This window comes from Kitasatospora kazusensis, assembly GCF_039529945.1.
In the GTDB taxonomy this organism is placed as follows: domain Bacteria; phylum Actinomycetota; class Actinomycetes; order Streptomycetales; family Streptomycetaceae; genus Kitasatospora; species Kitasatospora kazusensis.
Genome location: NZ_BAAANT010000011.1, coordinates 57,472 through 115,142 on the forward strand (window position 1 = coordinate 57,472; position 57,671 = coordinate 115,142).

Sequence of the window (57,671 nt, forward strand, 5' to 3'; positions counted from 1 at the left end):
GCACCGAGTCCCGCGCGGGGTCGGCCGCCAGGCGGCGTACCGGGCGTTCACCGAGCGCGAGGGCGACTGGCTGGAGCGGTTCGCGACCTGGTGCGCGCTGGCCGAAGTGCACGGCAGCGACTGGCACGGCTGGCCGAAGAGCCTGCGCCACCCCGGCAGTCCGCACGTCGCCGCCGCGAAGGCCGAGCACGCCGAGGCGATCGAGTTCCACCGCTGGCTGGCCTGGCTGGTGGACGAGCAGCTCGGCGCGGCCCAGCAGGCCGCCGAGCGGGCCGGGATGGCCGTCGGCCTGATCCACGACCTCGCCGTCGGCGCCCACCCGGACGGCGCCGACGCCTGGGCGCTCCAGGACGTGCTGGCGGAGGGCATCTCGGTCGGCGCCCCGCCGGACGCCTTCAACGCGCACGGCCAGGACTGGGGCCTGCCGCCCTGGCGCCCGGACGCGCTCGCCGCCGCCGGGTACGCGCCGTACGCCGAGCTGCTGCGGGCCTCCGCCCGGCACGCCGGGGCGATCCGGATCGACCATGTGATGGGCCTGTTCCGGCTCTGGTGGGTCCCGGCCGGGCTGCCGCCCACCCAGGGCGCGTACGTCCGCTACGACGCGGAGGCAATGCTCGGGGTGCTCGCGCTGGAGGCGCACCGCGCGGGCACCCAGGTGATCGGCGAGGACCTCGGCACCGTCGAACCCGGCGTGCGGGAGGAGTTGACGGCGCGCGGCATCCTCGGCACCTCCGTCCTCTGGTTCGAGCGCGACTGGCAGGACAAGGGCGCCGTCCTGCCGCCCGAGCGCTGGCGGTCCGCCTGCCTGGCCACCCTCACTACCCACGACCTGCCCAGCACCGCCGCCCGGCTCAGCGGCGAGCACGTCGAGCTGCGGCACCGCCTCGGGCTGCTGGCCCGCCCGCTGGAGGAGGAGCAGGCCGGGGCGGCGGCCGAGCTGGCCGACTGGCGCACCGAACTGACCCGGGCCGGGCTGCTCGCCGAGGGCGCCGAGCTCACCCCCGAGGCGCTGTACGCCTTCCTGCTCGCCACCCCCGCCGAACTGGTCGGCGTCTGGCTGCCCGACACCGTCGGCGACCCGCGCCCGCAGAACCTCCCCGGCACCTGGGACCAGTACCCGAACTGGCGCCTCCCGGTGGCCGGCCCGACCGGCGCCCCGCTCACCCTCGACCGGATCGCGGCCGCCCCGGGCACGCACGCGCTGGCGGCCGCGCTCGGCGCCGGGGGCGACACCGAGCCCGGAAGGCGCACCCCGCCGCGCGGGGCGTCATAAAGGGCCGGTACCTTGGGAAACGTGGACAAGAGGAACGCTTTGCGCGCTGGTGCGGTCACCGCAGCGGCCACGCTGATGATGCTGATGTCGTCGCCCGCCATGGCCCTGACCAGGGACGACGGTGACGACCCGGGCAAGGGGCTGAGCCTCGCCCAGACCCTGGGCCTCTACGTCGGAATCCCGCTGGTCCTGTTCGTACTGATCACGGGTCTGGTCATGCTCCCTTCGCTGGGCAAGGGCAAGAAGAAGTAACCACGTCGCACCGCAGAGCGCCGCAGGAGCACCCGCTCCTGCGGCGCTCTCCGGTTTCCACCGGCCCACGGCGCTCACCGGCCCACCGGTCCCACCGGCCCACCGGTCCGCCGCTCTCGCCGCCCCTTCGGCCTCCCGCCGCCGGAACGCGTCCGGCTCAGCCCGTCGCGAGGTGCCGGCGTAGGCCCGGGGTGTGGCGGGTGCTGCCGTCGGGGAGGACGGCCAGGGCCTCGACCTGCGGGTGCCGGGCGGCCCAGGCCAGGGCACGCTGCGGGCCCATCGCGAAGGCGGCGGTGGCCCAGGCGTCGGTGCGGGCGAGCCGGCGGCCGACCAGGGTGAGGGAGGCCAGGCCGGTGGCGGGGCGGCCGGTGTGCGGGTCGAGGATGTGCGGGCCGCGTTCGGCGGTGCCGGAGGTGGCGACCGCGAGGTCGTGGCCGGCCACGACGGCGATCAGCTCGCCCGGGTGCAGCGGGTGGGCGACGCCGATCCGCCAGGGGCCGCCGCAGGTCTGGATGTCGCCGCCGCCGCCGACGCTGTGCCGGTCCGAGCCCGCCGCGCGCAGCAGCCGGGAGGCCTCCTCGACGGCCCAGCCCTTTACCCATCCGCTCGGGTCGAGCACTCCGCCGGGCCGGTCGCTGAACCAGCCGTCGGTCTCGGCGGTGACCTCGCGGCAGCGCTCCAGCACCTCGGCGACCTCCGGGTCGCATTCGGCGGGGGTCAGTTCGCCGCGCCCGAGCCGGCTGATGTCGCTGTCGGGCCGGTAGGTGGAGAAGACCCGGTCGATGCGGTGCAGCCGTTCGACGGCCCGCCGCAGTGCCTCGCCGATCTCCGGCGTGGGGTCGCGCACGGTGAACGAGAAGACGGTGCCCATCACGTGCTCGGCGTGCCGCAGCGGCGCCGGGGCGGTCACAGCCCCGCCTGGTCGAGGGCGCTCTGCAGTGAGCGGGTGTAGCCGTCGCTGGTGTACGTCGCGCCGGAGACCGCGTCGATCTGCGCGCTCTGCGCGGCGATCGCCTCCTGGTTGAGCTGCGGCAGGGCGTAGCTGTTGATCTCCAGGTCGCGACCGCTCTCCTGGGGGTACTGGATCACGTCGATCCTGGAGACCTTCTTCCCGTCCAGCACCACCCGGACCTGCACCGGGCCGTAACGGGTGTCGATCGCCGAGCCGGTGACGGTCCGCGTGGCGGAGGCCGACGGGCTGCCCGGGGAGGCGGCGGCCGAGGCGGCCGGCGAGGACTGGCCGGCGGACGGCGCCGACGACGGGGTGCTGGAGGTGTCGGAGCTGATGATCCTGCTGCTGACCGCGCCCGCGCCGCTGTTGTGCGGCTTGAGCGAGAGCAGCAGGATCACCCCTGCCACGGTGGCGGTGCCGGCGACGATGGCTCTGCGCACGGGGACAACCCTTCGGCGTGGGACGGTCGGGAGACGGTCGGAGGGAACGGGTCAGAAGTCGAAGGACTCACGGTGGATCCGGGAGCGCCGGACCCCGGCGGCGCGCAGGGCGCGGACGGCGTCCTCGGCCAGCGCCTCCGGCCCGCACAGGTACACCTCGTGCCCGGCCAGGTCGGGCACCAGCCGGCGGAGCGCGGCGCCGAGGTCGCCGACCTGGGCCCGGCTGCCGAGCAGCTCGTGCACCCGCGCGCGGCGGTCGGCGCCGATGGCCGCCAGCTCGTCCCGGAAGAGCACGTCCTCGGCCCGCCGGGCCCGCTGGACGAAGGTCAGCCGGCCGGGCAGCGTCTCGAACAGCGCCCGCAGCGGGGTGACCCCGACCCCCGCTCCGAGCAGCAGCACCTTGCGCTCCCGGCGCCGCCGGGCGGTGAAGGCGCCGTACGGCCCCTCGGCCCGCACCTTGGTGCCGGGTGCGAGCCGGGCCACCGCCGCGCTGTGGCCGCCGAGGTCCTTGACCGTGAAGCGCAGGAACCGGGGGTGCGGCGGCGCGGAGAGCGAGTACGGGTTGGCGGCCCAGCGCAGGCCCTTGGTCTGGAACTGGAGGCGGAAGAACTGCCCGGCCTCGGCACCGAGCTCGTCCAGCCGCTCGCCGGTCAGGAAGAGCGAGACCACGCCCGGCGCCTCGCGCCGCACCTCGGCGACCCGCAGCCGGTGCCGCCGGTCCCGCAGGTACGGGACGACCAGCCGGTACCAGCCCAGCAAGGCGGCGGTGCCCAGGTAGAGCGCGTACCAGGCGAGCCGCTCGGGGCCGCTGCCCAGGTCGGCGCCGTTGGCCAGCTGGTGGCTGAAGCCGAGCGCGATCGCCAGGTAGGTGGCCAGGTGGAGGTAGTACCAGGTCTCGTAGCTCAGCCGCCGGCGGGCGGCCCGGGCCGAGACCGCGCCGGTGCCGAACATGATCATGGTGGCCAGCGTGGCCTTGATCATCTCGGGGTAGTGGAAGACCAGCCGGACGCCCTCGGAGACCACGCCCTGGTGGTCCGTGAGCGCGTACCCCCAGACGATGGTCAGCACGTGGACGCTGACCAGCCCGACCAGGTACCGGCCGCCCATCGCGTGCCAGCGCGCCAGCCGGTCCGCGCCGACCTCGCGCTCCAGCAGCGGGATCCGGGCCATCAGGAGCAGCAGCACCGGCGCGGCGTACCCGGCCAGCAGGCCGGTGATCCGCCCGGCGCCGGTCAGCCAGTCGGCGGCGGTGGTCACCTCGGTGGTGTCGTTCCACCAGATCGCCAGCAGGCCGGCTGCGCCGACCGCGATCAGGCCGAGTACGGCCCAGGACACGGCGTCGGCCGGGAACCTGCGGGGTGGCGCGGCACGGCGGCTTGCGCTGCGGTGCTGGGTGAGTACGGTCACGGGCCCTCCTCCTTGCCGTCCGGATACCGTCCGACCTGGGCAACCCTGGCACCGGAAGCTCTCAGTTGCCTCTGAGTCCGCCGCCCCGACACTCCCGAAAATCAGGTGTTTGCGCAGGTCAGGGCGGTAGTGGTGGCTGCGGCCGGGGCAAGTGGATCTCACCGTGTTCTCATCGCGGCAGGTGAGAATGAAGGCTCCCGCCGCCGAAGCCACCCCTGGGGACCCGCATGGACAGCATCTCCGGACCGGACCAGCCGCCCTGGCGGATCCTGGTGGTCGACGACGAGCCCGACCTCGTCGAGGTGCTCTGCGGGGCGCTGCGCTACGAGGGCTGCGAGGTGCGCGGCGCGGGCGACGGGCCGGCCGCCGTCGCGGCGGCGGCCGACTGGCGTCCGCACGCCGTGGTGCTGGACATGATGCTTCCCGGCCTGGACGGGATGGAGGTGCTCCGCCGCATCCACGCGGGGCAGCCCGAGGTCCGGGTGCTGTTCCTGACCGCCAAGGACGCCGTCGAGGACCGGATCGCCGGTCTGGCGGCGGGCGGCGACGACTACGTGACCAAGCCGTTCAGCCTGGCCGAGGTGGTGGTCCGGCTGCGCGGCCTGCTGCGCCGCACCGGCCCGGCCGAGCGGCCGGTGCCGGTGCGCGGGCTGGTCCTCGGCGACCTCGTGCTGGACGAGCAGTCGCACGAGGTGGCCCGGGGCGGTGAACCGGTCGAGCTGAGCCCCACCGAGTTCGCGCTGCTCCGCTACCTCATGCAGCACCCCCGGCAGGTGCTCAGCAAGCCGCAGATCCTGGAGGCCGTCTGGTCGTACGACTTCGGCGGCCAGGCGCACGTGGTGGAGCTCTACATCAGCTACCTGCGCAAGAAGGTCGACCTCGGGCGGCCCCCGATGATCCACACCGTGCGCGGGTCGGGCTACCTGATCAAGGCGGCGACGTGACCGGCCCGGCCGTGACCGGCCCCGCAGCGTCCGGCCCCGCAGTGTCCGGCCCGGCCGGGACCGGCCCTTCGGTGATCAGGCGGATGGCCCCTCGTACGATCCGCGCCCGCCTGCTCGCCGGGCTGCTCGCGCTGCTGGTGCTGACCTGCGGCGGGGTCGGGCTGGCCACCACCGAGGCGCTGCGGCACTTCCTGGTGGCCCGGCTCGACCAACAGCTCTCCGACACCGGCGGCCGCTACGCCGCCAGTCTGGAGCACCAGGGCGCCGGCGGCACCGCCACCGCCCGCAGTGACACCCGGGCGCAGGCCCCGGGCACCTTCGGTGCCCGGCTGCTGCACGGCACGGTGACCAACGCCGGGGTGGTCGACGGCGACGCCGACGATCCGGGGGTGGCCGCCGGGAGCAGACCGGCCGACACCGACGACCTGGTGCAGCTGACGGCCGCCGACCAGCGGGCGCTGGCCGCCCTGCCGGTCGGCGGCCCGGCCGCCAGCGTCCGGCTCGCCGCGCTGCCCGGCTACCGGCTGCGCGCCACCGCCGGGCTGGACGGCGACGTCCTGGTCACCGGACTGCCCTTGGAGCCGGTCGAGCAGACGGTGCATCAGTTGATCATGGTGGAACTGATCGTCTTCGCCGTCGCGCTGGCCGTGACGGGCGTGGCGGCGGCGCTCTGGATCCGCTTCTCGCTGCGCCCGCTCGGCCGGGTGGTGGCGGCGGCCGAGGGGGTGAGCGCGCTGCCGCTGGCCAGTGGCGAGGTGGAGCTCTCCGTCCGGGTGCCGGACGACGACAGCCGGACGGAGGTCGGCCGGGTCGGCGCGGCGCTCAACCGGATGCTCGGCCACGTCGAGGACGCCCTCGCCCAGCGGCACACGGTGGAGGAGAGGCTGCGCGCCTTCGCCGCCGACGCCAGCCACGAACTGCGCTCCCCGGTGGCGACCGTGCGCGGCCACGCCGAGCTGGCGCTGCGTCACCCCGGTCCGCTGCCCGAGCAGGTCACGCACTCGCTCACCCGGATCGACGCCGAGTCGCAGCGGATGGGCGCCCTGGTGGAGGACCTGCTGCTGCTGGCCCGGCTGGACGCCGGACGGCCGCTCGCGGTGGGGGAGGTGGACCTCACCCGGGTGGCCCTGGACTGCACGGCCGACGCCCGGGCCGCCGGGCCCGGACACCGCTGGCGGCTGGAGCTGCCGGAGGAACCCGTCCTGGTCACCGGTGACGCCGACCGGCTGCGGCAGGTGGTGGCCAACCTGCTGGCCAACGCCCGCACCCACGCCCCGGAGGGCACCGAGGTGACGCTCCGGCTGGAGGAGCGGGCCGGCCGGGTCCGCCTCACGGTCACCGACACCGGCCCGGGGATCGAACCCGAGCTGGCGGCCATGGCCTTCGAGCGCTTCGTACGCGGCGACCGCTCCCGCTCCCGGGCGGCCGGCAGCACCGGCCTCGGCCTGGCGATCGTCCGGGCGGTTGTCACGGCCCACGGCGGCACGGTCGACCTGGCGAGCCGCCCGGGGAGCACGGCCGTCACCGTCCTGCTCCCCGGGCAGCCCTGAGAGAGCACCGCGCACCCCCCCAGGGGCGCGAGGAACTGCGCGAATCGGAAGGTATGTTGCCGCACCTCCCACAACGCGCAGCCCTTCGCGCCCTCTTCGGAAAGCGCTACCGGCGCTACCGCGTTACGCGCGCCGCGCCGCCGCCTGGTCGGCGAGCTGGGCCTTCAGGGCGCGCTCGACGCCCGCCCGGGCCTCGACGACCATCCGGCGCAGGGCCGGGGCCGGCTCGGCCGAGGCCAGCCACGCGTCGGTGGCGTCCAGGGTGGCCTGCTCGATCTGCAGCGAGGGGTAGAGGCCGACGATGATCTGCTGGGAGATCTCGTGGCTGCGGTCCTCGTAGATGCCCTTGACCGCGCCGAAGTACTGCGCGGTGTAGGGGGCGAGCAGCTCGCGCTGGTCGGCCTGGACGAAGCCGCTGATCACGGCCTCCTGGACGTAGTTGGTCAGGTCGTCCCGCTCCACCACCGAGGCCCAGGCCCCGGCCTTGGCGTCGGCGGTCGGCCGGGAGGCGCGGCAGCTGGCCGCGTGCTCCTGGCCGGCGGCGGTCGGGTCGCGGTCCAGCTCGGCGTCGATCGCCTTGTCGTCCGCGCGGCCGGTGGCGGCCAGCCGGCCGAGCAGCGCCCAGCGCAGCTCGGTGTCGACGGCGAGGCCGTCGAGGGTGGCCGAGCCGTCGAGCAGGCCGGCCAGCAGCGCGAGCTGCTGGTCCGTGCGGGCCACGACGGCCAGCGCGCGGGCCCAGGCGAGCTGGTGGTCGCTGCCGGGGGCGGCGGCGCGCAGCTGCTGCTCGGCGGCGTCGGCCCAGCGGGCCAGGCCCTCCTCGCGCCAGGCCGGGTCGGCGTAGACGTCGAGCGCCAGCTTGACCTGACGGTGCACCGACTGGACGACGCCGATGTCGGACTCGCGGGGCAGGCCGGAGAGCGCCAGCTCCAGGTAGTCGCGGGCGGCCAGCTCGCCGTCGCGGGTCATGTCCCAGGCCGAGGCCCAGCACAGCGCACGCGGCAGCGAGTCGGTGAAGCCGCCGAGGTGCTGCGTGACGACGGCGAGCGAGCCCTCGTCGAGGCGGACCTTGGCGTAGGACAGGTCGTCGTCGTTGAGCAGCAGCACGGACGGCTTGTGACGGCCGACCAGCTGCGGGACCTCGGTGCGCGGGCCGTCGACGTCCAGCTCGATCCGGTCCGTGCGGACCAGCTCCTCGCCCTCCAGCTCGTACACGCCGATGGCGATCCGGTGCGGGCGCAGTACGGCCTCGCCCTTGGCGCCGGCGGGCAGCGCGGGGGCCTCCTGGATGACCGCGAAGGACGCGATGGTGCCGTCCAGGGCGATGGTGAACTCCGGGTGCAGCACGTTGATGCCGGCCGTCTCCAGCCATGCCTTCGACCAGGTCTTCAGGTCGCGGCCGCTGGACTTCTCCAGCGCGCCGAGCAGGTCGGAGAGGCGGGTGTTGCCCCAGGCGTGCTGCTTGAAGTAGGCCTGCACGCCCTGGAAGAACGCGTCCTGGCCGACGTACGCCACCAGCTGCTTGAGCACCGAGGCGCCCTTGGCGTAGGTGATGCCGTCGAAGTTGACCTGGACGTCCTCCAGGTCGTTGATCTCCGCCATGATCGGGTGGGTGGACGGCAGCTGGTCCTGCCGGTACGCCCAGGTCTTCATCGAGTTGGCGAAGGTGGTCCAGGAGTTCGGCCACCGGGAGCCCGGCGCCTCGGCCTGGCAGACCGCCTCGGCGAAGGTCGCGAACGACTCGTTCAGCCAGAGGTCGTTCCACCACTCCATGGTGACCAGGTCGCCGAACCACATGTGGGCCAGCTCGTGCAGGATGGTCGCGGCGCGCGACTCGTACGCGGCGTCCGTCACCTTGGAGCGGAAGACGTACTGGTCGCGCAGGGTGACGGCGCCCGCGTTCTCCATCGCGCCGGCGTTGAACTCCGGCACGAAGAGCTGGTCGTACTTCGGGAAGGGGTAGGGGAAGTCGAACTTCTCCTGGAAGTAGTCGAAGCCCTGCTTGGTGACCTCGAAGATCGCGTCCGCGTCGAGGAACTCGCGCAGCGACGGGCGGCAGTAGACGCCGAGCGGGACGTGCTGCTCGCCGTTCTCGTACGCGTCGAAGACACCGACGTACGGGCCCGCGATCAGGGCGGTGATGTAGCTGGACATCCGGTCGGTGGGCGCGAAGCTCCAGACCTGGGTGTCGCCGTCACCGGCGGGCTCGGGGGTGGGGGAGTTGGAGACCACGACCCAGCCCTTGGGCGCGGTCACCGTGAAGGTGTACGCGGCCTTGAGGTCGGGCTGCTCGAAGTTGGCGAAGACGCGGCGGGCGTCCGGCACCTCGAACTGGGTGTAGAGGTAGGTCTCGCCGTCGACCGGGTCGACGAAGCGGTGCAGGCCCTCGCCGGTGTTGGTGTAGGCGCAGTCGGCGACGACCCGCAGTTCGTTCTCGGCCCGCAGGCCGGGGAGGGCGATCCGGCTGTCCTCGAAGCTGTCCAGCGGCAGCGGCTCGCCGTTCAGGACGATCTCGGCCACGCTCGGCGCGACCAGGTCGATGAAGCTGGCGGCGCCCGGCGTGGCGGCGGTGAAGCGGACCACGGTGGTGGACCGGAACGTGCCGCCCTCACGGGCCGTGCTCAGATCGAGCGTGATGTCGTAGGCGTCCACGTGCAGGAGCTCGGCCCGGGTGCGGGCCTCCACACGGGTCAGGTTGGTGCCAGGCACTCGCAGGACTCCTTTGTCAGGCTTGGGATGCCCGCATCCTCCCATGCCGCCGTTCCCGGGAGCCCTGCCATTGCCGCCGCCGTGTCCCCGCCGTGACGGCGGGTCTTCCGTGACACTGGACTGACAGCGGAGACAGGCCGTCAGCGGAGGTTCTACAACGATCCGTGTTCGCTCTTGACGCGGCATCGGGCTGTCGGCTGAGCATAGAGTTCAGAAGTTGAACGTGAACATTTGGTTGAGGCCCCGGCACCACAGGGTGACGGGCGCCGAGGCCACCACACAGCTCCGCCGCAACGGCGCGGACGGAGCGGGGACGGTCGGGTCCCCGTGCCCTGGGAGGGTCAATCATGTCGCTGGACACACCGGGATCGCAGTCCTCACTGCACCGGGCGAACCTCGAACGGGTGCTGCGCGCGGTCCGGATGGCCGGATCGCTGACCCAGGCCGAGATCGCCCGCAGCACGGGCCTGTCGGCGGCGACGGTGTCCAACATCGTCCGTGAGCTCAAGGAGGGCGGGACGGTCGTCGTCGCCGACACCTCCTCCGGCGGCCGCCGGGCCCGCAGCGTCTCGCTCAGCGGTGACGCCGGGATCGTGGTGGGTGTCGACTTCGGCCACACCCACCTGCGGGTCGCGGTCGGCAACCTGGCGCACCGGGTGCTGGCGGAGGAGAGCGAGCCGCTCGACGTCGACGTCTCCGCCGAGCAGGGCTTCGACCGCGCGGAGGCACTGGTCGAGCGGCTGCTCCAGCAGGCGGGGTTCCGTCCGGACAAGGTGATCGGCGTCGGCCTGGGCGTGCCCGGCCCGATCGACCAGGAGACCGGCGCGCTCGGCTCGACCGCGATCCTGCCCGGCTGGACGGGCATCACCCCGGGGCAGGAGCTGTCGCAGCGGCTCGGCATGCCGGTCCACGTGGACAACGACGCCAACCTGGGCGCGCTCGGCGAGCTGGTCTGGGGCGCCGGGCGCGGGCTGAGCGACCTCGCGTACATCAAGGTGGCCAGCGGGGTCGGCTCCGGCCTGGTGATCAACGGCCAGATCTACCGGGGGCCGGGCGGGACGGCCGGCGAGATCGGGCACATCACGCTGGACGAGGCCGGCCCGGTCTGCCGCTGCGGCAACAGAGGTTGTCTGGAGACCTTCGTGGGCTCCCGCTACCTGCTCAACCTCTTGAACGCTAACCATCCGGGTGAGCTGACCCTGACCAAGGTGGTGCAGCTGGCCCATGAGGGCGACCTCGGCTGCCGCCGGGTGATCGCCGACGCCGGGCGGCAGATCGGCAGCGGCGTCGCCACTCTGTGCAACCTGCTCAACCCGCGCCGGGTGATCCTCGGCGGGGAGCTCGCCGAGGCCGGTGAGCTGGTGCTTTCCCCTATCCGGGACTCGGTTGCCCGCTATGCGATCCCCAGTGCGGCCCGGCAGCTGTCGGTGGTTCCGGGCACGCTCGGTGGCCGTGCGGAGGTGCTGGGGGCGCTGGCGCTGGTGATGAGCGAAATGGGCGAATCGGGCGCAATCCGACAGCCGGGCCACGCGGTGGCGGCCCGGGCCTGATCAGCGGCCGGAGGGCGGCCGGGGCGCTTTGGTCTCGGCTTCGCCTTCAGGAAGATAACGAAAGGGTTCGGATTTTCGGTCGCCCGGGTTTACTTGTTGACGATAAGCCGACTTGACGGGTTGACTCCCTTTCACCTCGCCGCAACGTTGCGGCTCTGTCAGGGAGGCACCCCCCACCATGAACGCAATGATGCGTCGCGCTGTCATCGGCACTGCTGCGGTTTCGATGGCTCTCACCATGGCTGCCTGTGGCAAGGCCGGCGGCGACAAGACCACCGCCGCCTCGTCCTCCGCGAGCACCGGTGGCAAGTCGATCGGCCTGTTGCTCCCGGAGAACGCCACCACCCGGTACGAGCAGCTCGACAAGCCGCTCATCGAGGCCAAGGTCAAGGCCGCCTGCGCGGACTGCACCGTTGACTACGCGAACGCGGCCGGCAGCGCCGCCACCCAGGCGCAGCAGGTCAGCACCATGATCACCAAGGGTGTCAACGTCCTGATCGTGGACGCCGTCGACTCCGCCGCCATCAAGTCCTCGATCCAGGCCGCGGTGGACAAGGGCATCAAGGTCATCGCGTACGACCGCCTGGCCCAGGGCCCGGTCTCCGCGTACGTCTCCTACGACAACGAGAAGGTCGGCGAGCTCCAGGGCCAGGCCCTGCTGGACGCCCTCGGCGCCAAGGCCACCCCGACCGCCAACGTCGTGATGATCAACGGTGACGACGCCGACCCGAACGCCGCGATGTTCAAGGCCGGCGCGCACAAGATCCTCGACGGCAAGGTCAAGATCGCGTACGAGCAGAGCGGCCTGTGGAAGGACACCATCGCCAACCAGAAGGTGACCGCCGCGATCACCCAGCTGGGCGCCCCGAACATCGCCGCCGTCTACTCCGCCAACGACGGCATGGCCGGCGGCATCGCCACCGCCCTCAAGGGCGCGGGCATCTCCAGCATCCCGGTCACCGGCCAGGACGCCGAGCTCACCGGTCTGCAGCGGATCCTCGCGGGCACCCAGACCAGCACGGTCTACAAGGCCCCGAAGCCGGAGGCCGAGGCGGTCGCCTCGCTCGCCGTCGACCTGCTGAACAACAAGGCCGTCTCCGACACCGCCACCGCCAGCTCCACCAGCGGCTCCGGTGACAAGGTCCCGTCCGTCCTGCTGACCCCGGTCTCGGTCACCAAGGCGAACATGGCCACCACGGTGATCGCCGACGCGCTCTACCCGACGGCCAAGATCTGCACCGCCGACTTCGCCGCCGCGTGCGCCGCAGCCGGTATCAAGTAGCAGCAGCCCGAAGGTAGTCCAGGGAATCCCCCGTCGAGTCCGCTCCGGGGGGTTCCCGTACCGCGCCCTGCCGTCCGGCACGGTGGCGCACCGTCCCAAGGGACGACCCCTGAGATCTCACAAGCTTTCGACCGCGCCCGGGACGGCGCGGCGGCCACCCGTGGCACGGGGTGGACAGAAGGAGTTGGTTCACGTGACAAGCGCACCCGTACTGGCGCTGCGCGGCGTCTCCAAGCGGTTCGGTGCCGTCCAGGCGCTGACCGAGGTCGACCTGGAGGTGCACGCCGGCGAGGTGGTGGCCCTGGTCGGCGACAACGGCGCCGGCAAGTCCACCCTGGTCAAGACGATCGCGGGCGTCCACCCGATCGACGAGGGCGTCATCGAGTGGGAGGGCAAGCCGGTCAGCATCAACCGGCCGCACGACGCCGCCACCCTCGGTGTCGCCACCGTCTACCAGGACCTCGCGCTCTGCGACAACCTCGACGTGGTCGGCAACCTCTACCTCGGCCGCGAGCTGCGCCGCTTCGGCGTGCTCGACGAGGTGACGATGGAGCAGAAGGCCCGGGAGCTGCTCAGCACCCTCTCCATCCGCATCCCCAGCGTCCGGATCCCGATCGCCGGCCTGTCCGGCGGGCAGCGCCAGGTGGTCGCCATCGCGCGCGCCCTGATCGGCGAGCCGAAGGTCGTCATCCTGGACGAGCCGACCGCCGCCCTCGGCGTCGAGCAGACCGCCCAGGTGCTCGACCTGGTCGAGCGGCTCCGCGAGCGCGGCCTCGGCGTCATCCTGATCAGCCACAACATGGCCGACGTGCGCGCCGTCGCGGACACCGTCGCGGTGCTGCGGCTCGGCAAGAACAACGGCTCCTTCCCGGTCGCGGAGACCACCCACGAGACGATCATCGCCGCGATCACGGGCGCCACGGACAACGCCGTGACCCGTCGTCAGGCACGCACCGCGGAGGCGGCCAAGTGAGCAACACCACCGACACCCCGCCCGCCGCCCCCGCCCCCGCGGTCGACCCGCGCCTGCTGGTCCGCGAGGAGGGTCTCAAGGGCTACCTCGCCGAGTTCAAGCGCAAGGTGCGCGGCGGCGAGCTCGGCGTGCTGCCGGTCGTCATCGGCCTGGCGATCATCTGGGCGGTCTTCCAGACCCAGAGCAGCCACTTCCTCTCCGCGACCAACCTGTCCAACATCGGCTACTTCCTGTCCGCCACCGGCATGCTGGCCGTCGGCCTGGTCTTCGTGCTGCTGCTCGGCGAGATCGACCTCTCGGTCGCCTCGGTCGGCGGGCTCTCCGCCGCCGCCTTCGCCGTCCTGTCGGTCACGCACGGGATCGACCCGCTGCTCTCCGTCGTGCTGGCGATCGCCACCGGCGCGGCCACCGGCATGCTGCACGGCTACTTCTTCGCCAAGGTGGGCGTGCCCGCGTTCGTCGGCACCCTGGCCGGAAACCTGTTCTGGAACGGCCTGATGCTCTCGCTGCTCGGCAGCAGCGGCAGCATCACCCTCAAGGACACCGGCTTCCTGCACCTGGTCGGCCAGCGGTCCTTCTTCATGGGGTCGGACATCTCCGGCGCCTACATCCTGGCCGTGCTCGCGGTCGCCGCGCTGCTGGGCAGCTCGCTGCTGGAGCAGAGCAAGCGCCGCAAGGCGGGCGTCCCCTTCCGCCCCACCAGTGAGATCGCCCTGCGTTCCGGTGTGCTGGCGCTCCTCGCCTTCGGCGCGGCCTTCATGTTCAACCAGGCCAACGGCGTGCCGATGGCCCTGGTGCTCTTCCTCGCCGCGCTGGCCGTCACCGACTTCGTGCTGCGCCGCACCACCTACGGCCGGCAGATCTTCGCGGTCGGCGGCAGCATCGAGGCCGCCAGCCGCGCGGGCATCAACGTCGCGTTCATCCGGATCTCGGTCTACGCGATCTCCGGCGGGTTCGCCGCGCTGGGCGGCCTGTTCTTCGTCGCCCAGACCGGCACCTCGAACCTGGGCGGCATCGGCACCCCCAACCTCCTGATGATGGCGATCGCCGCGGCCGTCATCGGCGGCACCAGCCTCTTCGGCGGCCGGGGCTCGGTCTGGTCGGCACTGCTGGGCGGGCTGGTCATCCAGTCCATCCAGACCGGCCTCGACCTGCTCAACATGAACACCTCGGTGCAGTACATGATCACCGGCGCGGTGCTGCTGGCCGCCGTGGTCATCGACTCGCTCTCCCGCAAGACCCAGAAGGCCTCCGGCCGGAGCTGACACTCCGCCGGTAGGGCAGCGGGCCACGGATTCCCCCGGATCCGTGGCCCGTTCTGTTTCCCCCGGACGGTCCGTCCGTCGTCTCCCTGACGGTCCGTCCGTCCCGGGAGCCGGCTCAGCCGCGCAGGACCGTGGTCCGCAGCTGCGGGTCGGCCTCGATCTCGGCCTCGGTGAACCGCTCGGTGACCCACTGCTTGCGGCCGAACAGCGCGGTCTGGTCGGCGTAGTGCGGCGAGGTGGGGTCGCCGGACTCGCCGTAGGTGAGCAGGGTGCGGGTGTGCGGGCCGTGTGCCGTCAGTTCGGTGGCCATCAGGAAGCTGGAGCCGTACGCGAAGTCGCCGGGTGCGTCGACGGCGCCGCTGCCGCCCGAGGCCGGGCCGGTCTGGACCACGTCGAAGCAGCCCTCGCCCTGGTCGCAGCCGGGCAGGGCGACCCCGGCCCAGTGCTGGACGCCGCCCATGGCCGCGTCCAGCGGGACGCCCTGGCCCGTCAGCATCCGGACGGCGTCCGCCAGGGCGCGCCGCACCTGCGGGTCGTCGCCGTTCAGCCCGCGCGGGGTGGTCAGCGGCTGGGCCGGGTCGTACGGCACCCGCCACCAGGTGTGCGGGCCGCCCTGGAGCAGGCTGTAGTAGAACGCCTTCCACAGCACGGCGCCGTGGCTGTCGGCGTCGTCGCGGGTGTCCCAGGCCGCGAGAATGTCGCAGGCGGCGCGTACGTCGACCCGGGTGCCGTCCGTGGCGGTCTGGACGGGGTTGGCGCGGCACAGCGCGACCGCTTCGTCCCGGTCGAGTTCGGCGCTCTGGTTCCGGTTGCCGAGCATGCTCGCCTGGAGCGTCGGCAGGGTGAAGCCCGGTGTGCCCAGCCCGTCGGTGCCGTCCCGGCGCTGCGCGATCATCCGGAGCCCGAGCTGGGCACGCAGGCTCAGCTGGCGGCCGGTGTGGTAGATCGCCGGGTAACCGGTGAGTGGCGCGGCGGGGTTGGCGAGGTACGGGTTGTTGTTGGAGTTGGCGACGTAGTCCGTCCGGGTCAGCCGGGGCTGCTCCGCCGGGCCGAACAGGCCGGGGACCAGCGCGTCCGGGTCGCTGCCCCAGCCGCAGGCCGAGGCCGAGCCGTCCAGGATGCCGGGCAGGTCGTCGACCGCCGGCAGTCCGCACCGCCCCAGCTGCGCGTCGGTGACGTGCGGGACGGCGGAGGAGTCGGTGTAGTACGTCGCGCCGCCGGTGTCGGTGGCGACGGTGTACGTCCAGGGGATGCCCTGGTAGGTGCGCTGGGCCTGCTGCAACTGGGCGAGGCTCTGCGAGGTGTCCATCGCCAGCCACTCGTTCATCGAGCGGAGGTTGTCGGCGTTGGCGTCGCGCAGCGCGTAGGCGGTGTCCCCCGTCCAGTTGTCGGCCAGGACCGGCCCGTACTGCGAACCGTAGAGCGTCCTGCTGACGGTGGACGGCCTGCCGTCGGCGCCGGACACGGTGACCTGGACGGTCTGCCGCGTCATCGGCACGGCCTTCCCGTCGACCAGGTAGCTGGTCGGGTCGCCGGGGACGAGCGAGAGGCGGAACAGCGAGGCGTGGTCCGCGAAGCTGGTGGTGTGGGTCCAGGCCAGGTTCCGGGTGTGGCCGATCTCGACCAGCGGTGTGCCGTAGAGGCCGGCGCCCGAGACGTCCAGCACCCCGGGGATCGTCAACTGCACCTGGTAGAAGCGGTGGCTGCCGATCCACGGCAGGTGCGGGTTGGCCAGCAGCATCCCGTCGTGACCCTGGGTCGCGTCCCGCCCGAGCGCCCAGCCGTTGCTGCCGAGGTCGCCCCGGCGGGGTGCCCCGCCGGTCGGGGCGGCCGTCGCGTTCGGGGCGTGCGGTGACCCGGGTGCCGCGAGCGCGGGGGCCGGCCGGGTCGCGGCGCCCGGCGGAGTCGCGGTCGCGATGGCCTGCTTGAACCCGCCGGCCCCCGCGTCCGTGTCGATGTCGTAGAAGAGGCCCCAGATGTCCTGGGCCGTGACCGGGCCGACCCACGCCTGGCCCCGGCAGGCCGGGTCCGACAGCTTCGTCGCACCCGTGTCGCGCAGGAAGCGGTTGTAGCCCGCCGCGTAGCCGTCGACCAGCTGCCGCAGCCCGGCCGTGGGGCCGAGCGGCGCCGGGCGCGCCAGCAGCCGCTGGACGGTGCCGGCCCGGCGCAGGCCCTGGTAGTAGGTGTCGCTCGCCAGATTGCTCGTGCCGGGGTCGTCGCTGGTGTCCGCCGTCGGGCCGAAGTACCTGGAGCGCTCGCCCCGCAGGGTCACCACCTTGTCGGCGAGCCAGCAGGCGTTGTCCTGGGAGAACGCGTAGCCGTACCCGTAGCCCAGGCTGCCGTAGTCGTGCGCCTGGATGTGCGGGATGCCGTACTCGGTGCGGCGGATCCGGGCCGTGTAGCCGTCGCCGCTCGTCGTCCGCTCCGGCTGCCCCGCCTGCGCTGCCCATCCTGCCTGGTCCGTCGCCGAGGCGGCGGCCGGCAGCAGCCCCGCCGTGGCCGTGGCCAGGCACAGCGTGGCCACGGCCGACGCCAACCGTCGTAGGGGGAAGCGTCGATGACGCCCGTTCAGATCGTTACGTTCTGGCATGGGGCCCACAGTGCCGTGGGCGGCCCTCACCCGGCATCGGACCGTCGGCGGACCTCTGCGGCCTTGCTTACACCCTGGGTCGTACACCCCAGGCACGAAGTCGGAGCGCGAATTCACGGGACGAACGAGGGGGCACGCGGTGACCGCGTACCCCCTCGCACTGCCGCCGGAGCGTCAGTTCACGTCGAAGGAGTAGTAGTACGTGTCGTACGTCTTCCCGTCCCGGTCGGTCGCGTAGACGGAGAGGGTGTGCTGCCCGCTCGCGTCAGGGGCCCAGGAGGCCTGCGCCGTGCCGTCCGTGCCTGCGGCGACGGTCGTCTCGTTGCCGAAGTCGAAGGAGTAGGTGTAGGACACCACGTTGGGCACCTTCGGAGCGAAGCTGAAGACACCGGTGACCCCGACCCCGCCCGCGTTCACCGTGGTGCCCGTGTCCTCCGGGTAGATGTCGGAGGTGACGCCGGGAGCGGTGTCCACGAAGGCGAACAGCCGGTTGGAGGAGCTGGTCCAGCCGTTCGGGCTGTGGCTGCGCACCGTGATCGTGTTGCCGCCGGCGTAGGCGAGCGTGAGCGTCACCGAGGCGGTGCCGTCCGGGGCGGCGGTCACGGTCTGCGGCGTGTCGTTGTTCAGCTGCACCGTGTAGCTGTCCACCGAGGGGAGGCCCGCGTTCGGCGCCAGGTGCAGGGTGAAGGGCGTCCCCAGCCGGGGAGCGGCCGGCAGGCCGGTCACGGCGGGCATGGTGTTGGGGACGAAGAACCGGTAGCTGGTGGCCGGCGACGGGTTGAACGCCCGGTCGAGGCTACGGACGTAGAGCGTCTGCGGGCCCTGGTCCGGCGGCGTCAGCGTGAGCTTCACCGGGCCGCCGAGCCGGGAGGCGCGGACGAAGCCGGGCAGGGTGTACGGGTCGGTTCGCTGCGGTACCCCGTTCGGGTCGGTGGACCAGCCGAGGACGGGGAAGTCCTGGGACCAGCTGAACTGGTAACCCGCCACGTCCGGAACCCCGTTCGCGCCGAGCGTGAACTGTCCCGGGACGCCGCCGGGCGTGGTCCGGTCGACCGGGTAGTTCGCCGAGGTCACCACGGGCGCGGCGGAGGGCAGGGTGGTGTCGACGTGGAAGGTGCAGGGCTTGGACCAGGCGGACAGGTCGGTGCCGTCGCCGCCCCGGACCTGCCAGGCGTACGTCCCCCCGTCGGCGAGCAGGCCGGTCGGGACGTTCGCGCTCCTCCCGTAGTCCCTGAGCATGGAGTCCTGGGTGAACTCGGTGCGCTGCTCCGGGTGTTCCACCGGCCAGACGGCGTAGTGGCCCGTGAGGTACTGGTCACCCGGGTCGGTGTCGTGCAGCATCGCCGTCAGCGGCGGGGTCAGGCTCGGCAGGTACGGGTACGGCGCCTTGGCCGCGCAGGCGTAGGCCTGGCTGAAGAGCTCGGTGGGTGCCCCGGGCGGGGTGTTGGACGAGGCGTACAGCGTCATGCCGGGGTTCAGCCGACGGCCCAGCGCGGTGTTCTTCTCGTCCGCGTCGGGCAGCCGCAGTTCGACGGAGAGCGTGTGGCGCCCGGAGGCGGCGGCAGCGGCGGCGGCGCTCGTCAGGTCCAGGTGCAGGTACGAGGCGGGGCCGGCGGCGGTGGTGACCACAGTGCCCAGCAGCTGCTTCTCGGCGGGCGCCCGGCGCCAGGTGACCGGGGCGGTCGGCGTCGCGGTCTGCCAGACCTCGACACTGCGCTGGACGTAGCTGGCGGCCGAGGACTCGCCGAACAGGAACGAGGCGGTGACCACGTGCTTCGCGGTGTCCTTGGCGGCGAACCCGGCCAGGTCGAAGGAGGCGTAGACCCGCGACTCGTGGGTGGCGCCCTGGCCGTCGAGCCAGCTGCCGAGCGGCAGGTCGCCCGTCGGCTGCGGATAACTCGTCGCCGGAGTGCGCACGTCCGTGTAGGCCAGCGAGACCTGCGGTACCTGCGCGATGGGGGGTGCGGCTGCGGCGGACGAGGCGGACAGGACCACCCCCGCGAATCCGAGTGCGGCCGCGGTGACGGCTGCGGTGGCGGGGCGTAGGCCCTGCCACCGTCTCAGGTGTCGTGCCATGGTTGAGAACTCCTCCCCCTGTGCCCCTAGGGGCGGTGTCGTATGGCGGGCACTCTAGTGTCAGGCGGCCGACGACGCGAAGGAGTTGCGGAGCCCCCTGTGCCCGGCCGACGGCGTCCCGACTCCGGAGTCCGGATTGCCTCGTGGTGGACGCGTTCCGGACCCCGGAGACGCCTGTGGGGCCCCCGGCGGCGAACCGCCGCCGGGGGCCCCACACGTACGTCGGCCCGGAGGCCCGGAGGCCCGCAGACCCGGAGGCCCGCAGACCCGGAGGCCCGGGGACCGCTGGGTCAGCCGGCCAGGTGCTTGGCCTGCTGGATCAGGCGGTCGGCCTGGGCGGCCAGGTCGCGGGCCTGGTCGGAGTCGATCCGGCCCTTGCCGAAGGCGGCCTTGTCGAGCAGCCCGGCGATCTTCTTGGCGAGCTGGTCGCGCTGGGTGCCGAGCGCGGTCAGCTTCTTGGTGCTCGCGAGGTACTGGGCGTCACCGGGGGTGTTCGAGGCGATGCCGGTGGTCGCGGCGGTCAGGGTCGCGCCGGCGAACTGGCCGACACCCGCGTTGAGCTGCTTGAACGAGGTGGCCAGGCGCTGGTACGCGGCGGTCTCGCGGGCGAGGGTGCGGGGCAGCGCGCGGTGGTCCAGGAACTCGGTCAGCACCCGGCCGTCGTGGGTGTAGCTGTCGTGCAGGCCGAGCATCGCGAGCATGGTCGGGCGGATGTCCGTGTGGTCCGACCAGACCGCGTCGGTGTGCCCGAGCTTCTTCACGCCCGGACCGACCAGGCCCAGCCAGGTGGTGTTGATGTCGGTCGAGAAGTCACCGTGGTTCCAGGCGTACGCCGGGCCGAGGTAGACGCAGGACTTCGAGCAGTCGGCCGCGCCCGCCGTGACGTAGTAGTCGGGGTTGGCGAAGGAGGTGAAGGTGGGGGTCCGCAGCGGGTCGCCCGTCACCATGTGCAGGATCTTCATCTCGGCCGGGTCGGCCAGGTACTGCGAGATGGTGTCGGTCTTCCCGGAGATCGGGTTGACCGCCGTCACCTTGGACCAGGCCTGCTCGAACGAGCGGGTTTTCGGGTCGTTCGGGCCGGGCTGCCCGTTCAGGTAGAAGTTCGGCGCGGAGTCCGAGTGCACCTGGTAGGGGGTGGTCACGCCCTGCTGGGTGGCCAGCAGGCCGCGGGAGTTGGCGTTCACCTCGCCGATCTGGGCGTAGCTGCACGGCACGGTCACGCCGTCGCAGTTCGCCGGGGTGGGCTTGCCGCCGACGAAGTGGTCGTTCTCGTCGGAGGTCACCACGAACAGCGTGTTGGCCGGGGTGATGTTGTCCTTCTGCAGCCGGTCGAAGAACGTCCCGAAGGCGTTGTCGTACGACTTGAGCTGCTGGACGTACCCGGCCTCGCCCGGCCCGTACGCGCCGCTGTTGGCGCCGTGCTGGTCGTGCGCGTCGGAGATGTACGCGTAGGTGACCGGGACGCCGGCCTCCTGCATCTGGGCGACGTAGCCGAGCGAGTTGTTCGCCGTCATCGCGTCGAAGCCGGGGAAGCCCGGGTTGCCCTTGGGGTCGGTGATCGGCTTGCCGTCGGTCGAGTTCACGGTGGCCGCGCCGGCGATGGCCGGGTTCACGGCTTTGCCGCCGAACAGGGCCTGGTAGCCGTTGTAGCCGCCGGGCTCGTCGGGCAGCAGGTCCGGGCTGGTGGTGCCCTTGGCGCAGACGGCGGAGTGCTGCGCGCAGTGGATGCCCAGGCCCACGTAGTCGGCCTGCGCCCTGGCCGGGTCGGCCTTGGCCTCGGCGGCCTCCGGGGAGGTGGCGCCGAACACCTTGTTGATGTCGACGTTGGTGTTCTCCAACACGGTGTTGGCCGCCGAGACCGCGCCGAAGTCGCAGCCGGCCTTGGTGTAGGCCGCCCACGGGGCGGGGGCGATCTTGCCGTCCGGGCCGACCATGGTCGGCGTGGTGTCGGCCGGGGACGGCACCGAGGAGTCGGCCACGCCGTCCGTCCAGTACGCGAAGCTGCCCGCCGAGTTCGTGGTGCCGTCCGGGTTGTAGTACCGGTACGAGTTGGAGACGGCCTGGCCGTGCCGGTCGCCGTAGAGGCCGGTGAGGGAGGTCAGGATGTCGTTGCCGGTGTGGGCGATCAGCGGCGTGTGGTGGTTGCCGGAGAGCGTGCCGTTGTTCTGCAGGAAGTTCTGCAGGTTCGGCATCTGCTCCAGGTCCGAGGGGACGTTCGGGTTGTCCCGGGTGAAGTGCACGTTGTCGAACTGGAGGTAGATGACGTGGCGGAAGTCACTTCCGTTCGCCGAGATCTGACACCCCGTCGGATTCGGCCGGTGGTGCTGCGGATCAACGGCGTTCGCCGGGCCCGCGACGGCCGCACCGAGGCCGAGGCCGGCGGTGAGTGCCAAGGCCAACACTCTGCTGCTGCGCATCCTGCTCCCTCTCTGGGACGCTGCCGCGCGTCGGAGTCGACGCGCGTAGAAACCGGGCGGGGGAGCACCACCCGCCTCCCCCCGCTCGCGCACGCCACAGAGTTCCACAGCTGAACTGAACGCGACAGGGTACGTGCGGGAGGCAGCCGGTGAAGGGGCGGTAAAATCGGCCGTCCGGCCGAGCCACGGCATCGGCGACGGCGCACCGGCACGCCGGGGGCGGCCTGCCGCGGCGCCCGGAGCGGATCTTCCGGCGCCCGGTGCGGACCGGTGCGGCCGGTCGAACGAGGACTCGAACAGCCGTGAAGGAAATCGACCCACCGCCGGAGTCCGCCGGTTGGACATTAGACTCGACCAGTCTGGGCACTCCGGGACCTTCGGAGCGGCCGGCGCCAAGGGCGGCGAAGCCCGTCGGGCCCACAACGGCCCGGGACCTTTGAACGAGGAGGAACGGGTGGCCCTGCTGACCCGCATTCGGGGACCGCGCGATCTCGACCGGCTCACCCCGGCGCAGCTGCCCGCACTGGCCGACGAGATCCGTACCTTCCTGGTCGAAGAGGTCTCCAAGACGGGCGGCCACCTCGGACCGAACCTGGGCGTGGTCGAGCTCACGATCGCCATGCACCGGGTCTTCGACTCGCCGCGCGACCGCATCCTGTTCGACACCGGCCACCAGAGCTACGTGCACAAGCTGCTCACCGGCCGCCAGGACTTCTCGCAGCTGCGGATGAAGGGCGGCCTCTCCGGCTACCCGTCCCGCGCCGAGTCCGAGCACGATGTGATCGAGAACTCGCACGCCTCCACCGTCCTCGGCTACGCCGACGGCCTGGCCAAGGCCAACCAGCTCCAGGGCCACCACGACCGCACGGTGGTCGCGGTGATCGGCGACGGCGCCCTGACCGGCGGCATGGCCTGGGAGGCGCTCAACAACATCGCCGACGCGAAGGACCGCCCGCTGGTCATCGTCGTCAACGACAACGAGCGCTCGTACTCGCCGACCATCGGCGGCCTGGCCAACCACCTCGCCACCCTGCGCACCACCAAGGGCTACGAGCGCTTCCTGACCTGGGGCAAGGACGCGCTGCAGCGCACCCCCGTGGTCGGCCAGCCGCTGTTCGAGACCCTGCACGGCGCGAAGAAGGGCCTGAAGGACTTCATCGCCCCGCAGGGCATGTTCGAGGACCTCGGCCTCAAGTACATCGGCCCGATCGACGGCCACGACCTGGTCGCGCTGGAGTCCGCGCTGACCAAGGCGCGCGGCTTCGGCGGCCCGGTGATCGTGCACTGCCTCACCGAGAAGGGACGCGGCTACCGCGCCGCCGAGCAGAACGACGAGGACCGCTTCCACGCGGTCGGCGTGATCCACCCGGAGACCGGCCTGCCGATCAAGAGCTCGGGCGGCAAGGACTGGACGGGCGTCTTCGCCGACGAGATGGTCGCGCTCGGCCGTGAGCGCAAGGACATCGTCGGGATCACCGCCGCGATGCTGCACCCGGTGGGCCTCGCGCCGTTCGCCAAGGCGTACCCGGACCGGATCTTCGACGTCGGCATCGCCGAGCAGCACGCCGCCGTCTCCGCCGCCGGCCTCGCCACCGCCGGGCTGCACCCGGTGGTCGCGGTCTACGCGACCTTCCTGAACCGGGCCTTCGACCAGGTCCTGATGGACGTCGCCCTGCACAAGCTGGGCGTCACCTTCGTCCTGGACCGCGCGGGCGTCACCGGCACCGACGGTGCCTCGCACAACGGCATGTGGGACATGTCGATCATGAACCTGGTCCCGGACCTGCGGCTCGCCGCCCCGCGTGACGCCGACCAGCTCCGCGCCCAGCTGCGCGAGGCCGTCGAGGTGGACGACGCGGCGACGGTGGTCCGCTACTCCAAGGGCACGGTCGGCCCGGCGATCCCGTCGTTCGGCCGGATCGGCGGCATGGACGTGCTGCGCGAGAGCACCGAGGGCGCCGACGGCCACCGCGCGGACGTACTGATCGTCGCGGTCGGCTCGATGGCCGCGACCGCGCTGGAGACGGCCGACCTGCTGGCGGCCCAGGGGATCACCTCCACCGTCGTCGACCCGCGCTGGGTCAAGCCGGTGGACGCCGCACTGCCCGGTCTCGCGGCCGAGCACGGGGTGGTCGTCACCATCGAGGACAACGGCCGCAGCGGCGGCGTCGGCTCGGCGATCGCCCAGGCGCTGCGCGACGCCGGGGTGGACGTCCCGCTGCGCGACTTCGGCATCCCGCAGGAGTTCCTGGACCACGCGACCCGGGACCAGATCCTCGCCGAGATCGGCCTGAACGCGCCCGCCATCGCCCGCCAGGTCACCGCCCTGGTGGCCAAGCTGACCTCGGCCGGCTCGGTGACGGCGTCCGTCCAGGCGTAGCCGCGGCACGGTCGCGGCGGTTGCCACACCGTCGTGACAATGTCGGATGATCGCACCGAAAGACGGGACCGGCGAGCTTCTCGTCGGTCCCGCCCGGTAGGTTGTCACCCGTGCCAACCGACTCCGTCCGCCCGCTCGCCGCGCTGAGCGCACTCGCCGCGCGCCTGACCGCACGGCTGCCCGCGCGTGTCCGGACGGGGTACTGGACCAGAGTGGTCCCGGTGTTGGCACTGCTCGCGGTGGTCACCCACATCCCGTCCTTCCTGCGGCCGGTCTGGAGCCCCGACGAGGGCTACCTCGCCACCCAGGCCAGGATGCTGGCCGACGGCGGCGTGTTCTACGACACCGTCGTGGACCGAAAACCCCCGCTGCTGCCCTGGCTCTACGAGGCGTGCTTCGCCCTCTTCGGCTCCACCTCGCTCTGGCCGCTGCGCACCCTGGCGATCGTCGCGCACCTGGTGACGGCCGTCCTGCTGGCCTCCATCGCGCGCGGACGCTGGGGCAACCGGGCGGGGGCCGCGGCCGGTGCGCTCTACCTGCTGATCTCCATCGGGCTCTCCCCGGAGGACAGCCAGGCGGCGACCTTCGAGGTCTTCATGCTGCCGGCCATGGTGGCGGCCTTCCGGTACGCCGAGCGCCGGCGCTGGCTGGCCGCCGGGATCGCGGTGGCGCTCTGCTCGCTCACCAAGCAGACCGGCGGCGCGGTGCTGCTGCCGGTGCTCTGGATGCTCTTCCAGGACACCCGTCGGCGCGGGGTCCGCTGGCCGCCCGCGCTGGCCAAGATCATGTTCGGGTTCGCGCTGCCGATAGCGTTCGTCGCGGTGATCCTCACCAAGCCCAAGGGCTTCCTGTTCTGGGTCGTCACCGGCAGCGGCGACTACGCCTCACTGGGCGGGGCCTGGCTCCAGATGACCGGCCGGGCGCTCGGCAACTCGGCGATCCTGGCCGCCGCCGGGCTGGGCTTCCTCGTCCCGCTCGGCCGGCGCCTCTGGCTCACCTACCGGGGCCGCCCGGCGCGGCTGCCGTTCGGGCGCCGGCGGGCGGCGGAGCAGCAGCGGGAGACGGCGCCGCTGCCCGTGGCGGCGTCCAAGGAGCACGGCTCGACGGCCGACCTCTGGGTCTGGCTGCTCTCCTCGGTGGTCGCGGTCAGCACCGGGTTCCACTTCTTCGGCCACTACTACCTCCAGCTGATGCCGCCGCTGGTGCTGCTCGGCGTGGGCGCCGTCTGCACCTCCGCGGTCAGCTGGCGGCCGGTGATGGTCTACAGCACCGTCGCCGCGACCGCCTTCTGGGGCCTGGCGGTGTTCTGGCCCGGCCAGACCATCACCCACAACACCGAGGTCGCCACCACCGTCGCCGAGCAGAGCACGCCCAAGGACACCGTCCTGGTCTGGGGCATGCACCCCGAGCTGTACTGGCTGGCCGACCGCAAGCCCGCCTCGCGCTACCTCACGGCCGGCTTCCTGACCAACTTCAGCGGCGGCAAGGACAGCAAGCAGGTCGGCGAGCAGTACAGCGTGAGCGACGCCTGGCAGACCTTCGACCAGGAGCTCACCAAGAACCCGCCCGAGGTGGTGGTGGACGACTCCGGCCAGGCCCCCTACCAGCCGGAACTGATCCCCAAGATCGAGACCCTGCTCACCACCCGGTACGAGGTGGTCGCGGTCAACGCGGACACGGTGATCTACCGCCTGAAGCGCTAGGGCCCGGGCGGACGCGCTGCCCGACGGAGATCACCCGTCGCACCGGAACCCGTCGCGGCGGGCTACCTCGGAAAGCCTTCGAGCCAGGCGGTGGCTGCCAGCGAGCGCCGCAAGGCGGCTTCGAAGCGCTCGGGGGCCGCTTCGGCCAGCACCCGGTAGTGCTCGGTGGCCAGGCGGATCATGCTCAGGCCCTCCTCGTACAGCCCCACTTCCCCCAGCCGGACGGCCAAGGTGTTCAGCGAGTCGGCGAAGTCGGGCCGGTAGACGTCCGGGGCGGCCTCGGCCAGCGTCCGGTAGTGCTCGGTGGCCTCGAAGACCGCGCTCAGGCTCTCCTCGCGCCGCCCCGTCTCCCACAGGGCGACGGACAGGTTGTCCAGGGACATGGCGAGGTTGGGCAGGTAGGCGTCGGGGTCGGCCTCGGCCAGCACCCGGTAGTGGTGGGCGGCTTCGCGGATCGCGGACAGGCTCTCCTCGTGCCGCCCCACTTCGCCCAGCCGGTTGGAGAGGTTGTTCAGGGACAGCGCGAGGTCGGGCAGGTAGGCGTCGGGGTCGGCCTCGGCCAGCGTCCGGTAGTGGTGGGCGGCCTCACCGCTCGCGGCCAGGCCCTCCTCGTGCCGCCCTACCGCGCCCAGCCGGTTGGAGAGGTTGTTGAGGCACAGGGCGAATTCGGGCAGGTAGGCGTCGGGGTCGGCCTCGGCCAGCACCTGGTAGTAGTGGGCGGCTTCGCGGACGGCGGCCAGGCCCTCCTCGTGCCGGCCCGTCTCCGCCAGCCGGACGGAGAGGTTGCTGAGTGAGCCGGCCAGGCCGGGCAGGCGGCCCGGGTCGGCCTCGGCCAGCGCCCGGCGGATCTCGACGGCCTCGCGGATCGCGGCCAGGCCCTCTTCGTGCCGCCCCACCTCCCCCAGCCGGACGGCGAGGTTGTTCAGGGACACGGCGAGGTCGGGCAGGTAGGTGTCCGGGTCCGTCCCGGCCAGTGCCCGGTGGCGGTCGGTGACGGTCTGGACGAGGCGCAGGCTGGTGCCCGCGAGGCGTCGGCTGTGGGGCGGGAGCCGGCCGTTGAGGGTGATGAGGTCGTCGAGCGGGGTGGCGGCGGCGGTGACGGCCGCGTCGAGTGCGGCGATGAGCGGCGCGGGGTGGTCGGTGCGGGTGGCGGTGGTGATGATGACGCCGTCGAGCCGTCGGCGGTGGCGGCCGCACAGGGCGGTGAGCTGGGCGTCGAGGCGGTCGTGGAAGACGGGGTGGGCGGCGGCGCGGCTGTAGACGGTCAGGAGCCGGGCGGCCTGGGTGTCGTCGGCGCCGGCGAGCAGGTGGTCGGCGAGGGCGGGGTCGGTGTCGAGGACGCGGCCGATGTGGCGTTCGGCGAGGCGGTCCGGTTGCAGCGTGCCCCAGGGCAGCGGGGCGGGGGCGGGGTAGAGAGCCGAGAGCCAGCCGGTGACGGTGTTGCGCCGGTCGCGGCTCCGGTCGGCCAGGGCCGGTAGCAGGCACCACAGCCGGTCGGCGTGTTCGCGGTCGTCGGCGCCTGCCAGGTGGGCGGCGGCGAGCACCGTCTCCAGCGTGTCGGCGGACACCGCCGGTGTCAGCCCGCGGGCGGCGGCCGTGCGCTGCCAGTAGCGGTGCTCGTGTCCGAGCAGCCGGTCCTCGACGTCCTGTACCTGTGCGTGCACCGTCGCGCCGGGCCCGGCCGGGCCGGTCGGCCCCGTACCGGTGCCGGTGTCCAGGAGGTCGGCCAGCGCGGTCATCTGGAGGGTGAGGGCGTTGCCGTAGGCGGCCTGGTCGAGCCGGGCCGGCAGCGGCAGGCCGGCCGCCGCGCCGGGCCAGTCGTGCGCGGCCAGCCCCTCCACCCGGGGGAGGGCGGCGGCGAGGGCGGCAGCGGCCTCGCGGTAGGCGGCCGGCCGGTGGTCCGGGTCGTCCTCCAGCGGGGCGAGCAGGTGGACGGGCGCGTGGTCGAGGAACTCCTGGGCGAGGCCGGTCGCGGTGGCGGCCTGGCGCCACCAGTCCCCGGCGGTACGGGCCAGCAGCAGGACCTTGAACGGGGTGGAGCCCGGGTGTTCGGCGGCCGCCTCGACGAGGGCGGTCAGCTGTCGGGGGCGGGTCTCGGCGTAGTCGAGGACGACCAGCAGCGGCTTGGCCGCGTGCCGGAGCTCGTGCAACTGGTCCGGGGAGGCGTCCGCGCGCGGCCACAGCACGGCCCACCCGTCGGCGGCCAGCAGCTCCCCGAGCCGGTGGGCCAGGCGGGTCTTGCCCTGCCCGCCGGGTCCGTGCACCAGCCAGGCCCCGAAGCCGTCCCGCGCGCACCAGGCCGTCAGCTCCTCCAGGAGCTGCCGACGTCCGTGGAACGGGACGGTCTGCCGCCCGGCCTGCAGCAGCGCGGCGGGTGAGCGCACACCGGCGCCGAGGCGGCCGGGGGCGGCGCCGGTGTCGTCGAGGTGCTGGAGCTCCACCGCCTCCAGACCGGCCGGTGCGGCGCCGTGCGCGGCGAGGCAGGCCCGGAAGCCCGGATCGTGGTGCAGGACGTAGGCGGGCACGAGGTTCAGCTGGCCCCCGCCGGAGTACGCGCGGTCGGAGGCCACCACACCGACCAGCAGCCGGTCGCAGAGCGCCGCGGCCCCCGACAGGCCGCCCCACGGCGATCCGGCGGCCTGCGACCACTGCGGGGGGTGCTGGTGGAGGTCCAGCACGTACCCGTTGCCCACGAAGCCGCTGCCGGGGTTCACCTCTCCGCGCAGCTGCGCGGCGTCCACCGGCCGGTCCTCGCGCTGGGCGACGTCCGGTACGCCCCAGGTCTCACAGCCGACGCCGGGCCGGTCGGTGACCATCCGCCCCCAGCGCACCGCGCCCGCCGGGGCCCGCCACCGTTCGTCCTCGTCGACCAGGACCAGCGCGGCGTCGTCCCGGCCGCCCGCGGTGCCGCACCAGACCACCGTCCCGCCCGGCGCGGGCCGGTCCGCACGCCCGGGCGGCGACCCGGGGTGGAACACCTCCACGCGCCGCCGCTCCCCGGCCGCGACGGTGCCTTCGCCCTTGCGGGTGACGACATGGGCCGAGGTCAGCACGAGCCGGCCCCCCACCGCGTACCCCGACCCCGGACCACCCGGCCCGGTCACCCCCGCCACCCGATGGCGCTCCACCCCGGCTCCCCTCCGATCGCACCGACGGGCCGTACCGTGCTCTCCCGTACGGCCCGGGCCTCCCTGTACCGTCCCCCTCGATCCGTGCTCAGTCCGGGATGCGGCCCGCGGTGTCCCCGGGGCCCGCGGGACGACGCGTGGCACCCGACACCAGCAGGTCACCGCCGTCGGCACTGCGGGGTGTGAGGGTGAACGACACCCGGTGCGTACGGCCGCGCGACACCGAGGCCTCGGTCTCCGCACCCACCGCCCACAGCTTGAACCCGGCCTTCGCCTTCGCGTCCGCCCGCAGCTCGACCTCGAACTCCATCTCGACCGGGCCCACCGCGAACACCACGTCCGGATGGTCCCCGCCCGCTGCCGCCGCCGCGATCAGTTCGTCCCGCACCGCCGCCACCGCATCCACCAGCGGAATATCCATGAAGCCCACCCCTCTCGCACCACCGGTCACGCCGATGGGAACAACGTAGAACGATCACCGTGCCCCGCGTGGCCGAACCGACAAGCCGGAAGGGACGCGGGGACGGCGCGGGACCGTTGCCCGTGGTCGTGTGCCGTCCCCGCGCGTCCTCGTTACGGCCTGCCGCGGCCGGCGCAGCGGTTCAGCGGGCGCCCGCGAGCAGGGCCTCGAAGTCGGGGACGATCTCGGCGGGGGAGGGCAGGGCCGCGTTCTCGGCCTGGAGCTTCGCCGCTCCGGCCCGGAGGGCGTCGTCGGTCAGCAGCCGGGTGAGCAGCTCGCCGTCGACCGCCTCGGACTCGGCGCGGAGCCCGAAGCCGGCCGCCACGGCGGCGTCGGCGTTGGTGAAGTGGTCGGCGCCCTGCGGGAGGATCAGCTGCGGTACGCCCGCCGCGCCGGCCGTGAGCAGCGTCCCGGAGCCGCCGTGGTGGACCAGCGCGTCGGCCGTCCGCAGCAGCTCGGCCAGCGGCACCCAGGGCAGCGGCGTGATGTTGGCGGGGAGTTCGCCCAGTGCGGACAGGTCCGCGCCGCCGACGGCGAACAGGAACTCCGCGTCCACCGAGCCGGCGGCCTCGGCCAGCCCGGCGATCGACCGTACGCCGTCCCAGTGGGTGAGTACCGAGCCCAGCGTCACCGCGATCCGCGGCCGCCCGCCGCGCCGCAGCAGCCCGGCCGGCACGACCCCGCCGCCGTTGTACGGCACGCACCGGACCCGCCAGTTGTCGCCGTCGCCGCCGAGCGATGCGGGCAGCACGTCCAGCGCCACCGGCCGGGCGGGGCCGGCGACCTCGTGCTTCTCGTACATGTCCTGGAAGGCGGCGGCCAGCCGGGCGACCATCTCGTGGCCGGAGACGATGCCGAAGTTGTGGACCACCGAGGGGATCCCCAGCTTCGCCGCCACCAGCGGTGCGGCGGCCTGGAAGGAGTCGTAGACCAGCAGGTCCGCGCCCCAGTCCGCCGCCGTGGCCAGCAGGCCGTCCACGGTGGGGCGGGAGAGTTCGGCGAAGCCGAGGGCGGCCCGGTCGAGGATCTGGCCCTGCGGCAGCTCGCGGGTGACGTAGCCGCGCTCGGTGGAGGGCACGACGCGCTCGAAGGCCTCCCGGAGGGTGCTGCCGTCACCGATCTCGGCGATCGTCAGCCCGGCCCCCCGGATGTGCTCCAGCGGCTGCGAGCAGGCGAACAGCACCTCGTGCCCGGCGGCCCGCAGGGCCTGGGCGGTCGGGACCATCGGAAAGAGGTGTCCGGCCTGCGGGGGGCCGGTGAACAGTATGCGCACGGTCGACTCCTTGATCGAAAGACTCCCCCCAGTCTGTCAAACGGAATTGACGCGCAGTCAAGTGCCTTTTGAGCAAAGGTGAAGCGCCGGAGCCGAGACTTCCGGCTCCGGCGCTTCACCGGTTCACTCCAGCGGCTGTCAGACCGGCACCGAGGCCAGGCCCGGGGCCAGGAACTTCTTGCCCGTGACCCGCTCGGAGACACCCTCGCGGTCCAGGTACGGGGTGATCCCGCCCAGGTGGAAGGGCCAGCCGGCGCCGGTGATCATGCACAGGTCGATGTCCTGCGCCTCGCCGACGACGCCCTCGTCCAGCATCAGGCCGATCTCCTGCGCCACCGCGTCGAGCGAGCGGGTCAGGACCTGCTCCTCGGTCAGCACGGAGTCGCCGAAGGTCAGCAGCGCCAGCACCTCGGGGTCGAGGACCTGCTTGCCGTCCTCCCAGATGTAGAAGCCGCGCTTGCCGGCCTTGACCACCTTGCCGAGGTTCTCGGAGACCGCGAAGCGGTCCGGGAAGGCACGGTTCAGGGTCTCCGACACGTGCTGCGCGATGGCCGGGCCGACCAGCTCCAGCAGCACGATCGGGGACATCGGCAGGCCGAGCGGCTCGACGCCCTTCTCGACGGTCGCGATCGGGGTGCCCTCGTCGATGATGCTCTGGATCTCGCCCATGAAGCGGGTCAGGATCCGGTTCACCACGAACGCCGGGGCGTCCTTGACCAGGACAGCCGTCTTCTTGAGCTTCTTCGAGACACCGAAGGCCGTGGCCAGCGAGGCGTCGTCGGTCTGCTCGCCGCGGACGATCTCCAGCAGCGGCAGGATCGCGACGGGGTTGAAGAAGTGGAAGCCGACGACCCGCTCGGGGTGCTCCAGCTTCGACGCCATCTCGGTGATCGAGAGCGAGGAGGTGTTGGTCGCCAGCACACAGGTCGGCGAGACCACGGCCTCCAGGTCGGCGAAGACGGTCTGCTTGACGCCCATCTCCTCGAACACGGCCTCGATCACGAAGTCCGCGTCGCCGAAGGCGGCGGCCTTGTCGAGCGAGCCGGAGACCAGACCCTTGAGGCGGTTGGCGTTGTCCTTGTTGATCCGGCCCTTGGCCAGCAGCTTGTCGATCTCGGAGTGGACGTAGCCCACACCCTTGTCGACGCGCTCCTGGTCGATGTCGGTGAGGACCACCGGCACCTGGAGACGGCGTGCGAACAGCAGTGCCAGCTGCGAGGCCATCAGGCCCGCGCCGACGACGCCGACCTTGGTGACCGGACGGGCCAGCGCCTTGTCCGGCGCACCGAACGGCTTCTTGGCCCGGCGCTGCACCAGGTTGAAGGCGTACAGGCCCGCGCGCAGCTCGCCACCCATGATCAGGTCGGCCAGCGCGATGTCCTCGGCGTCGAAGCCGGCCTGCAGGTCCTGGTCCTTGACCTGCTGGATGATGTCCAGCGCCTTGTAGGCGGCCGGAGCAGCCCCGTGCACCTTGGCGTCGGCGACCCAGCGGCCCCAGGTGACGGCGTCGTCCCAGGCCTTGCCGCGGTCGATCTCCTCGCGGGTCACGACGGTGTCGCCCTTGAGGACCTTGGCGGCCCACAGGATCGACTGCTCCAGGAAGTCGGCCGGCTCGAAGATCGCGTCCGCGATGCCGAGCTCGAAGACGTCCTTGCCCTTGAGCTGCTTGTTCTGGCTCATCGAGTTCTCGATGATGACCTTGACGGCCTTGGCCGGACCGATCAGGTTCGGCAGGATCGTGCAGCCGCCCCAGCCGGGGACGAGACCGAGGAAGACCTCGGGCAGCGAGAACGCCGGAACGCCCGTGCTGACGGTGCGGTAGGAGCAGTGCAGGCCGACCTCGACGCCGCCGCCCATCGCCGCACCGTTGTAGAAGGTGAAGCTGGGGACGGGCAGCGCGGCGATCCGCTTGAAGACGTCGTGGCCGCCCTTGCCGATGGCCAGCGCGTCGCTGTGCTCCTTGAGCACCTCGACACCCTTGAGGTCGGCGCCGACCGCGAAGATGAACGGCTTGCCGGTGATCGCGACGGCGACGATGTCACCGGCGGCGGCCTCGGCCTCGACCTGGTCCAGCGCCTCGGACAGCTTGGCCAGCGAACCCGGGCCGAAGGTGGTCGGCTTGGTGTGGTCGAAGCCGTTGTCCAGGGTGATCAGCGCCAGCCGGCCGGCCTGCAGCGGCAGGTCCAGGTGGCGTACGTGCGCGGTGGTGACGACCTCGCCGGGGAACAGCTCGGCGGCACGCTTCAGCAGCTCAGTGGTGCTCATGATCACTTACCACCCTCGAAGTGGGGGTTCTCCCAGATGACGGTTCCGCCCATGCCCATGCCAATGCACATGGTGGTCAGGCCGTACCGGATGTCCGGGCGCTGCTCGAAGCGGCGGGCCAGCTGGTTCATCAGGCGCACGCCCGTGGAGGCCAGCGGGTGACCGTACGCGATCGCGCCGCCGTACGGGTTGACGCGCTCGTCGTCGTCGGCGATGCCGTAGTGGTCCAGCAGCGAGAGCACCTGGACGGCGAAGGCCTCGTTGATCTCGAAGGCCTGGATGTCGTCGATCGTCAGACCGGCCTTCTCCAGCGCCTTCTCGGTCGCCGGCACCGGGCCGATGCCCATGACCTCGGGCTCGACGCCCGCGTAGGCGAAGGAGACCATGCGCATCTTGATCGGCAGGCCGAGCTCGAGCGCGACGTCCTCGGCGGCGAGCAGCGACGCGGTGGCGCCGTCGTTCAGACCGGCCGCGTTGCCCGCGGTGATGTTGCCGTGCACGCGGAACGGGGTCTTGAGACCCGCCAGGTTCTCCATCGTGGTGCCCGGGCGCATCGGCTCGTCGGTGGTCGCCAGGCCCCAGCCGGTCTCACCGGCGGCGGGGTTGGTGTTCCGGACCGAGATCGGCACCAGGTCGGGCTGGATGTCGCCGTTGGCGTACGCCTTGGCGGCCTTCTCCTGCGAGCGCACCGCGTAGGCGTCGCAACGCTCCTTGGTGATGTGCGGCAGGCGGTCGTGCAGGTTCTCCGCCGTCATGCCCATGAACAGCGCCGACTCGTCGACGATCTTCTCGGAGATGAAGCGCGGGTTCGGGTCGACGCCCTCACCCATGGGGTGGCGGCCCATGTGCTCGACGCCGCCGGCCAGGACGACGTCGTACGCGCCGAAGGCGATGCCGCCGGCGGTGGCGGTGACGGCGGTCATCGCGCCCGCGCACATCCGGTCGATCGAGTAGCCCGGGACGGACTTCGGCAGACCGGCCAGCAGACCGGCGCTACGGCCGATCGTCAGACCCTGGTCGCCGATCTGGGTGGTGGCCGCGATGGCGATCTCGTCGATGCGCTCGACGGGCAGGTTCGGGTTGCGGCGCACGAGCTCCCGGATGCACTTGACGACCAGGTCGTCGGCGCGGGTCTCGGCGTAGATGCCCTTCGGGCCTGCCTTGCCGAACGGGGTGCGGACGCCATCGACGAAGACGACGTCCCTCGCGGTACGAGGCACGGGGGCTCTCCTCCCAGGGACCAACAGGACGGTGTGCGCAGACTGCCGCCCACAGGTAAAGCGGCGCTGCACCACGGCCATGCTACCCGTCGGTAACTAACTTGCCCAGCTCCCCCGGGTTGTGTCCCGCGACACGTCCTGCGGACGGCTTCAGTGCTGGTGGGCTCTCCAACGTGCGCGGGACGGGCGAACCCCCAGGGGCGCGGGGAACTGCGCGAATCGGAAGGCTCCGGGGCTCACCGTTACGACTGTGCGCAACGAGGTGCCCCTGAGCTCTGCGGAGCAGTTCCGCTATGTGGCCTCCGGTTTCGCGCAGTTCCCCGCGCCCCTGATGGTTCGCCCCTTTACTCGGGTACGACCGCCGCCGCGGCGAAGGCCGCCGCGATCACCGGGCCGACCAGGTCGACCTGCCACTGCCGCGCGCCGAGCGCACGGAGCGCTGCCGCGACGGACGCCGCGTCCGGGACGGCCGGGGGCTCCCAGGAGACCCGGCGGACCAGGTCGGGGGTGATCAGGTTCTCGGCGGGCAGGCTGTGCGCCTCGGCCAGCTCGGTGACGGCCGCTCGGGCCCCGGTCAGCCGGGCCGCGGCGACCGGGTCCTTCTCGGCCCAGGCGCGTGGCGGCGGCGGGCCCTCGTGCGGTGCGGTGGCGGGCGGCAGCTGCGCCTCCGGAATCTCCCGGGCGCGGTCGATCGCGGCCAGCCACTGTTCCAGCTGCCGCCGGTGCACCCGGGGGCCGAAGCCCTGGACGGCCTGCAGGGCGGGGGTGTTCTGCGGCATCGCGAGTGCGGCGTTCACGATCGCGGCGTCGGCGAGCACCCGTCCGGGGGAGACGTCGCGTTCGCGGGCGATCCGGTCCCGGGCCTGCCAGAGCTCGCGGACGGCGGCGAGCTGACGCCGTCGCCGCACCTTGTGCAGCTGGGAGGTGCGGCGCCAGGGGTCGACCCGGGGGGCGGGCTTCGGGGCGTTCGCGATCGACGCGAACTCCTCCAGTGCCCAGCCCAGCTTGCCCTGGGCGTCCAGCTCCTGTTCGAGTGCGTCCCGCAGCTCGACCAGCACCTCGACGTCCAGTGCGGCGTACCGCAGCCAGGGCTCGGGCAGCGGACGGGTCGACCAGTCCACCGCCGAGTGCTCCTTGGCGAGCGAGAGGCCGAGCACGTTCTCGGTCATCGGCCCGAGCCCGACCCGGGGGAAGCCGGCGATCCGCCCGGCCAGCTCGGTGTCGAACAGCGTGCGCGGACGCATGCCGACCTCGGCGAGGCAGGGCAGGTCCTGGGTCGCCGCGTGCACCACCCATTCGGTGTCCGCCAGCGCCTCGCCGAGCGCGCTCAGATCCGGGCAGGCGATCGGGTCGACGAGCGCGGTGCCGGCGCCGGCCCGTCGCAACTGGATCAGGTAAGCCCGCTGTCCGTAGCGGTAACCGGACGCCCGTTCGGCGTCGACGGCGACCGGACCGGTGCCCGCCGCGAACGCGGCGACGGTCGCGGCCAGCGCCGCTTCGTCGGTCACGACCGGCGGAAGCCCCTCCCTGGGTTCAAGGAGCGGGACCGGGGCTGTCTCTTCTGGGATGGCTGCTACGGCGTCGGTCACCCACCAAGGGTACGACGGCACCTGGGTCCGGGAGTGTTGTCGGACTGGTCAGACCGTGTTCGGACATATGCCGACGGCCGGTGGCGGATGGTTCGCATTCACCCGGACCCGGATTCGCGGGCCGACGGGCGGGCGGCTGCCGGAGCGGCGGCCCGGAGCGGCGGCGGTGGGGCGGCCGTGGAACAGGGCCCGACAAGACCGGCAGGCCGCGACGGAGGTCCGGAGGAAACGTTCCTCCCAACTACCGCCGCGGCCTGCCGCAGGTGTCGCGCGGCCGGCGCGCCCGGCCGTGGGCGCCGCCGGCGTGGGCCGCTCGCCCGGCTGCTCCCTAGTGGATGATGCCGGTCCGCAGGGCGACCGCCACCATGCCGGCCCGGTCGCCGGTGCCCAGCTTGCGGGCGATCCGGGCCAGGTGGCTCTTCACGGTGAGTGCGGAGAGGCCCATGGCGACTCCGATCGCCTTGTTGGACTGGCCCTCGGCCACCAGTCGCAGTACCTCGACCTCGCGACCGGACAGCTCGCGGTAGGCCGTCGGCTGGACGCCCGGAGCTCCCGGTGCGCCCGGAGCACCGGGAGCTCCCGGTGCACCGACCGCACCCGGCATGCCGGGCCGGCGCATCCGGCCGGCCAGCCCGCCGGCTCCGATCGGCAGCCCGGGCCGGCCGGGCATCGCGACGTTGGTGCGGGTCCCGGTGACCACGTAGCCCTTGACGCCGCCGGCCAGCGCGCTGCGGACCGCGCCGATGTCGTCGGCGGCCGAGAGCGCCAGGCCGTTCGGCCAGCCGGCCGCCCGGGTCTCGGCCAGGATGGTCAGCCCGGAGCCGTCCGGGAGGTGGACATCGGCGACGCAGATGTCCCGGGGAGTGGAGACGCGTGGGCGGGCCTCGGCGATCGAGGAGACCTCGATGACGTCGCGGACGCCGAGCGCCCACAAGTGGCGGGTGACGGTGTTTCGGACGCGGGGATCGGCGATGACCACCATGGCGGTGGGCTTCGTCGGCCGGTAGGCGACCACGTTTGCGGGGTGCTCGAGAAGGACCGACACCAGACCTCCTGGGGGAGTAGCGGACGGACCCCGATGGGGGGCGGTCGGAGTGTTCCGCTTGCGGAAAGGGTCACTGACACCTTCGGCATCAAACGTGCCCGGCTTTAGCGAAAGATCACGATTTAGTGAGTAACAATACGGACAAATCGCGCATATGACTGATGCGACATGCCCTGGAATCGCACAGATTCGATCGATCCGGGTCAAGGACTGGCGTTCTCCGTCGGGGAATTGACAGAGAGCGGGGCCGAAGCCACCCGCCGTCAGCCCTGCGGGTGGCTTTGCGGGTACGCGAGGACCCCGCACCCCTTCCGTGGGAGCGCGGACGGCTCAGTGGGAGCGCGGACGCCGCCGTGCGGGCATCGGGACCACTCCGCCGAGTGACGGCACGTCGGGCAGTGAGAGCGGGGCCGGCACGGCCGGCGGCAGGCCCGCGCAGATGCAGAGCAGGTCGCCCCAGGCCGCGAGGTGCCGGTCGAACCGTCCGTCGGCGGGGGTCCAGGAGGCCCGGATCTCGATCTCGGTCGAGGCGGCCCGCTCGGCGAGCCCGCCGAAGTAGTGCGAGGCGGCGTGGGTCACCGTGCCGCTCGGCTCGGCGTAGCCGGCGCCGTGCGCCTGCAGGGCGTCCGTCAGCCAGGCCCAGCCGACCTCGGCGAGCATCGGGTCGCCCGCCATCTCTGGTTCCAGCTCGGCCCGGGTCATGGTGACGACCCGGAAGTCGCCGTGCCAGGCCTGCTGCCCGGCCGGGTCGTGCAGCAGGACGAGCCGGCCGTCCGCGAGCTCCTCGCCGTCCACCTCGACGGTGGCGGTCAGCGCGTACGCGAACGGTGCCAGCCGGCGGGGCGCGGGCGCGGAGGAGAGCTGCACCTCGGGACGCAACCGCGTCCCCGCCAGCGCCTCGACCGCATTGCGGAACTCGATCGGCGCCGACTCCTTGCCCGTTCCGCCACCTTGTGCGGGGTGCCCGCCGACCGCTGCCATGAGCGGAAGCCTAGGGCGGCGAGAGCCGCTTTCCGAGTAACTTCCGCCTGCGCGGCGTGCCGACGGGCCGAGTTCGCCGTTTTTACGTCGGATCGGCCGGGATCGGCCGGGGCGAGCGCGACCAAGATCACACCTGCCGGGGGCGCCGCCGGTCACCCCGGCGGCGGCGCGGACCACCGCCACGGCCAAGATCTTGGAGGAAGCAACGAGTTGCCGCCGGAGGGACGGCGCGCGGCGCGTGCGAAGATTTGGACCGTGAGTGAGACATCCGCGGCGACCCCCGCAGCCCAGTCCGGTCAGCAGTCCCCCGCGCGCCGCGGCGCCGCGCACGACTCCGCCTTCCTGCGCGCCACGCGCGGTGAGCCCGTGCCGCACACCCCCGTCTGGTTCATGCGCCAGGCCGGGCGTTCGCTGCCCGAGTACCTCAAGGTGCGCGAGGGCATCCCGATGCTCGACTCCTGCATGCAGCCCGAGCTGGTCAAGGAGATCACCCTGCAGCCGGTCCGCCGGCACAAGGTGGACGCGGCGATCTTCTTCAGCGACATCGTGGTGCCGCTCAAGGCCGTCGGCATCGACGTCGACATCAAGCCCGGCATCGGCCCGGTGATCGCCGACCCGATCCGCACCCACGCCGACCTCCAGCGGCTGCGCCCGCTGGGGCCGGACGACATGCCGTACATCACCGAGGCCGTCGGCCTGCTGGTGGACGAGCTCGGCAGCACCCCGCTGATCGGGTTCGCGGGCGCCCCCTTCACCCTGGCCAGCTACCTGGTGGAGGGCGGCCCGTCGAAGAGCCACGAGAAGACCAAGGCCATGATGTACGGCCAGCCCGAACTGTGGGCCGCCCTGGTCGACCGGCTCGCCGACATCACCGCGGCCTTCCTGAAGATCCAGATCGAGGCCGGCGCTTCCGCCGTCCAGCTCTTCGACTCCTGGGTCGGCGCCCTCGCCCCCGACGACTACCGCCGCTCCGTCATGCCCGCCAGCACCAAGGTGTTCGAGGCGGTCGCCTCGTACGGCGTGCCCCGGATCCACTTCGGCGTCGGCACCGGCGAGCTGCTCGGCCTGATGGGCCAGGCCGGTGCGGACGTGGTCGGCGTCGACTGGCGGGTGCCGCTGAACGTCGCCGCCGAGCGGGTCGGGCCCGGCAAGGCCCTCCAGGGCAACCTCGACCCGGCCGTGCTCTACGCCCCCACCCACGTGGTCGAGACCAAGGCCCGCGAGGTGCTGCACGCCGCCCAGGCGCTCGGCGGGAGCGGCCACATCTTCAACCTCGGCCACGGCGTCATGCCGACCATGGACCCCGACGCGCTCTCCCGGCTGGTCGAGTTCGTCCACGAGTCCACCGCGCACTGACCCGGCGCCCGCACCCGCCCGCCCGGCCGGTCCACCCCCGGGGCCGAGCCCTTTCCCTCCCCCGGCTTCCGCCGGGGGAGGGAAGCTCACCGCGCCGCTGAACCGGTCGCCCGGGCGCTCACGGCTACTCCGCGGCCAGGGTCTCCACGGCGGCCTCGGCCGGGGTCTCCACGGCGACTTCGGCCGGGCGCCGCAGGATCCGGCGGCGGCGCAGCCGCCAGGCCGCCCAGGCGAGCGGCGTCAGCAGCAGCAGGAACGGCGCGAGTGCCGCGAGCACGATCAGTGCGCCGCGTGCCACCGAGGCCAGGACGTTCCAGCCGCCCGCCAGGGCTCCGCCCAGCTCGTGCGGGAAGCCCGGGTGCTTCGCCGGCCGGGCCGCCGGCGCGCCCTGAGAGGAGAGCTCCAGCGTGACGGTGGAGAGCGAGGTCTGCGCGGTCATCTCCTGCTGCTGGCGCTGGAGGGACTCCAAGTCCGCCTCCCGGCGGCTCAGTTCGCCCTCCAGCGAGACGACGTCGGACAGTGACCCGGCCTGCGCCATCAGCGCCCGCACCCGGTCCACGCTGGCCTGCTGGCTCTTCAACCGGCTGTCCACGTCGATCATCTGCTGGGTCAGGTCCTGCGCCTGGCTGGTCCGCGACAGCACGGTGCCGAGCGCGGCGAGCTGGTCCATCAGCCCCTCGTACGCGGTCGGCGGCACCTTGAGGGTGAGCCTGGTCGTCGGCGCACCGCCCTCCGCTCCGGTGGAGGTGTACTCGTCGGCCGGGTAGCCCCGTGCGTTCGTGGCGAGCCGCTTCGCCTCCGCCGCGGCCTTGCCCACGTCGGCGGCCCGTACCGCCAGTTGACCGGTGTACGCGATCGAGCGGGTGTCGGCCAGCGGCGCCACCGAAGCGGCGCCCACCCCCGGCTTCGGCGCCCTGTCGGCCGTCCCGGGCGCCGCCGTCCCCATCGCCGGCGCGTTGCCCGGTGCCATGGGCGCCGCGGCCGAGTCGGCCCGCGCCGAGCTCCGGGACGCCGTCCCACTGCATCCGCTGACCAGTACGGCCGCTGCGGCGAACCCCGCCACGACCAGCGCCGGACCGGATCTCCTGGGTGCCATCTCCCCCTACCTCCCCGTCCCCCGGCCGCACTCCCGTGCCGGGCGTGTCCGGCGGGTGGGACGGCGGTTGGACGGAACCCGGGGAGGATCGGATCCCTCGCGGGGGTAGCGAGTAGGTCACGGAAGGATCGCTGTACGGCCGCCGCGGAACCCCCGCCCCCCGAGCCGGGTGGCGGGCCGGCCGGGTGACCACCCGGCCCGCCACCGCGCGGACGGGCGCGGTACCGGGGTGCGGTCCGGGCGGCCCGCTCTGCGAGACTGCGTGACATGGCTGAACCTCATGTCGTGGTGATCGGTGGTGGCATCGCGGGCCTGACCGCGGCCCTCCTGAGCAGCGGTGGCCGACGGGTCACGCTGCTGGAGGCCTCGGAGCGGCTCGGCGGGAAGCTGCGCGGCGGTGAGGTCGGCGGCGTACGGGTCGACCTCGGGGCGGAGTCGATGCTCGCCCGGCGGCCCGAAGGGGTCGACCTGGCGCGGCAGGTGGGCCTCGGGGAGCAGCTGGAGCCGCCGAGCACCGCCAAGGCCGCGATCTGGACCCGGGACGCGCTGCGCCCGCTGCCCGGCGGCCAGCTGATGGGCGTCCCCGGCGACCTCGCCGCACTCGCCGCCTCCGGCGTGCTCTCGGACGAAGGCCTGCGCCGCGCCCGGCAGGAGGAGCGGACACCCGAGGTCGGCGCGGACATCGCGATCGGCGACTACGTCGCCGCCCGGCTCGGCCGCGAGGTGGTGGACCGGCTGGTCGAGCCGCTGCTCGGCGGGGTCTACGCAGGCCAGACGAGTGAGATCTCCCTGCGTGCCGCCGTGCCCGCACTGCTGCCGATCGCCCGCGGCGGCGGCCCACTGGTGGCGGGCGTGCACGAGCTGGTCGGCCGCGCGCAGAACGGCGGCAGTGCCGGCCCGGTCTTCCAGGGCCTGCGCGGCGGGCTCGGCACCCTCCCCGAAGCGGTGGCGGCCGCCTGCCTGCGGGCCGGTGCGGACCTGCGCACCGGGAGCCCGGTGGACGAGCTGCGCCGCACCCCCGAGGGCTGGCGGGTCGTCAGCAACGGCGAGGTGCTGCACGCCGACGCCGTGGTCCTCGCCGTCCCCGCACCGCAGGCCGCCCGCCTACTGCGCGCCGAAGCACCGGGTGCGGCCGCCGAACTCCAGGCCGTCGAGTACGCCGGCATGGCGCTGGTCACGATGGCCTTCCACCGCGCGGACCTGGCCGAGCCGCTCCCCGGCAGCGGCTTCCTGGTGCCGCCGGTGGACGGCCGCGCGATCAAGGCCTCCACCTTCTCCTCCAACAAGTGGGGCTGGCTGGACCGCTCCGCACCGGACGCCTTCCTGCTGCGCACCTCGCTCGGCCGGCACCGCGAGGAGGAGGTCCTCGACCTGCCCGACGAGGAGCTGGTCGCCCGCTCGCTCGCCGACCTGGGCGAGGCCGTCGGACTGCGGGCGCAGCCGTACGACACCACCGTCACCCGCTGGCTCGCCGGCTTGCCGCAGTACCCGGTCGGACACCTCGACCGGGTGGCCCGGATCCGCGCGCAGGTCGCCGGGCTCGGCGGGCTGGCGGTCTGCGGAGCGGCGTACGACGGGGTCGGCATCCCGGCGTGCATCGCGAGCGCGCGGCGGGCCGTCAACGAGGTGTTGACCCCGGGCACGGGTGCCGGCGTGAGTGAAGGGACAATGGGCGCATGACTGAGACCACTGCTGCGGCGACTCCCGAAGAGCAGCCCGCGAAGAAGAAGGCCCGCGACCTCAACCAGGTCATCCGCTACACCATGTGGTCGGTGTTCAAGCTCAAGGGCGAGCTGCCCGAGGACCGCACCGCGCTCGCCGCGGAGGTCGACGGGCTGTTCGAGCAGCTGGCCGCCAAGGACGTCACGGTGCGGGGCACCTACGACGTGTCCGGCCTGCGGGCCGACGCCGACGTGATGGTCTGGTGGCACGCCGAGGACTCCGACGACCTCCAGGAGGCGTACAACCGCTTCCGCCGCACCGGCCTCGGCCGCCTCCTGGAGCCGGTCTGGTCCAACATGGCGCTGCACCGCCCGGCGGAGTTCAACAAGTCGCACATCCCGGCCTTCCTCGCCGACGAGCAGCCGCGGGACTACATCTGCGTGTACCCGTTCGTCCGTTCCTACGAGTGGTACCTGCTCCCCGACGAGGAGCGCCGCGCGATGCTCGCCGAGCACGGCAAGATGGCACGCGGCTACCCGGACGTCCGGGCCAACACCGTCGCCTCCTTCGCGCTCGGCGACTACGAGTGGCTGCTCGCCTTCGAGGCCGACGAGCTGCACCGCATCGTCGACCTGATGCGGGACCTGCGCCCGTCCCGCGCCCGCCTCCACGTCCGCGAGGAGGTCCCGTTCTACACGGGCCGCCGCAAGCCGGTCGCCGAGCTCCTCAACGGCCTGGTCTGAGACCACCCCGTCCGTGGGCACCCGGGCAACCCCCGCAGGGGCTCGCCGAACTTGTGCGCTCACGGGCAACCACAGCAGGGGCGCGACCGATCTGTGGGCATACGGGTAACCACAGCAGGGGCGCGGGGAACTGCGCGCGCAACCGTGCACGGACGTCGTGCCATGGTCGCGCAGTTCCCCGCGCCCCTGGGGGGTACCCGGTACTGAGCGTTGCCCCCCCGCCCCCCGCAGGGGAGGGATCAGCTCCGCAGCGCGGCCCGCAGCCGGGCGTCCGGCAGAGCCGCGGGCCCGACCATCGCCACGGCGGTCAGCAGTTCGTGTTCCGCGTCGCCGAGCGGGTCCTGGGGTTCCCGGACGGTCCGCAGGACCTCCTGGCCGGCGGGGGCGGCCCACCGGGTGTACGGCCGGACGTCGACCCGGGCCATCAGCAGGGTGCCGCTGGTGAGGATCAGCGGCAGGGCGAACCACGACACGGCCGATCCGGCGTCCGCACTGGCCGGGGCCGACAGCGCCAGCGCCGCCGCCAGCAGGAGCACCGAGAGCAGCATCGCCTGCCTCACCTGCCGTACGGCCAGGACGGTGCTCTCCCGCACCACCGCCGGGGTCGCCAGCCCGGCGAGCGTCAGCCGGTCGCCGATCTCCAGGACCGTCGGGTGCTCCAGCAGTTCCTCCTTGAGGCCGGCCGTCCGGCACTGGCCGTCCCGGCCGATCGCGGCGATCAGCGCCCGTTCCAGCCGGCTCCGGCCCCGGGGGTCGACCACCGTCGTCCAGCCGGTGTGCGCCAGGTGCAGTCGGCCGCGCGCGGTCATCAGGACCAGCAGCAGATCGACCACTCTGGCCGGGCCGCCGGCCAGGTACGCGGTCTCGTACAGGCCGATCCCCACCGGCTCGGCGGGCTCCGTCCGGTCGAGCCAGGCGAGCGAGTCGGCCGTGGCAGCGACCTGTACCAGCCGGAGGCAGGAGAGTACGGCGGCGAGGCAGGCCGGAATCAGGAAGAGCAACCACATGGGCTTGTTGTAAACCGCGCCCGGCCGCCGTGAACAGCAATGCCGACGCGCGATACCGAACTGTGACCGGCCGTTCGCCCCGGACGGACTCAGGAGCCGCAGCCCGCACCGCCGCCACAACTGCCGCTCGCCCTGAAGGCCCGCGCCGCTGCCGTGGCTTGCGGGCGGGCCTCAGCTGACGTCGACCCCGTGGGTGCGGGCGAGTCCGGCCAGGCCGTCGGCCCAGCCCTGGCCGACGGCGCGGAGCTTCCAGACCTCCTGGGGCGTTCCGGCGTGGTGGCGGTAGAGCTCGGCGACCAGCATGGCGGAGATCGCCGGGTCGGCGGGCAGTGCGAACGACCAGGACGAGCCGTCGGCGGCCCGTACCTCCAGCTCCGCGTCCCGCAGTTCGCCGCAGGTGGCGGTGGAGTCGGCGTCCATGTTCACCGAGACGGTGATCCGGTGCACGGCCGGCGGCAGTCCGAGTACCCGCAGGGTCGCCGTCTCCCGGGTGCGGCCGCCGCCGCTCTCCTTCGGATGGAGCGTCACCGCGCCGCGCTCCGCGCTCGGCTGGTGGTAGAAGACGAAGTCGTCGTCGCTGCGGACCTTGCCGTCCGCGCCCAGCAGCAGCACGGTGAGGTCGGCCTCCGCCCCGGCGGAGCCGAACCGGACGCAGACCTCGGCGAGCCCGGCCGCCGGGACGACGGTGTTCTGACCGGGGGAGAGCGGTACCGCCGGAGCGACCGCCGCGACGTCCACCAACGTCGGCACCGGGGACACCAATGTCGGCACCGGCGCTGAGGTCGGCACCGGCACTGACGTCGGCCCGCCGCCGAGCCGCCCGGGCAGGCCGTGCTCCTTGAGCAGCCCGAGCAGCATCGGGCCGTCGACCAGCGTCAGCGGCTTCCCCTCGACCCACCGCCGCGAGCCCGGGCCGAACCCCGAAGTCGTCACCAGGATGCCCCGGTTGGCGCCCATCCGGACCATCGTCGCGTCGAGGTCCCGGACGGCGGTGGGCGGCACGGTGTGGCGGTACCGCTTGGCCTGGATGACGATCGTGCCACCGGTGACCGGATCCGGGTCCTCGGCCAGGACGTCGACCCCCTCGTCCCCGCTGCGCGCGGTGGTCCGGGTCCGGAGGCCCCGCCGCCGGAACAGCTCGGCGATCAGCTCCTCGAACGCGATCGGGTCCATCTCGAACAGGTCCGGGTCCTCGTCCCCGCCTTCGTCCCCGCCCGCGTCCCGGTAGCCGCCGACCTCCGCCGCCAGCCGCTCCGTCCGTACCGCCTCCAGCTTCTCCGGCCGGGCCGAGAGCCGCCCGCGCAGCCCGTCCACCAGGCAGCTGACCGGCTCCACCCGCTCCAGGTCCACCGCGAGGAACTCGTCCCGTCCGACCGTCACCGAGACCAGGTGGCGCTGCTCCTCCCGCCCGGTCGCCGGGCTGACGGCCTCCACGTAGCCGTTGAACACCACGGAGGCCAGCAGCCCGTCCGCGTCCGTCCGGAACAGCTCGGCCAGCACCCGCAGCGCGGACTGCGCGAGCACCTCGCGGTGCACCGCCTTGCGGTCGGTGGCGCTGCGGGCCACCTCGGTGTCGCGGTCGTCGGTCTTGACGTACCGGATCCGGGCGGTCGGCGGCACGATCTCGGCGTCCGGCAGCTGCCAGTCGACCACCAGTTGGCGCCGGGCCTCGTCCCAGCCGAGCGTGCCGTCCTTGGGGAAGCCGTCCGGCCAGTCCGTCCGCCAGCGCAGCGCCGTCTCGAACAGCTCCACCACGGCGTCGGCGCCGCCGGACCGCAGGTCGGTGGCGAGCCGCTGCGCCAGGGCCGCCCGGTCGGCCGCCGCACGGCGCTGCCCGTCCGCCCAGGCGTCGAACGCGGCCCGGTACTCGGCCAGTTGGTGCAGCCGCTGCTGCTCGGCGGCCTGCGCGGCCTGCCAGTCGTGCTGGAAGTGCGCGTTCGCCTGCGCGGCCTGCTCGTCGTACTGGCGCCGGGCGTTCGGGTTGAACGCCTGCATCCCGCCGGGCGGCGGCACCTGGTAGCGGGCCGGGTCCGGCATCGCGATCGGCACCCCGAGCGGCCCGGGGTCGAAGGCCGGCAGCCGGACGGGCTCCCGCAGGTCGGCCGGGCGGAACGGCCGGCCGGCCAGGCCCGCCGCCAGTACCCCGCGCAGCTCGGCCACCCGCCCGTCCAGCTCGGCCGTCCGCCGCGCCGCGTCGGCCTCCCGGCCCTGCTGGTAGGCGCGCAGCGCCTCCTTGCCGCCCCGGACGGCCGCCCGTTGCGCCTCGCGCTGGTCCTTCTCGTACTGGCGCTGCGCCGCGACGGCGGCCCGCCGCTGGGCCTCGTACTGGCGCTGCCGCTGCCGCTGCGCCTCTGCCAGGACGGCCACTACCCCGGAGCTACGACGCCTTGCCACCTCGGTCCTTCCGCTCCCCACCACGACGGATGATCAGTCTGGCACGGAGGCCGGACCGGGTGGCCACGGGTGTCCGAACAGTTACGCGGCGCGGCAGCACCCCGCCGGGCCGGTCACTCGGCGGGCTTCAGCGTCAGCGAGATGCTGTTGATGCAGTAGCGCTGGTCCGTCGGCGTGCCGTAGCCCTCGCCCTCGAAGACGTGCCCGAGGTGCCCGCCGCAGCGGGCGCAGCGGACCTCGACCCGGCGCATGCCCATCGAGACGTCCTCGATGTACTGGACGCTGTCCCCGGCCAGCGGCGCGTAGTACGAGGGCCAGCCGCAGTGGCTGTCGAACTTGGTCTCGCTGCTGAACAGCTCGGCCCCGCAGGCCCGGCAGCCGTACACGCCGACCGTCTTGGTGTCGGTGTACTCGCCGACGAACGGCCGCTCGGTGCCGGCCTCGCGGAGCACGTGGTACTCCTCGGGGCTGAGCTCGGCGCGCCACTCGGCGTCGGTCTTCTCGATCTCGTACGTCACGGCGGGCTCCAGGGGTGCGTCGTCAGGCTTTTGCTGCTGCAACGTCCGAGAGGTGCTTCAGGATTTCCGGGCCCAGGTCGGTGACGTCGCCGGCACCCATGGTCAGCACCAGGTCGCCGGGCTGCGCGAGCCCGGCCAGCAGGGCGGGGGCGGCGGCGAACGCGTGCTCGGCGCGGACGGCGGCGCCGGCCCGCCGGGCCGCGTCGATGATCAGCTCGCTGGTGACGCCGGGGACCGGGTCCTCGCGGGCCGGGTAGATGTCGAGCACCACGGAGGCGTCGGCCAGCGCCAGCGCCTGGCCCATCTCCTCGGCGAGCTGCTGGGTCCGGCTGAACAGGTGCGGCTGGAAGACCACCAGCACCCGGCCGTCGGCGGCCTCCCGGATCGCCTCCAGGTCGGCGGCCATCTCGGTCGGATGGTGCGCGTAGGAGTCGATCACCTGGACACCGCCCGCCTCGCCCTTGAGCTGGAGGCGGCGGCGGACCCCGGTGTAGCTGCCGAGCGCCTTCGCCAGTTGGGTGGCCGGGACGCCGAGCGCCGCACCGGCGGCCAGCGCGGCGACGGCGTTGTGCGCGTAGTGGCGCCCGGGGACGGAGACCGTGAACGTCAGCTCGTGGCCGCCGAACACCACGACGACCTCGCTGGTCATGCCGCGCGCGGTCACCGAGACCACCCGGACGTCGGCGTCCTCGGCGGTGCCGACGGTCACCAGGTTCAGGCCGTCCCGGCCGCGGAGCCGGGAGGTCAGCTCGCGGGCACCGGCCTGGTCGGCGGAGATCACCAGCGTGCCGCCGGGGACGATCCGGCCCACGAAGGTCTCGAAGGACTCGTAGATCTCGTCCATCGAGGCGTAGTTGGCGTGGTGGTCGAGCTCCACGTTGAGGATGATCGCGACCTCGGGCGCGTACTTGTGGAAACTGCGGTCGCTCTCGTCCGCCTCCGCCACGAAGATCTCGCCGACGCCGTGGTGCGCGTTCGAGCCGGGGGCGTCCAGGTCGCCGCCGATCGCGTACGAGGGGTCCAGGCCCAGCGCGGCGAGGCTGACGGCGAGCATGCTGGTGGTGGTGGTCTTGCCGTGCGTGCCGGCCACGGCCAGCGCCCGGCGGCCGCCCATCAGCGCGGCCAGCGCGTCGGAACGGTGCACCACCGGGATGCCGCGCTCGCGGGCGGCGGCCAGCTCGGGGTTGTCGGCCCGGATCGCGCTGGAGACCACCACGCTGCTGGTACCGGCCGGGACGTTCTCGGCGGCGTGGCCGACGTGGACCTGGGCGCCCAGGGCCTTCAGCGCGAGGACGGTCTCGGACTCCTTGGAGTCGCTGCCGGACACCTTGGCGCCGCGCACCGCGAGGATCTTCGCGAGGCCGGACATGCCGGCCCCGCCGATGCCGATGAAGTGCGGGGCGTGCAGGTCGTGGGCGGCGTCGTTCAAGAGAGTGCTCCGTACAGACGGGGGCGGCGGGGAGGGGAAAGCGAATCGTCCTCGCGGAGGTTCCGCAAGGACGATTCTGCCTTACTGCGGGAGGGGGTCAGGAGTCGCTCGCGAACAGCTTGAGCACCGGGACGCCGACCTTGTGCCTGGCCAGCGAGGCCCAGTCGCGGTGGAAGAACTCCTCGACGAAGTGCGGCGAGGTCAGCACCAGCACCTCGTCGGCGCCGGTCTGCTGGACGACTTCGCGCAGTCTGTCCAGCGGACTCTCCTCGACCACCTCGCCGGTGGCCTCGGCACCGGCCGTGCGCAGGTGGCGAAGGCTGTGCTCCAGGGATTCGCCCGCAAGAGTGGGCGTCGCCTCACTCTCGTCGTGCTCGCGAACCACCTTGTCGAGATGGCCGAGGGCCACGTCGTCGAGCGCGCGGAGCAGCTCGTCCTGCTTGCCGCGCGGTTGCATCAGGACGACGAAGGAGACCTTCTCCTCGCCGTGGAGCGTGGTGACCAGCTCCACATCGGCGTCGGAGAGCGCCTTTTCGATCATCAGTACGGTCTTGAACACGTGAGTCCCTTCGCAGTTGCAGGCCCCCGGGTCCGGTCTCAATCCCATAGTGCCCGGAGGAAGCTTTCCTCACGCTGCACACGCGCCACACAGGCCACGTAGGAGCCAAATCACGAGGAAGTGGGCACGGAATCGGTCGGGGCCGGGTATCGCAGGTAGCGGGTGAAGAGGAAACCTTTCTGCTCGATCAATGAGACCAGCCGCATCCGCTGCACGTCTGCCATTTGCACACCGTGCAGGATGCGCGGCGCGTCGCCGCCGGTGAGCAGCGGGGCCAGCGAGAGGCAGAGCTCGTCCAGCAGGCCCGCGGCGGTGAGCTGCCCGAGCAGCCGGGGGCCGCCCTCGGTCAGCTGCCGGGTCCAGCCCCGCTCCGCCAGTGCCGCGAGCGCCGCCGGCAGGTCCACCGAGCCTTCGCCGGCCACCACCAGGTCCGCGACCCCGGCCACCGCCCGGCGGGCCTCGGCGGGCGAGTCCTCGGTGGTCACCACCACCGTCCTGACCAGCGGCTCGGTGAACAGCGGCGCCGTCAGGTCCAGGTCCAGCGCGCGGCTGACGATCGCGATGGCGGGCGCCGGGGCCTGCCCCGCCGCGGCCCGCGCCGCCGCGAACCCGGCCCGCGCCCGCGCGGGCCGGTACCCCTCGGCGCGGACGGTCTCCGCCCCCACCAGCACCACGTCCGCCAGCGCCCGGAGCACCCCGAAGATCCGCTTGTCGGCGTCCCCGGACAGCCCCTCCGAGAGCCCCTCCAGCCGCGCCGCGCCGTCCAGGCCCGTGACCATGTTGGCCCGCAGCCAGGGCCGGCCGTGGTTCACCTGGTCGGGGTACGCGTAGACGGCGGCGAGCGCCTCCAGCGACTGCGGGTCGGCGTGCGGGGTGCCCGGCGGGCTGATCAGCTGCTGCATGTGATCAAGTCTTCCACGGTGTGGACTTGGCGCGCCGATCAGGAACCGGTCCCCCGGGGGCGCGGGGAACTGCGCGACCGGGGCACGACGTAGGTGCACGGTTGCGCGCGCAGTTCCCCGCGCCCCTGCTGTGGTTGACCAGTTGCGTACGGCTGCTTTCCGGTGCCCGAGGCTCGGCGCGTACCCTCTACTAACGTGCCTGCTGCCTCTCACCCCGACGCCATAGCCGCGACGCCCCCGACGGCGCCCGCCGCGCCGATCGCGCTCACCGACCGCCGCCCGGTCGTCCCCGCCGAGCGCCTGGTCGCCGAGATGGTCCCGCCGCCGCGGTTCTCCGACGTCAGCTTCGGCAGCTACCTCCCGGACACCACCCAGCCCAGCCAGTACGAGGCCGTCCGGGTGCTGGAGGAGTTCGCCGGCACGCTCAACGCCGGCTCCGCCGCCCCCAAGCGGGGCTGGTTCCGCCGCTCGGCCCCCGCCCCCGCCGGACCGGCCGGGGTCTACCTGGACGGCGGGTACGGCGTCGGCAAGACCCACCTGCTCGCCTCGCTCTGGCACGCCACCCCCGGCCCGAAGGCCTTCGGCACGTTCGTGGAGCTGACCAACCTGGTCGGCGCGCTCGGCTTCCAGCAGGCCGTGCAGACCCTGTCCGGGCACCGGCTGCTCTGCATCGACGAGTTCGAACTGGACGATCCGGGCGACACCGTCCTGGTCTCCACCCTGCTCGGCCGCCTGGTCGACAACGGCGTCAAGCTCTGCGCCACCTCGAACACCCTGCCGGAGAAGCTCGGCGAGGGCCGCTTCGCCGCCGCGGACTTCCTGCGCGAGATCCAGGGCCTGTCCGCGCACTTCCGCCCGCTGCGGATCGACGGCCAGGACTACCGCCACCGCGGCCTGCCCGACGCACCGGCGCCTTACACCGACGAGGCGGTCGAGGCCGTCGCGGCCCGCACCCCGGGGGCCTCGCTGGACGACTTCGACGGCCTGCTCGCCCACCTCTCCGCCGTCCACCCCAGCCGCTACGGCGCGATGCTGGACGACGTCACGGCGGTCTGCCTGCGCGGCGTCCACCAGGTCGACGACCAGTCCACCGCCCTGCGGCTGGTCGTGCTGGCCGACCGGATGTACGACCGCGAGCTGCCCGTCACCGCCTCCGGCGTGCCCTTCGACCAGGTCTTCTCCGAGGAGATGCTGCGCGGCGGCTACCGCAAGAAGTACCTCCGGGCCGTCTCCCGCCTGGTCGCGCTGGCCCGCGACAGTTCCAAGCCGAGCTGATCGGGTCCCCCAGGGGCGCCAGGTTCACGTACGCAACTGGGTACCCCCAGGGGCGCGGGGAACTGCGCGACCAGGGCACGACGTCGGAGCACGGTTGCGCGCGCAGTTCCCCGCGCCCCTGCTGTGGTTGCCCGTAAGCGCGCAGGCCTGCGGCGAAACCCGTGCCCGGTTGTCGGTGCCGGGTCGTACGGTAGTCGCGTGCGACCCATCACGAGTATCGAGCGGACAGTGGCGCCCTTCGAGGTCGTCAGCCCCTACCAGCCCAACGGCGACCAGCCGGCGGCCATCGCCGAGCTGGAGCGCCGCATCCGCGCGGGTGAGAAGGACGTCGTCCTGCTCGGCGCCACCGGCACCGGCAAGTCGGCCACCACCGCCTGGATGATCGAGAAGCTCCAGCGCCCCACCCTGGTGATGGCGCCGAACAAGACGCTGGCCGCCCAGCTGGCCAACGAGTTCCGCGAGCTGCTCCCGAACAACGCGGTCGAGTACTTCGTCTCGTACTACGACTACTACCAGCCCGAGGCGTACATCGCGCAGACGGACACCTACATCGAGAAGGACTCGTCGATCAACGACGAGGTCGAGCGGCTGCGGCACTCCGCGACCAACTCGCTGCTCACCCGCCGCGACGTGATCGTGGTGGCGTCCGTCTCCTGCATCTACGGCCTCGGCACCCCGCAGGAGTACGTGGACCGGATGGTCCCGCTCAAGGTCGGCGAGGAGATCGACCGGGACGCGCTGCTGCGCCGCTTCGTCGACATCCAGTACACCCGCAACGACATCGCCTTCACCCGCGGCACCTTCCGGGTCCGCGGCGACACCATCGAGATCTTCCCGGTGTACGAGGAGCTCGCCGTCCGGATCGAGATGTTCGGCGACGAGATCGAGGCGCTCTACACGCTGCACCCGCTCACCGGCGAGATCATCAGCCAGGACGAGTCCATCTACGTCTTCCCCGCCTCCCACTACGTGGCCGGCCCGGAGCGGATGGAGCGGGCGATCAACGGCATCGAGCAGGAGCTGGAGACCTCGCTCGCGAAGATGGAGAAGCAGGGCAAGCTGCTGGAGGCCCAGCGCCTGCGGATGCGGACGACGTACGACATCGAGATGCTCCGCCAGATCGGCAGCTGCTCCGGCGTCGAGAACTACTCGATGCACTTCGACGGCCGCGAGCCCGGCACCGCGCCCAACACCCTGCTCGACTACTTCCCGGAGGACTTCCTCCTGGTCATCGACGAGTCGCACGTGACGGTCCCGCAGATCGGCGCGATGTACGAGGGCGACGCCTCCCGCAAGCGCACCCTGGTCGAGCACGGCTTCCGGCTGCCGTCCGCGATGGACAACCGGCCGCTGAAGTGGGAGGAGTTCCTCGGCCGGGTCGGCCAGACGGTCTACCTCTCCGCCACCCCCGGCAAGTACGAGCTGTCGCGCGGCGACGGCACCGTCCAGCAGATCATCCGCCCGACCGGCCTGATCGACCCGGAGGTGGTCGTCAAGCCGACGCAGGGCCAGATCGACGACCTGGTGCACGAGGTGCGCGTCCGGGTCGAGAAGGACGAGCGAGTCCTGGTCACCACCCTCACCAAGAAGATGGCGGAGGACCTGACCGACTACATGCTCGGCCTGGACATCCGGGTCCGGTACCTGCACAGCGACGTCGACACGCTGCGCCGGGTCGAGCTGCTGCGCGAGCTGCGGGCGGGCAAGTACGACGTGCTGGTCGGCATCAACCTGCTGCGCGAGGGCCTGGACCTGCCCGAGGTCTCGCTGGTGGCGATCCTGGACGCGGACAAGGAGGGCTTCCTGCGCTCCGGCACCTCGCTGATCCAGACGATCGGCCGTGCGGCCCGTAACGTCTCGGGCCAGGTGCACATGTACGCGGACCGGATCACCCCCTCGATGGAGCTGGCGATCTCGGAGACCAACCGCCGCCGCGAGGTCCAGAGGGCGTACAACACGGAGCACGGCATCGACCCGCAGCCGCTGCGGAAGAAGATCGGCGACATCCTCGACACCCTGGCCCGCGAGGACCTGGACACCGAGGAGCTGCTCTCCACCGGTTACCGGTCCGGTGGCAAGGGCAAGGCTCCGGTGCCCGCGCTGGGCGCCGACCGCAAGCCCGCCAAGAGCCTGCCCGCCGCCGAGCTGGCGGACCTGATCCAGCAGCTGACCGACCGGATGCACGCGGCCGCCGCCGACCTCCAGTTCGAGGTCGCGGCCCGCCTGCGGGACGAGATCGGCGAGCTGAAGAAGGAGCTCAGGCAGATGCGGGAGGCGGGCCTGGCCTGATCAGCATCAGGTCCGGACCTGATCCGGGCCTGATCCGGACCTGATCCGGGCCTGATCCGGCCGACTCGGGAGCGGCCCAACGGGGTAGTCCTGAAGCGCGCCCTGCCCGCAGGCCCTAGTCTGGCCTGCGGGTACTGCGCGCCTGTGGTCCGGGTGGCGGGCACCCTGGAGGGGGCCTCAGCCGGGGGACGGCAACGGGGTGATCCATCGTCGAGCCGTGCGGGAGACCGACCTGCCGGGCTGAGGAGAGAGGACAACACCGTGTCGGTGAACCTGGCCAAGGGCCAGCGGGTCAGTTTGCAGAAGAGTTCGGGCGAGTCGCTGACGATCGTCCGGATGGGTCTGGGCTGGAAGGCGGCGCCCAAGCGCGGCCTGTTCGGTACCCGGACGCGCCAGATCGACCTGGACGCCTCCGCCCTGCTGTACGCCGGGAAGACCCCGTCGGACGTGGTCTTCTTCCAGCACCTGGTGAGCAACGACGGCTCCGTCCGGCACACCGGCGACAACCTGGTCGGCGGCGCCGGAGCGGGCGGGGACGACGAGTCGATCGTCGTCGACCTCTCGCACGTCCCGGCGCACGTCACCCAGGTGGTCTTCACGGTGAGCTCCTACACCGGGCAGACCTTCGCCGAGGTGCAGAACGCGCACTGCCGCCTGGTCGACGAGACCACCGGCCAGGAGCTGGCCCGCTACGAGCTGGCCGGCGGCGGCCCGCACACCGGCCAGATCATGGCGAAGGTGTTCCGCGACGGCGAGGGCGGCTGGGGCATGCAGGCGATCGGGGCGCCGGCCAAGGCCCGGACCTTCCAGGACATGCTGCCCGCGATCGACCCCTTCCTGTAGGGCCGGCGGGCAGAGCCTGCGAGTTCCTCCGGAGCCCGCGAGGCAGCGCCCCCAAGGCCTACGGTCCCAAGGGCTCTTTACCTTCTGGGCCAATCCTTTACCTTTTCTTGGTGTTCCTTGGTACGGTGGACGGAAGCGGAGGGGAGTATTCCCATCGCAGTGAGCCCGTCAGCACGGCGGCCCCCAGTGGCGGCCCGGGCCGCTGGTCCGATGCACTGCACCGACTGAGCGCACGGGCGGAAGAGACCTCCGGCAGAGGACGTGTGTCCCGCCGAACTGCCGGAGGAGCAGCAAGTGGATGTTTCCGTAGCACTGTGGGTCGGCACGATCGGGGTTCTGATAGCCCTGGTCGTGGCCGACTTCTTCATCGGCGGCCGCAAGCCGCACGAGGTCTCGATCAAGGAAGCCGGCATCTGGACGGCCGTCTGGGTCGCCCTGGCCGTCGCGTTCGGCGGCTTCCTCTGGTGGCACTCCGGCTCGAAGCCGGCCGGCGAGTTCTTCGCCGGGTACATCACCGAGAAGTCGCTCAGCGTCGACAACCTCTTCGTGTTCATCCTGATCATGGGCAAGTTCGCGGTGCCGCGGATCTACCAGCAGCGGGTGCTGATGGTGGGCGTGATCATCGCGCTGGTGCTCCGCGCCGTGTTCATCGCGGGCGGCGCGGCCCTGGTCACCACCTTCTCCTGGGTCTTCTACATCTTCGGCGCCTTCCTGGTCTGGACGGCCTGGAAGCTGATCAAGGACGCCCGGGCCGGTGAGGAAGAGGAGGAGTTCGAGGAGAACCGCCTGCTCAAGTCCATCGAGCGCCGCTTCCCCTCGACCGACAAGTACCACGGCACCAAGCTGTTCGTCCGGGAGAACGGCCGCCGGCTGATGACGCCGATGCTGATCGTGATGCTCGCGATCGGCACCACCGACGTCCTGTTCGCGCTGGACTCGATCCCCGCGATCTTCGGCCTCACCCAGGACCCGTACGTGGTCTTCACCGCCAACGCGTTCGCCCTGATGGGCCTGCGGCAGCTCTACTTCCTGATCGGCGGCCTGCTGAAGAAGCTGGTCCACCTCTCCTACGGCCTGTCGGTGATCCTCGGCTTCATCGGCGTGAAGCTCGTCCTGCACGCGCTGCACGAGAGTGGCGTGCACGTCCCCGAGATCGGCATCCCGTTCTCGCTCGGCTTCATCGTCGTGGTGCTGGCCGTCACCACGGTGACCAGCCTGATCGCCTCCAGGCGGCAGCAGGAGGCCGAGGAGCCCGCGAAGATCGACGCCTGACGGGCCGGGCCGCCAGCGGCCCGCCACTCGGGCGGGCGGCGGCCACGACCCGCCACGTCCCTCCACCAGGAAAGCGCCTCGCACCTCGGCGATGACGGAGCCCCGACGGGGCCCGTGCCATCCCAGGGCGGCGGCGCTTTCCTGCTGTCCGGCCGCCTGTCTCCGCCCGCCCGCCCGCCGCCTGCCGCTCGCCTCGCAGGCGCCTACGCCGGATGCATGATGACCGACTGGACCCGCCGGGCAGCCCCTGTCACCCAACGGGATGATTCCCGTCCCTCGGCGACAGCGCGGCCCTCGCCACCGGGTTACGTTCGGCAGACCGACCCCGCCCCGGGGGTCTTGCCGCGGTGGCGCTCCGTGACTCAGGTAACGGCGCGTAGTGACGCCCGTTGCGTCGGCACCGGCGAGAGCAGGCCTTCTCGGCGACGGATTTCAGCCACTCGAACACCCGCCGCCAATTGGCTGGAACGAATTCTGGGAGCAACTGTCAGATATCGGAGTGTCAGCGCACGGTGATTCGCGCAGGTCACCGCCCGGGTTGCGATCGTGAGCCTCTGAGCTGCGTACTTTTGCGCAAAGGGGACGATCGTCGGGCGCGTCCCGACTTTCCGGAGGGGCTCAGGTTTTGCCCACCTGAGCAGGCGTCAGCGGAGTACCGCGGTGTGGTTATGCTTTACGCCGAAGCTTGCGTTCGGAAGCATCAAACGCAAGAGGGCCGCCCTGCCAGGCGGCCCTCTCTTGAGCTTGTCCCATCACCCTGAGCGACTAGCCATCACCTAGGTAGAGGAACGTCTTCATCGTGCCATACGACCCACCCGACCCCGGGCGCACCCACCTGCATCTCACCGGCATCGCCGGTCAGACCCCCGAGATCCAGCTGGATCTCCCGCTCGAACACACCGGCCGGAGCATCCGGATCGAGATCCCGTACCTGATCCTCGCCGTCGGCGCGGACGCGGGCCTCGGCCTCGGCCTGATGTACGTCGGCCTCTCGGCCCGGATCTCCTGGATGGTCAGCTTCGGGGTCCTGCTCATCCCGTGGCTGCTCCAGCGCTCCCAGCGCTAGCGAGGGGCCCCGCCGAGCGTGGTGCCGCAGCCTGTGGCGGCCACCTCGGCAAGGCGTCCGTGTCGGCAGCGCGTCCGCCTCGGCAGCGCGTCCGCCTCGGCAATGGTGGGGCCGCCCTCGGGGGCGGCCCCACCTGCGGGTGTCACCAGCGGCCCGCTATTCCGCTGCATGTGTCGCGGGATCAAGCCCTCAGGGCTTTCATCTTCCTCTCATGATTCCCGCCGTTCGGCGGGTGCCGTGACGTGCGCACACCTGTGAGACTGTGCTCGCTTCGGGGGGAGGATGGGGCTGTTGTGTGCTGCCTTGGTGTCGACTCTGTGCGGTGTGTTCGGGGAGGTATCGCCTTCGCCTGGAGCTGACGAGTTCCACGCAGACAGGGCGATACATGCACAAGAAGATCCTGCGGCGCTCCGGTTGGGCACGCCGGGCACTGGCCAGATCCATAGCGGTCACCGCGTTGGCGACGAGCGCGTCCATGGTGATGTCCGTGGCGCAGGCAGTCCCGCTGCCGGCCAAGGCACAGCCGCGCGATGCCGTGGCCGGGCTGCCGGCGTACGCGGTCGACGGTGAAGTGGTCCACTTCGACTTCCGGGGCAGCGCCCGCGACAAGGCGGAGTCGACGGACCATCCGGGTACCCCGAACACCCTCCAGGGCGGGCCGGACGGCTACCACCACAACGGTGCCTACGCCGACTTCGCCGAGAACTGGTGGATCTGGGGCAACCCGGACGCGGTGCAGGACGGCCGGACGCTGCGCCTGGACGGCAGCAACCAGTACGTCTCCGTGCCGCTGACGCTGCCCACCGACCAGTCGTTCACCGTCTCGAGCTGGGTGCAGGTCACCAAGGGCGGCCAGCCGTACGGGGTGATCTCGCAGGACGGCGGCCGGGTCTCGGGCTTCTTCCTGAAGCTGAACCCGGACGGCAAGCCGGAGTTCGGCATGCCGCGCGCCGACGACGAGAAGGCGGGCTGGGACACGGTCGTCGGCAAGGACCTGGTGACGCCGTTCCAGCAAGGCGTCATGAAGCCGGACTGGACGCACCTGACGGGTGTGTTCGACGCGCAGGCGCACGAGGTCCGGCTGTACGTCAACGGCGTCCTCGTGGGCCGCGCGCCGCACACCGCCACCTGGAAGGCGGCCGGCCAGGTCGAGCTCGGCCGTGACCTGTGGGCGGGCAAGGCCGGCGACTACCTGCCCGGTGGCATGGCGAACGTGCGGATCTGGCAGCGGCCGCTGGCCGACGCCGAGGTCGCGAACGTCGCCGTCCCGGACGCGGTGGTCCGTGACGACCGCTGCAAGCTGGGCAACTGGCTGCACGCGGGCGGCCCGAAGGCCAAGGGGCTGATCGCCCAGGCGCTGAACGGCACGGGCTCCGACATCGTCTGGAACTCCCTGAACGTGTTCGGGCTCGGCCCGGTCCCCCAGGCCATGGGGCAGGACGAGACCGACCAGCGGGCGGCGAACAACGCCCAGAACGACCGCGTCCAGGCCTGGTCGGCCGCCGCCGCGCCGTTCCGTGAGGACATCCTCCGTAACGG

The 57,671-nt window shown here is 72.5% G+C and carries 41 protein-coding genes (2 of these 41 only partly in view); 19 read left to right on the forward strand and 22 right to left on the reverse strand.

The window, feature by feature from the left end:
- Together malQ and ABD330_RS12160 are read left to right on the forward strand one after the other, a co-directional pair.
- Nucleotides 1-1,273 carry the 3' portion of a 4-alpha-glucanotransferase gene (malQ, locus tag ABD330_RS12155; protein WP_425555511.1) on the forward strand. It extends 899 nt beyond the left edge of the window, so 1,273 of the gene's 2,172 nt are visible here — the last part of the coding sequence; the start codon falls outside the window, past its left edge; its stop codon occupies nucleotides 1,271-1,273.
- 21 nt (nucleotides 1,274-1,294) lie between these two features.
- On the forward strand, nucleotides 1,295-1,525 hold the full coding sequence (locus ABD330_RS12160) for a hypothetical protein (RefSeq protein ID WP_344463934.1): 231 nt from the start codon (nucleotides 1,295-1,297) through the stop codon (nucleotides 1,523-1,525).
- A 157-nt stretch (nucleotides 1,526-1,682) separates the two neighbouring features.
- Here the strand turns inward: ABD330_RS12160 and ABD330_RS12165 are convergent, their stop codons facing one another.
- The 3 genes from ABD330_RS12165 to ABD330_RS12175 are packed head-to-tail and all read right to left on the reverse strand — an operon-like array spanning nucleotide 1,683 to nucleotide 4,324.
- Entirely contained in the window at nucleotides 1,683-2,396 is a 714-nt protein-coding gene (locus ABD330_RS12165; protein ID WP_344464153.1) for an FAD:protein FMN transferase, read from the reverse strand.
- Between the two features lie 35 nt (nucleotides 2,397-2,431).
- Nucleotides 2,432-2,917 (reverse strand): FMN-binding protein, encoded by a 486-nt coding sequence (locus ABD330_RS12170; protein WP_344463936.1) that lies wholly within the window; start codon nucleotides 2,915-2,917, stop codon nucleotides 2,432-2,434.
- Between the two features lie 51 nt (nucleotides 2,918-2,968).
- On the reverse strand, nucleotides 2,969-4,324 hold the full coding sequence (locus ABD330_RS12175; protein ID WP_344463938.1) for a ferredoxin reductase family protein: 1,356 nt from the start codon (nucleotides 4,322-4,324) through the stop codon (nucleotides 2,969-2,971).
- Between the two features lie 227 nt (nucleotides 4,325-4,551).
- On the opposite strand from ABD330_RS12175, the gene ABD330_RS12180 reads away from it, so the two are divergent.
- Nucleotides 4,552-5,268, forward strand: coding sequence for a response regulator transcription factor (locus ABD330_RS12180; protein ID WP_344463940.1), 717 nt, complete (start codon nucleotides 4,552-4,554; stop codon nucleotides 5,266-5,268).
- Between the two features lie 83 nt (nucleotides 5,269-5,351).
- Entirely contained in the window at nucleotides 5,352-6,818 is a 1,467-nt protein-coding gene (locus tag ABD330_RS12185; protein WP_344463942.1) for a sensor histidine kinase, read from the forward strand.
- A gap of 123 nt (nucleotides 6,819-6,941) precedes the next feature.
- On the opposite strand, the gene pepN is transcribed toward ABD330_RS12185, so the two are convergent.
- Nucleotides 6,942-9,524 (reverse strand): aminopeptidase N, encoded by a 2,583-nt coding sequence (gene pepN / locus ABD330_RS12190; protein ID WP_344463944.1) that lies wholly within the window; start codon nucleotides 9,522-9,524, stop codon nucleotides 6,942-6,944.
- A 353-nt stretch (nucleotides 9,525-9,877) separates the two neighbouring features.
- On the opposite strand from pepN, the gene ABD330_RS12195 reads away from it, so the two are divergent.
- The 4 genes from ABD330_RS12195 (at nucleotide 9,878) to ABD330_RS12210 (ending at nucleotide 14,594) form a co-directional block, all read left to right on the forward strand.
- Nucleotides 9,878-11,074, forward strand: coding sequence for an ROK family transcriptional regulator (locus tag ABD330_RS12195; protein WP_344464155.1), 1,197 nt, complete (start codon nucleotides 9,878-9,880; stop codon nucleotides 11,072-11,074).
- Between the two features lie 178 nt (nucleotides 11,075-11,252).
- Nucleotides 11,253-12,356: a sugar ABC transporter substrate-binding protein gene (locus ABD330_RS12200; RefSeq protein ID WP_344463946.1), complete on the forward strand. Its 1,104-nt coding sequence runs from the start codon at nucleotides 11,253-11,255 to the stop codon at nucleotides 12,354-12,356.
- 184 nt (nucleotides 12,357-12,540) lie between these two features.
- Nucleotides 12,541-13,329 carry an ATP-binding cassette domain-containing protein gene (locus tag ABD330_RS12205; RefSeq protein WP_344463948.1) on the forward strand — a complete coding sequence of 263 codons (789 nt, stop codon included), beginning with the start codon at nucleotides 12,541-12,543 and terminating at the stop codon, nucleotides 13,327-13,329.
- Entirely contained in the window at nucleotides 13,326-14,594 is a 1,269-nt protein-coding gene (locus ABD330_RS12210; RefSeq protein WP_344463950.1) for a sugar ABC transporter permease, read from the forward strand. The genes ABD330_RS12205 and ABD330_RS12210 overlap by 4 nt, the downstream gene beginning before the upstream one ends.
- 115 nt (nucleotides 14,595-14,709) lie before the next feature.
- On the opposite strand, the gene ABD330_RS12215 is transcribed toward ABD330_RS12210, so the two are convergent.
- The 3 genes from ABD330_RS12215 to ABD330_RS12225 form a co-directional block, all read right to left on the reverse strand.
- Nucleotides 14,710-17,184 (reverse strand): penicillin acylase family protein, encoded by a 2,475-nt coding sequence (locus ABD330_RS12215; protein WP_344463952.1) that lies wholly within the window; start codon nucleotides 17,182-17,184, stop codon nucleotides 14,710-14,712.
- Between the two features lie 174 nt (nucleotides 17,185-17,358).
- Entirely contained in the window at nucleotides 17,359-19,260 is a 1,902-nt protein-coding gene (locus ABD330_RS12220) for a hypothetical protein (protein ID WP_344463954.1), read from the reverse strand.
- Between the two features lie 290 nt (nucleotides 19,261-19,550).
- Nucleotides 19,551-21,653, reverse strand: coding sequence for a hypothetical protein (locus tag ABD330_RS12225; protein ID WP_344463956.1), 2,103 nt, complete (start codon nucleotides 21,651-21,653; stop codon nucleotides 19,551-19,553).
- Between the two features lie 478 nt (nucleotides 21,654-22,131).
- Between ABD330_RS12225 and dxs the strand changes: the two genes are divergently transcribed.
- Nucleotides 22,132-24,057, forward strand: coding sequence for a 1-deoxy-D-xylulose-5-phosphate synthase (dxs, locus tag ABD330_RS12230; RefSeq protein WP_344463958.1), 1,926 nt, complete (start codon nucleotides 22,132-22,134; stop codon nucleotides 24,055-24,057).
- A 110-nt stretch (nucleotides 24,058-24,167) separates the two neighbouring features.
- Nucleotides 24,168-25,760, forward strand: a complete 1,593-nt coding sequence (locus tag ABD330_RS12235) for an ArnT family glycosyltransferase (protein WP_344463960.1) — start codon at nucleotides 24,168-24,170, stop codon at nucleotides 25,758-25,760.
- A 62-nt stretch (nucleotides 25,761-25,822) separates the two neighbouring features.
- Here ABD330_RS12235 and ABD330_RS12240 read toward each other — a convergent pair whose 3' ends face one another.
- The 8 genes from ABD330_RS12240 to ABD330_RS12275 all read right to left on the reverse strand — a co-directional run bounded on the left by ABD330_RS12240 (nucleotide 25,823) and on the right by ABD330_RS12275 (nucleotide 37,721).
- Complete coding sequence (locus tag ABD330_RS12240) at nucleotides 25,823-28,828, reverse strand: tetratricopeptide repeat protein (protein WP_344463962.1); 3,006 nt, start codon at nucleotides 28,826-28,828, stop codon at nucleotides 25,823-25,825.
- A gap of 148 nt (nucleotides 28,829-28,976) precedes the next feature.
- Nucleotides 28,977-29,309 (reverse strand): trypco2 family protein, encoded by a 333-nt coding sequence (locus ABD330_RS12245; protein ID WP_344463964.1) that lies wholly within the window; start codon nucleotides 29,307-29,309, stop codon nucleotides 28,977-28,979.
- 181 nt (nucleotides 29,310-29,490) lie between these two features.
- A complete protein-coding gene (locus ABD330_RS12250) occupies nucleotides 29,491-30,621 on the reverse strand; it encodes a glycosyltransferase (RefSeq protein WP_344463966.1) in 1,131 nt (376 codons plus the stop codon).
- Nucleotides 30,622-30,759: 138 nt separating this feature from the next.
- Nucleotides 30,760-32,886, reverse strand: a complete 2,127-nt coding sequence (locus ABD330_RS12255; protein ID WP_344463968.1) for a 3-hydroxyacyl-CoA dehydrogenase NAD-binding domain-containing protein — start codon at nucleotides 32,884-32,886, stop codon at nucleotides 30,760-30,762.
- A 2-nt stretch (nucleotides 32,887-32,888) separates the two neighbouring features.
- Nucleotides 32,889-34,106, reverse strand: coding sequence for a thiolase family protein (locus tag ABD330_RS12260; RefSeq protein WP_344463970.1), 1,218 nt, complete (start codon nucleotides 34,104-34,106; stop codon nucleotides 32,889-32,891).
- Between the two features lie 344 nt (nucleotides 34,107-34,450).
- Nucleotides 34,451-35,695: a ribonuclease D gene (locus ABD330_RS12265; protein ID WP_344463972.1), complete on the reverse strand. Its 1,245-nt coding sequence runs from the start codon at nucleotides 35,693-35,695 to the stop codon at nucleotides 34,451-34,453.
- Between the two features lie 328 nt (nucleotides 35,696-36,023).
- On the reverse strand, nucleotides 36,024-36,740 hold the full coding sequence (locus tag ABD330_RS12270; protein ID WP_344463974.1) for a LuxR C-terminal-related transcriptional regulator: 717 nt from the start codon (nucleotides 36,738-36,740) through the stop codon (nucleotides 36,024-36,026).
- A 330-nt stretch (nucleotides 36,741-37,070) separates the two neighbouring features.
- Nucleotides 37,071-37,721 (reverse strand): DUF3000 domain-containing protein, encoded by a 651-nt coding sequence (locus tag ABD330_RS12275; RefSeq protein WP_344463976.1) that lies wholly within the window; start codon nucleotides 37,719-37,721, stop codon nucleotides 37,071-37,073.
- 255 nt (nucleotides 37,722-37,976) lie between these two features.
- Here ABD330_RS12275 and hemE point away from each other — a divergent pair, with 255 nt between their 5' ends.
- Nucleotides 37,977-39,077 (forward strand): uroporphyrinogen decarboxylase, encoded by a 1,101-nt coding sequence (gene hemE / locus ABD330_RS12280; protein WP_425555514.1) that lies wholly within the window; start codon nucleotides 37,977-37,979, stop codon nucleotides 39,075-39,077.
- Between the two features lie 124 nt (nucleotides 39,078-39,201).
- Here the strand turns inward: hemE and ABD330_RS12285 are convergent, their stop codons facing one another.
- Complete coding sequence (locus tag ABD330_RS12285) at nucleotides 39,202-40,173, reverse strand: DUF4349 domain-containing protein (protein WP_344463978.1); 972 nt, start codon at nucleotides 40,171-40,173, stop codon at nucleotides 39,202-39,204.
- A gap of 267 nt (nucleotides 40,174-40,440) precedes the next feature.
- Between ABD330_RS12285 and hemG the strand changes: the two genes are divergently transcribed.
- Together hemG and hemQ are read left to right on the forward strand one after the other, a co-directional pair.
- Nucleotides 40,441-41,853 carry a protoporphyrinogen oxidase gene (hemG, locus tag ABD330_RS12290; RefSeq protein ID WP_344463980.1) on the forward strand — a complete coding sequence of 471 codons (1,413 nt, stop codon included), beginning with the start codon at nucleotides 40,441-40,443 and terminating at the stop codon, nucleotides 41,851-41,853.
- A complete protein-coding gene (hemQ, locus tag ABD330_RS12295) occupies nucleotides 41,850-42,578 on the forward strand; it encodes a hydrogen peroxide-dependent heme synthase (RefSeq protein ID WP_344463982.1) in 729 nt (242 codons plus the stop codon). The genes hemG and hemQ overlap by 4 nt, the downstream gene beginning before the upstream one ends.
- Nucleotides 42,579-42,817: 239 nt before the next feature.
- Here hemQ and ABD330_RS12300 read toward each other — a convergent pair whose 3' ends face one another.
- The 6 genes from ABD330_RS12300 to ABD330_RS12325 all read right to left on the reverse strand — a co-directional run bounded on the left by ABD330_RS12300 (nucleotide 42,818) and on the right by ABD330_RS12325 (nucleotide 49,387).
- Nucleotides 42,818-43,585: a TIGR04222 domain-containing membrane protein gene (locus ABD330_RS12300; protein ID WP_344463984.1), complete on the reverse strand. Its 768-nt coding sequence runs from the start codon at nucleotides 43,583-43,585 to the stop codon at nucleotides 42,818-42,820.
- A 171-nt stretch (nucleotides 43,586-43,756) separates the two neighbouring features.
- Nucleotides 43,757-45,952 (reverse strand): restriction endonuclease, encoded by a 2,196-nt coding sequence (locus tag ABD330_RS12305; RefSeq protein WP_344463986.1) that lies wholly within the window; start codon nucleotides 45,950-45,952, stop codon nucleotides 43,757-43,759.
- Between the two features lie 140 nt (nucleotides 45,953-46,092).
- A complete protein-coding gene (msrB, locus tag ABD330_RS12310) occupies nucleotides 46,093-46,497 on the reverse strand; it encodes a peptide-methionine (R)-S-oxide reductase MsrB (RefSeq protein ID WP_344463988.1) in 405 nt (134 codons plus the stop codon).
- Between the two features lie 22 nt (nucleotides 46,498-46,519).
- Nucleotides 46,520-47,926, reverse strand: a complete 1,407-nt coding sequence (murC, locus tag ABD330_RS12315; protein ID WP_344463990.1) for a UDP-N-acetylmuramate--L-alanine ligase — start codon at nucleotides 47,924-47,926, stop codon at nucleotides 46,520-46,522.
- Nucleotides 47,927-48,023: 97 nt separating this feature from the next.
- Nucleotides 48,024-48,485, reverse strand: coding sequence for an indole-3-glycerol phosphate synthase (locus ABD330_RS12320; protein WP_344463992.1), 462 nt, complete (start codon nucleotides 48,483-48,485; stop codon nucleotides 48,024-48,026).
- Between the two features lie 110 nt (nucleotides 48,486-48,595).
- Nucleotides 48,596-49,387 carry a pyrimidine reductase family protein gene (locus ABD330_RS12325; protein ID WP_344463994.1) on the reverse strand — a complete coding sequence of 264 codons (792 nt, stop codon included), beginning with the start codon at nucleotides 49,385-49,387 and terminating at the stop codon, nucleotides 48,596-48,598.
- Between the two features lie 195 nt (nucleotides 49,388-49,582).
- Here ABD330_RS12325 and zapE point away from each other — a divergent pair, with 195 nt between their 5' ends.
- From zapE to ABD330_RS12355, 6 genes are all read left to right on the forward strand, one after another.
- Entirely contained in the window at nucleotides 49,583-50,662 is a 1,080-nt protein-coding gene (zapE, locus tag ABD330_RS12330) for a cell division protein ZapE (RefSeq protein WP_344463996.1), read from the forward strand.
- 198 nt (nucleotides 50,663-50,860) lie between these two features.
- Nucleotides 50,861-52,951: an excinuclease ABC subunit UvrB gene (gene uvrB / locus ABD330_RS12335; RefSeq protein WP_344463998.1), complete on the forward strand. Its 2,091-nt coding sequence runs from the start codon at nucleotides 50,861-50,863 to the stop codon at nucleotides 52,949-52,951.
- A 261-nt stretch (nucleotides 52,952-53,212) separates the two neighbouring features.
- Nucleotides 53,213-53,794 (forward strand): TerD family protein, encoded by a 582-nt coding sequence (locus tag ABD330_RS12340; protein ID WP_344464000.1) that lies wholly within the window; start codon nucleotides 53,213-53,215, stop codon nucleotides 53,792-53,794.
- Between the two features lie 294 nt (nucleotides 53,795-54,088).
- Entirely contained in the window at nucleotides 54,089-55,066 is a 978-nt protein-coding gene (locus ABD330_RS12345) for a TerC family protein (RefSeq protein WP_344464002.1), read from the forward strand.
- A gap of 799 nt (nucleotides 55,067-55,865) precedes the next feature.
- Nucleotides 55,866-56,132, forward strand: a complete 267-nt coding sequence (locus tag ABD330_RS12350; protein WP_344464004.1) for a hypothetical protein — start codon at nucleotides 55,866-55,868, stop codon at nucleotides 56,130-56,132.
- Between the two features lie 385 nt (nucleotides 56,133-56,517).
- Nucleotides 56,518-57,671: the 5' portion of a LamG domain-containing protein gene (locus tag ABD330_RS12355; RefSeq protein WP_344464006.1), read on the forward strand. The gene runs 3,370 nt beyond the window's last position; only the first 1,154 of its 4,524 coding nucleotides appear in the window; its start codon is at nucleotides 56,518-56,520; the stop codon falls past the right edge of the window.

What these genes read in the sequence shown, in the direction of transcription:
- ABD330_RS12255 (WP_344463968.1), bottom strand. Translation starts at nt 32,886, where the DNA reads ATGAGCACCACTGAGCTGCTGAAGCGTGCCGCCGAGCTGTTCCCCGGC.
- hemQ (WP_344463982.1), top strand. Translation starts at nt 41,850, where the DNA reads ATGACTGAGACCACTGCTGCGGCGACTCCCGAAGAGCAGCCCGCGAAG.
- ABD330_RS12275 (WP_344463976.1), bottom strand. Translation starts at nt 37,721, where the DNA reads ATGGCAGCGGTCGGCGGGCACCCCGCACAAGGTGGCGGAACGGGCAAG.
- ABD330_RS12220 (WP_344463954.1), bottom strand. Translation starts at nt 19,260, where the DNA reads ATGGCACGACACCTGAGACGGTGGCAGGGCCTACGCCCCGCCACCGCA.
- ABD330_RS12185 (WP_344463942.1), top strand. Translation starts at nt 5,352, where the DNA reads ATGGCCCCTCGTACGATCCGCGCCCGCCTGCTCGCCGGGCTGCTCGCG.
- ABD330_RS12285 (WP_344463978.1), bottom strand. Translation starts at nt 40,173, where the DNA reads ATGGCACCCAGGAGATCCGGTCCGGCGCTGGTCGTGGCGGGGTTCGCC.
- ABD330_RS12180 (WP_344463940.1), top strand. Translation starts at nt 4,552, where the DNA reads ATGGACAGCATCTCCGGACCGGACCAGCCGCCCTGGCGGATCCTGGTG.
- hemG (WP_344463980.1), top strand. Translation starts at nt 40,441, where the DNA reads ATGGCTGAACCTCATGTCGTGGTGATCGGTGGTGGCATCGCGGGCCTG.
- ABD330_RS12325 (WP_344463994.1), bottom strand. Translation starts at nt 49,387, where the DNA reads ATGCAGCAGCTGATCAGCCCGCCGGGCACCCCGCACGCCGACCCGCAG.
- ABD330_RS12200 (WP_344463946.1), top strand. Translation starts at nt 11,253, where the DNA reads ATGAACGCAATGATGCGTCGCGCTGTCATCGGCACTGCTGCGGTTTCG.
- ABD330_RS12245 (WP_344463964.1), bottom strand. Translation starts at nt 29,309, where the DNA reads ATGGATATTCCGCTGGTGGATGCGGTGGCGGCGGTGCGGGACGAACTG.
- ABD330_RS12165 (WP_344464153.1), bottom strand. Translation starts at nt 2,396, where the DNA reads ATGGGCACCGTCTTCTCGTTCACCGTGCGCGACCCCACGCCGGAGATC.
- ABD330_RS12300 (WP_344463984.1), bottom strand. Translation starts at nt 43,585, where the DNA reads ATGTGGTTGCTCTTCCTGATTCCGGCCTGCCTCGCCGCCGTACTCTCC.
- ABD330_RS12215 (WP_344463952.1), bottom strand. Translation starts at nt 17,184, where the DNA reads ATGCCAGAACGTAACGATCTGAACGGGCGTCATCGACGCTTCCCCCTA.